Origin of the sequence: Diplocloster hominis, assembly GCF_032380655.1 — a bacterium.
Classification (GTDB): Bacteria; Bacillota; Clostridia; order Lachnospirales; family Lachnospiraceae; genus Diplocloster; species Diplocloster hominis.
Genome location: NZ_JAWDIY010000019.1, coordinates 1 through 57,671, shown reverse-complemented (window position 1 = coordinate 57,671; position 57,671 = coordinate 1). Strand labels below are relative to the sequence as shown.

Annotated in this window: 48 protein-coding genes and 3 tRNA genes (1 of these 51 running past the window's edge); 7 read left to right on the top strand and 44 right to left on the bottom strand. The window is 49.6% G+C overall.

All coding sequences use genetic code 11. From position 1 onward, the window contains the following. From ABC831_RS17105 to ABC831_RS17005, 21 genes are all read right to left on the bottom strand, one after another. Positions 1 to 134: the 5' end (the start) of a carboxypeptidase regulatory-like domain-containing protein gene (locus ABC831_RS17105; RefSeq protein WP_343249308.1), read on the bottom strand. It extends 7,036 nt beyond the left edge of the window; the window shows 134 of its 7,170 coding nt (coding positions 1-134); the start codon lies at positions 132 to 134; its stop codon lies beyond the left edge, outside the window. Between the two features lie 208 nt (positions 135 to 342). After that, complete coding sequence (locus ABC831_RS17100; RefSeq protein WP_343249307.1) at positions 343 to 1,386, bottom strand: aldose epimerase family protein; 1,044 nt, start codon at positions 1,384 to 1,386, stop codon at positions 343 to 345. 5 nt (positions 1,387 to 1,391) lie between these two features. After that, positions 1,392 to 3,506 (bottom strand): glycoside hydrolase family 36 protein, encoded by a 2,115-nt coding sequence (locus tag ABC831_RS17095; RefSeq protein ID WP_343249306.1) that lies wholly within the window; start codon positions 3,504 to 3,506, stop codon positions 1,392 to 1,394. A 606-nt stretch (positions 3,507 to 4,112) separates the two neighbouring features. Further along, positions 4,113 to 5,030, bottom strand: a complete 918-nt coding sequence (locus tag ABC831_RS17090) for a M14 family zinc carboxypeptidase (RefSeq protein WP_343249305.1) — start codon at positions 5,028 to 5,030, stop codon at positions 4,113 to 4,115. Positions 5,031 to 5,157: 127 nt separating this feature from the next. Then, a complete protein-coding gene (locus ABC831_RS17085) occupies positions 5,158 to 6,402 on the bottom strand; it encodes a glutamate-5-semialdehyde dehydrogenase (RefSeq protein ID WP_343249304.1) in 1,245 nt (414 codons plus the stop codon). Positions 6,403 to 6,463: 61 nt separating this feature from the next. Further along, a complete protein-coding gene (locus ABC831_RS17080; RefSeq protein ID WP_343249303.1) occupies positions 6,464 to 7,024 on the bottom strand; it encodes a 5-formyltetrahydrofolate cyclo-ligase in 561 nt (186 codons plus the stop codon). Further along, positions 7,002 to 7,223 carry a DUF896 domain-containing protein gene (locus tag ABC831_RS17075; RefSeq protein WP_343249302.1) on the bottom strand — a complete coding sequence of 74 codons (222 nt, stop codon included), beginning with the start codon at positions 7,221 to 7,223 and terminating at the stop codon, positions 7,002 to 7,004. The genes ABC831_RS17080 and ABC831_RS17075 overlap by 23 nt, the downstream gene beginning before the upstream one ends. Positions 7,224 to 7,234: 11 nt before the next feature. Beyond that, complete coding sequence (gene proB, locus ABC831_RS17070; RefSeq protein WP_343249301.1) at positions 7,235 to 8,095, bottom strand: glutamate 5-kinase; 861 nt, start codon at positions 8,093 to 8,095, stop codon at positions 7,235 to 7,237. 113 nt (positions 8,096 to 8,208) lie between these two features. Further along, the gene (locus ABC831_RS17065; protein WP_343249300.1) at positions 8,209 to 8,478 is read right to left on the bottom strand and encodes an acylphosphatase; all 270 of its coding nucleotides are present in this window, start codon (positions 8,476 to 8,478) and stop codon (positions 8,209 to 8,211) included. A gap of 34 nt (positions 8,479 to 8,512) precedes the next feature. Beyond that, on the bottom strand, positions 8,513 to 9,877 hold the full coding sequence (locus ABC831_RS17060; protein ID WP_343249299.1) for an MFS transporter: 1,365 nt from the start codon (positions 9,875 to 9,877) through the stop codon (positions 8,513 to 8,515). A gap of 300 nt (positions 9,878 to 10,177) precedes the next feature. Beyond that, positions 10,178 to 12,472, bottom strand: a complete 2,295-nt coding sequence (gene glgX, locus ABC831_RS17055; protein WP_343249298.1) for a glycogen debranching protein GlgX — start codon at positions 12,470 to 12,472, stop codon at positions 10,178 to 10,180. A 13-nt stretch (positions 12,473 to 12,485) separates the two neighbouring features. Continuing rightward, entirely contained in the window at positions 12,486 to 14,087 is a 1,602-nt protein-coding gene (locus ABC831_RS17050; protein WP_343249297.1) for an amidohydrolase, read from the bottom strand. Further along, complete coding sequence (locus ABC831_RS17045; protein WP_343249296.1) at positions 14,084 to 15,220, bottom strand: aromatic amino acid transport family protein; 1,137 nt, start codon at positions 15,218 to 15,220, stop codon at positions 14,084 to 14,086. Before ABC831_RS17045 ends, ABC831_RS17050 begins: the two co-directional genes overlap by 4 nt. A 36-nt stretch (positions 15,221 to 15,256) precedes the next feature. Beyond that, the gene (locus ABC831_RS17040; protein ID WP_343249295.1) at positions 15,257 to 15,784 is read right to left on the bottom strand and encodes a putative immunity protein; all 528 of its coding nucleotides are present in this window, start codon (positions 15,782 to 15,784) and stop codon (positions 15,257 to 15,259) included. 301 nt (positions 15,785 to 16,085) lie between these two features. Beyond that, positions 16,086 to 17,285 carry an MFS transporter gene (locus tag ABC831_RS17035; protein ID WP_343249294.1) on the bottom strand — a complete coding sequence of 400 codons (1,200 nt, stop codon included), beginning with the start codon at positions 17,283 to 17,285 and terminating at the stop codon, positions 16,086 to 16,088. A gap of 6 nt (positions 17,286 to 17,291) precedes the next feature. Beyond that, complete coding sequence (locus tag ABC831_RS17030; protein WP_343249293.1) at positions 17,292 to 18,470, bottom strand: M24 family metallopeptidase; 1,179 nt, start codon at positions 18,468 to 18,470, stop codon at positions 17,292 to 17,294. A 169-nt stretch (positions 18,471 to 18,639) separates the two neighbouring features. Next, the gene (locus tag ABC831_RS17025; RefSeq protein ID WP_343249292.1) at positions 18,640 to 19,701 is read right to left on the bottom strand and encodes an autoinducer 2 ABC transporter substrate-binding protein; all 1,062 of its coding nucleotides are present in this window, start codon (positions 19,699 to 19,701) and stop codon (positions 18,640 to 18,642) included. Between the two features lie 39 nt (positions 19,702 to 19,740). Continuing rightward, the gene (locus ABC831_RS17020; protein WP_343249291.1) at positions 19,741 to 20,727 is read right to left on the bottom strand and encodes an ABC transporter permease; all 987 of its coding nucleotides are present in this window, start codon (positions 20,725 to 20,727) and stop codon (positions 19,741 to 19,743) included. A gap of 13 nt (positions 20,728 to 20,740) precedes the next feature. Continuing rightward, positions 20,741 to 21,703 (bottom strand): ABC transporter permease, encoded by a 963-nt coding sequence (locus tag ABC831_RS17015; RefSeq protein WP_343249290.1) that lies wholly within the window; start codon positions 21,701 to 21,703, stop codon positions 20,741 to 20,743. Then, a complete protein-coding gene (locus ABC831_RS17010; RefSeq protein WP_343249289.1) occupies positions 21,700 to 23,199 on the bottom strand; it encodes a sugar ABC transporter ATP-binding protein in 1,500 nt (499 codons plus the stop codon). Before ABC831_RS17010 ends, ABC831_RS17015 begins: the two co-directional genes overlap by 4 nt. Before the next feature lie 317 nt (positions 23,200 to 23,516). Then, positions 23,517 to 24,509 carry a LacI family DNA-binding transcriptional regulator gene (locus ABC831_RS17005; protein ID WP_343249288.1) on the bottom strand — a complete coding sequence of 331 codons (993 nt, stop codon included), beginning with the start codon at positions 24,507 to 24,509 and terminating at the stop codon, positions 23,517 to 23,519. Between the two features lie 377 nt (positions 24,510 to 24,886). On the opposite strand from ABC831_RS17005, the gene ABC831_RS17000 reads away from it, so the two are divergent. Next, entirely contained in the window at positions 24,887 to 25,447 is a 561-nt protein-coding gene (locus ABC831_RS17000; protein ID WP_343249287.1) for a manganese efflux pump MntP, read from the top strand. Positions 25,448 to 25,697: 250 nt separating this feature from the next. Here ABC831_RS17000 and ABC831_RS16995 read toward each other — a convergent pair whose 3' ends face one another. The 9 genes from ABC831_RS16995 to ABC831_RS16955 all read right to left on the bottom strand — a co-directional run bounded on the left by ABC831_RS16995 (position 25,698) and on the right by ABC831_RS16955 (position 34,511). Next, entirely contained in the window at positions 25,698 to 26,867 is a 1,170-nt protein-coding gene (locus ABC831_RS16995; protein WP_343249286.1) for a M24 family metallopeptidase, read from the bottom strand. 72 nt (positions 26,868 to 26,939) lie between these two features. Continuing rightward, positions 26,940 to 27,890, bottom strand: coding sequence for an ABC transporter permease (locus ABC831_RS16990; protein ID WP_343249285.1), 951 nt, complete (start codon positions 27,888 to 27,890; stop codon positions 26,940 to 26,942). Further along, positions 27,891 to 28,850: an ABC transporter permease gene (locus tag ABC831_RS16985; RefSeq protein WP_343249284.1), complete on the bottom strand. Its 960-nt coding sequence runs from the start codon at positions 28,848 to 28,850 to the stop codon at positions 27,891 to 27,893. Between the two features lie 2 nt (positions 28,851 to 28,852). Continuing rightward, entirely contained in the window at positions 28,853 to 30,352 is a 1,500-nt protein-coding gene (locus ABC831_RS16980; RefSeq protein WP_343249283.1) for a sugar ABC transporter ATP-binding protein, read from the bottom strand. 30 nt (positions 30,353 to 30,382) lie between these two features. After that, positions 30,383 to 30,538 (bottom strand): hypothetical protein, encoded by a 156-nt coding sequence (locus ABC831_RS16975; protein WP_343249282.1) that lies wholly within the window; start codon positions 30,536 to 30,538, stop codon positions 30,383 to 30,385. After that, positions 30,538 to 31,560, bottom strand: coding sequence for a sugar ABC transporter substrate-binding protein (locus tag ABC831_RS16970; protein ID WP_343249281.1), 1,023 nt, complete (start codon positions 31,558 to 31,560; stop codon positions 30,538 to 30,540). The genes ABC831_RS16975 and ABC831_RS16970 overlap by 1 nt, the downstream gene beginning before the upstream one ends. A gap of 120 nt (positions 31,561 to 31,680) precedes the next feature. After that, on the bottom strand, positions 31,681 to 32,040 hold the full coding sequence (locus ABC831_RS16965; protein WP_343249280.1) for a sensory rhodopsin transducer: 360 nt from the start codon (positions 32,038 to 32,040) through the stop codon (positions 31,681 to 31,683). 162 nt (positions 32,041 to 32,202) lie between these two features. Then, on the bottom strand, positions 32,203 to 33,279 hold the full coding sequence (locus ABC831_RS16960) for a LacI family DNA-binding transcriptional regulator (protein ID WP_343249279.1): 1,077 nt from the start codon (positions 33,277 to 33,279) through the stop codon (positions 32,203 to 32,205). 158 nt (positions 33,280 to 33,437) lie between these two features. Beyond that, positions 33,438 to 34,511, bottom strand: coding sequence for a LacI family DNA-binding transcriptional regulator (locus ABC831_RS16955; protein WP_343249278.1), 1,074 nt, complete (start codon positions 34,509 to 34,511; stop codon positions 33,438 to 33,440). Positions 34,512 to 34,768: 257 nt separating this feature from the next. Here ABC831_RS16955 and ABC831_RS16950 point away from each other — a divergent pair, with 257 nt between their 5' ends. Together ABC831_RS16950 and ABC831_RS16945 are read left to right on the top strand one after the other, a co-directional pair. After that, entirely contained in the window at positions 34,769 to 35,917 is a 1,149-nt protein-coding gene (locus ABC831_RS16950) for an IS91 family transposase (protein WP_425524602.1), read from the top strand. A 52-nt stretch (positions 35,918 to 35,969) separates the two neighbouring features. Further along, positions 35,970 to 36,146 (top strand): hypothetical protein, encoded by a 177-nt coding sequence (locus ABC831_RS16945; protein WP_343249276.1) that lies wholly within the window; start codon positions 35,970 to 35,972, stop codon positions 36,144 to 36,146. A gap of 396 nt (positions 36,147 to 36,542) precedes the next feature. On the opposite strand, the gene ABC831_RS16940 is transcribed toward ABC831_RS16945, so the two are convergent. Then, positions 36,543 to 36,626, bottom strand: a tRNA-Leu gene (locus ABC831_RS16940). A 436-nt stretch (positions 36,627 to 37,062) separates the two neighbouring features. Here ABC831_RS16940 and ABC831_RS16935 point away from each other — a divergent pair. Next, positions 37,063 to 38,697 carry an ABC-F family ATP-binding cassette domain-containing protein gene (locus ABC831_RS16935; RefSeq protein WP_343249275.1) on the top strand — a complete coding sequence of 545 codons (1,635 nt, stop codon included), beginning with the start codon at positions 37,063 to 37,065 and terminating at the stop codon, positions 38,695 to 38,697. Positions 38,698 to 38,790: 93 nt separating this feature from the next. Here the strand turns inward: ABC831_RS16935 and ABC831_RS16930 are convergent, their stop codons facing one another. Both ABC831_RS16930 and ABC831_RS16925 read right to left on the bottom strand, forming a co-directional pair. Beyond that, positions 38,791 to 40,002 carry a CapA family protein gene (locus ABC831_RS16930; protein WP_343249274.1) on the bottom strand — a complete coding sequence of 404 codons (1,212 nt, stop codon included), beginning with the start codon at positions 40,000 to 40,002 and terminating at the stop codon, positions 38,791 to 38,793. Between the two features lie 77 nt (positions 40,003 to 40,079). Continuing rightward, a tRNA-Leu gene (locus ABC831_RS16925) sits at positions 40,080 to 40,163 on the bottom strand. Between the two features lie 431 nt (positions 40,164 to 40,594). Here ABC831_RS16925 and ABC831_RS16920 point away from each other — a divergent pair. Next, positions 40,595 to 40,678, top strand: a tRNA-Leu gene (locus ABC831_RS16920). A 96-nt stretch (positions 40,679 to 40,774) separates the two neighbouring features. Further along, positions 40,775 to 42,358, top strand: a complete 1,584-nt coding sequence (locus ABC831_RS16915; protein WP_343249273.1) for a putative polysaccharide biosynthesis protein — start codon at positions 40,775 to 40,777, stop codon at positions 42,356 to 42,358. A 24-nt stretch (positions 42,359 to 42,382) separates the two neighbouring features. On the opposite strand, the gene ABC831_RS16910 is transcribed toward ABC831_RS16915, so the two are convergent. The 3 genes from ABC831_RS16910 to ABC831_RS16900 form a co-directional block, all read right to left on the bottom strand. Then, positions 42,383 to 43,432: an SPL family radical SAM protein gene (locus tag ABC831_RS16910; RefSeq protein WP_425524600.1), complete on the bottom strand. Its 1,050-nt coding sequence runs from the start codon at positions 43,430 to 43,432 to the stop codon at positions 42,383 to 42,385. 121 nt (positions 43,433 to 43,553) lie between these two features. Then, positions 43,554 to 44,231: a fructose-6-phosphate aldolase gene (locus ABC831_RS16905; protein WP_343249272.1), complete on the bottom strand. Its 678-nt coding sequence runs from the start codon at positions 44,229 to 44,231 to the stop codon at positions 43,554 to 43,556. A 70-nt stretch (positions 44,232 to 44,301) separates the two neighbouring features. Further along, positions 44,302 to 45,051, bottom strand: coding sequence for a DeoR/GlpR family DNA-binding transcription regulator (locus ABC831_RS16900; RefSeq protein WP_343249271.1), 750 nt, complete (start codon positions 45,049 to 45,051; stop codon positions 44,302 to 44,304). Positions 45,052 to 45,327: 276 nt separating this feature from the next. Here ABC831_RS16900 and ABC831_RS16895 point away from each other — a divergent pair, with 276 nt between their 5' ends. Next, positions 45,328 to 46,845, top strand: coding sequence for a xylulokinase (locus ABC831_RS16895; protein ID WP_343249270.1), 1,518 nt, complete (start codon positions 45,328 to 45,330; stop codon positions 46,843 to 46,845). 165 nt (positions 46,846 to 47,010) lie between these two features. On the opposite strand, the gene gpmI is transcribed toward ABC831_RS16895, so the two are convergent. The 8 genes from gpmI to ABC831_RS16855 form a co-directional block, all read right to left on the bottom strand. Beyond that, complete coding sequence (gene gpmI, locus ABC831_RS16890; RefSeq protein WP_343249269.1) at positions 47,011 to 48,552, bottom strand: 2,3-bisphosphoglycerate-independent phosphoglycerate mutase; 1,542 nt, start codon at positions 48,550 to 48,552, stop codon at positions 47,011 to 47,013. A 158-nt stretch (positions 48,553 to 48,710) separates the two neighbouring features. Further along, entirely contained in the window at positions 48,711 to 49,118 is a 408-nt protein-coding gene (locus ABC831_RS16885) for a DUF4854 domain-containing protein (RefSeq protein ID WP_343249268.1), read from the bottom strand. Positions 49,119 to 49,392: 274 nt separating this feature from the next. Then, entirely contained in the window at positions 49,393 to 50,145 is a 753-nt protein-coding gene (tpiA, locus tag ABC831_RS16880; RefSeq protein ID WP_343249353.1) for a triose-phosphate isomerase, read from the bottom strand. Between the two features lie 18 nt (positions 50,146 to 50,163). Beyond that, positions 50,164 to 51,354: a phosphoglycerate kinase gene (locus ABC831_RS16875; RefSeq protein WP_343249267.1), complete on the bottom strand. Its 1,191-nt coding sequence runs from the start codon at positions 51,352 to 51,354 to the stop codon at positions 50,164 to 50,166. A gap of 131 nt (positions 51,355 to 51,485) precedes the next feature. Beyond that, positions 51,486 to 52,499, bottom strand: a complete 1,014-nt coding sequence (gene gap / locus ABC831_RS16870) for a type I glyceraldehyde-3-phosphate dehydrogenase (RefSeq protein ID WP_158346784.1) — start codon at positions 52,497 to 52,499, stop codon at positions 51,486 to 51,488. 225 nt (positions 52,500 to 52,724) lie between these two features. Continuing rightward, on the bottom strand, positions 52,725 to 53,864 hold the full coding sequence (locus ABC831_RS16865) for a toxic anion resistance protein (RefSeq protein ID WP_343249266.1): 1,140 nt from the start codon (positions 53,862 to 53,864) through the stop codon (positions 52,725 to 52,727). Positions 53,865 to 53,876: 12 nt separating this feature from the next. After that, positions 53,877 to 55,562, bottom strand: coding sequence for a vWA domain-containing protein (locus tag ABC831_RS16860; protein ID WP_343249265.1), 1,686 nt, complete (start codon positions 55,560 to 55,562; stop codon positions 53,877 to 53,879). A gap of 12 nt (positions 55,563 to 55,574) precedes the next feature. Further along, positions 55,575 to 56,309: a hypothetical protein gene (locus ABC831_RS16855; RefSeq protein WP_343249264.1), complete on the bottom strand. Its 735-nt coding sequence runs from the start codon at positions 56,307 to 56,309 to the stop codon at positions 55,575 to 55,577. Between the last annotated feature and the right edge of the window lie 1,362 nt (positions 56,310 to 57,671).

Here is a 57,671-nt window from a genome sequence, read left to right as displayed (position 1 = left end):
GCAACCTGCAAATTTGTTAACATCGTACTGCTTATCATGGCACAGGCTACTAATACAGTAAAGGTGCGTCTGAGCAAGCGTCGGCACATTTCTCTTCCATGTTTTCTAAGACCTTTGGAATCCGCATCCTTCATAAAAATCCTCCTTTCCCGCTATTTCATATCTGTTTTATTTGTATTTCAGAGTCATTTCATGAAATACTATGTCCATTATAGAAAAAACAGGAAAGGAATTGGAGTATTTTAGGTTTTGTTGTTATTTATTGTTATTTCTGAAAAAGGACCTGAAATTAAGGCAAATTTACTAAGAAACACATAACACAGGTAACTTGTATTTATACACTTATTCATGTATGTAAAATTTATAGAGAGTGGCCGTCTCATATATCTCACCCGCTTTTACGAAACTGGCAGGAAATACGGGCTTATTGGGCGTGTCCGGGAAGTACTGCGTCTCGAAGCAGACACCGGCCCATTTCTCATACCGGCAGCCGCCTTTCCCGATCTCCCCGTCCAGATAATTTCCCGTATATACCTGAACCCCCGGCAGGTCGGTAACCATTTCCATGGAAATACCGCTCTCCTGGCAGGCCAATAAGGCAAACGGCTTCCCGCTGCCCGGCTCATTCAGCACGAAATTCTGGTTATAGCCTCCTCCCCACCGCAATTCCTGCTCATCAGAGCAGATCTCCTGTCCGATTCGCTTAGGAATCCTGAAATCCATCGCCGTTCCCTCCACAGGGCAGATCTCACCGGTAGGGATACAGGCCTGATCCGCAGGTGTATAGGCATCCGCGTCGATCCACAGCAGATGATCTTCCACTGTCCCCGAGCCGTGCCCACCCAGGTTAAAATAACTGTGATTCGTCATATTGAATATGGTGTCCTGATCGGATACCGCATGATAAGAGATCTTTACTTCATTTTCTTCTGTCAGTGTATAAGTGACCTGAATATCAGCCCGGCCCGGGAAACCCTGGTCACCATCCGGACTGTGCAGCCTAAAAGAAACAGACGGCTCCGCTTCCGTTCCTCCTGCCGCCGCCTCCCACATCCGTTCAAAATACCGGTCAAACCCGCTGTGCAGGTTGTTACCGCCCTCATTTTGATCCAGATGGAATGTACGGCCGTTTTGGGTAAAGGAGGCATGGCTGATCCGGTTTGCATTTCTCCCGATCACCGCCCCCAGTCCGGGATCATTGTTCCGGTAACTGTTCAGGTCCTGATAGCCCAGCACTACATCCCGCATTTCTCCATTGCGGTCCGGCACCACCAGCCTGTACAGGACTGCGCCCAAATCACAGACCGTCAATTCCATTTTATTCTCATTCACCAAAGTGTACAAAGTCACCTGGGAGTCCGATAGATATGTTGCTGTAATCCCCATTTTCCTTATCCTTTTTTTATAAGGCAGACCGCTCCCGCCGTCCATTCCTCCATCTTTTTCACGATTACCTGTGTCTCCTCCACACGGAAAATATCTCTTCCATATCTGCCGGCTGCTTCAAATCCTTTTTCTATCGGAATACTGAACTCCTCATTCGTATCCTCAAAACCGTGGCAGATAATCAGTATTTCCCTGTCATTTGCTCTCACCACCGCCTGGGTCCCCTTTGGATGCCGGATATACGCGCTGCGTTTTCCGAAAATCCTGGAAACACCGTTTTTCAGGATATGTTCCAGTCCCTGATAGAATCTGATCCCGTCGGATATGGTCTGCCACTGATCCTCTGACAACTGTTCGACGTCTCCAGAGAGACAAAGCCTTCCTAAAAATCCCGCGGCCACGCCGTACTCCAGCCGCTCCTTTGTGTGATCTTTTCGAAGAACGGCCCAGATCTGATTCTGCCTGGGCAATACCAGGTTCTGCAGATTCGCGGCAATGTAAGGGATTTCCCTGGCTTCATGGGCGTCTGAGAAGGAGGTCATGGCCGTGACGGCCAGCATGGACGGCTCCGTCCGGTTTCCGCCGGATGCGCAGTTTTCGATGATGAGTTCCGGAATCTCCTTTTTCATGCGCAGAAAGAAATCACGCACCCCCTGCATCTGTCTGCGTAAGCCCTCTCCCAGGCTCTCGCCGCAGTCACAGCCCATGCCTATGTTCCCGTTATAGTCCACCTTCAGATAGCCGAAATCATATTCCTTCAGCAGACCGATGACGTGCGCATGCAGATAGTCTGTCACTTTTGGATTCGTAAAATCCCAGTAGGTCCGATAGGGACCGTTATGGATCACCACGCCGTTTCTCTTCAGATGCATGGAGTCGTACTCTTTTTCGTACACCCGGGAGCCCATGGTTGTCACTTCGAATTCCAGCCAGATTCCGGGAACAAATCCGTCCTCCCGAAGCTTCCGGTTCATCTCTTTCATATCGGGAAACCGTTTGGTGTCTACCAGCCACTCCCCATTGCCCAGCTGTTCCTGACTGTCTTTGCTCCAGCCTGCGTCTATGACCAGATACCGAATGCCTTTCCCCTTTATGGTTTGGGCAAACTGGAGTACTTTTTCCTGGGTGGGATTGCCCCAGGAGGCGCAGTACTCATTGAAAATCACCGGCAGTCCCTTCTCACCATAGGCGTCCGCGGCGATGTTCTCAAGCCTGGTCAGGCTCTGGCAGGCCTCATAGATATCTCCCTTCACAACTGCCACATATGCCCTGGGTGCGCAGAAATGTTCCCCGGGCCCCACGTTCTTCGACCAGGCGCCCTTTTCCTCATCTGCGATGCCGCCGCTGAAAGACAGCGTATCTCCATCCCTGGAAAGTTCCATCTGCCAGGAAGCGTTATATTCCAGAGCCGCGGCCCAGTATAACTGCTGTTCCCGGTCCTCCACCGCTGCCGTTGGAAAATAGGTCTGGGTGGTCCAGCTTCCGATCGAGCCGAACTTCTCACTTTTCGGGAACGGAGAGCACCAGGCTTTCTGAAGGCCCAGTTCTTCGATGTTCTGCGCCGTATGCATTCCCTCCAGTGCCCAGCCGCCGCGGAATCTGTGAAGAGCCAGTTTATCCGTCTGGTCTGAGTCCTTCTGACAAGGGCTTAAATTCTCCAAGCAAAAACTGCTGAGCATCTCAAGCACCATATTCCTGCCGCTCTCATTCACAAATTCCGTTTCACAGAAAATGGCCGTCTGACCATGCGTCCAGGTCAGCGTATGTATCACTTTATAACGCTCCGGCGAGGCCAGAACCGTAATGATCCTGGTCTGCGAGTCCTGCGTTTCTTCCCACTGTTTTTCAAACCGGAGCTGGTCGGTACTTTCTGAATATTTCATGGTGGAACCATTTCCCAGACTCCGCTTGTGATGTCCAAGATGCAGATGCACCAGCGACCCCGGCTTCCACTCTTTGTTATATTCGTTCGCCGCATCGGCCGCTGCCGGCTCAGAATCCCAGTTAACAGCCAGCCTGCCGGCCTCATCTGCCGGAAGCATAACAAAAGAAGTCCTTCCCTCGTCCGTTACCAGATAGGTAATCTGTGTTTTTCCTAACATGTACTTGTAAGTTTGCATAGCTAAACTCCTTCTATAAAAGTAAATACGAATTTTTTCCGTCCCAATTTTTACTCAAAATTTATCTGCCAATCAATCCTGGATTTTTTGTCACTTCAGGCCAAGTACAAAATCCGGTATTATGCATGTCTGCTAACCACCACCTTTCTCAATAACCAGCAGATTCTAACTGCCGCAAAACATAATTCTCGAGAATCCTTTTCCGACTTCAGGAAACTGTAGGATCTTCTCCAGAATCTCATTTATTTTTCATTCTGTCAATATACTAAGACCGAATTTATCTAAGACAATGGTTCTTAGAATTACTGTTCACAGCCGTTGAAAGGGGACTGGCACCTTTCGGCAGTAAAGTCAAACCTAACAGTAACTGCGTGGAGAAAGGGGCCTGTCCCCGGATGCCGGCCTATACAAGCAAAAAAGCGCCAGTTCCCCCGGATGCCGGCCTATACAAGCAAAAAAGCGCCAGTTCCCCCGGATGCCGAACTACTCCAGTCAACATCCGGGGACAGGCCCCTTTCTCCACGCAGTTACTGTTAGGTTTTACTTTACTGCCGAAAGATGCCAGTCCCCTCTCTAACGGCTGTGAATGGTAACATCTATTCCTTTTTAATATAACATCTTTCTTCTGGATTCTGATTTTTCAATCCGAAGAATTTCAAGCGGTATGGTATGTATTTCCTCCCATGCTTCCTCCTGATAGCGGATGTCCAGCGGGAAACCCGCTTCCTCCTCCACCGTCTCCACTGTAATCGCAGGCTTGCCGATATATTCGGAATAATAATGAACCGTGTTGCCGCCGCTATTATTGGTCAGCATCTCCTCTTCCTTCTTGCCCATAGAATATTTGGATATATTCGACAGCCGTTTCGCGATCCGGCGCTGCCGCTGGTTATACAGCCCTGACATCGCTCCCCGGTAATAGTAGATGATCTTCCCTCTGGAATGAAAATCCAGATAGCCTATTGACGGAGCCGTCTGAAATACAGTGACCAGCAACCGGCTTTCCGCCTCGCTGAGCGGCATCTCGTTGGGACGCTGCTGCACATAGGAACGGGATGGAAAGTTCCGGTTGATATCCACTCCCCGGGCATTATATTTCCAATCCTCATGAGGAATATTCATCATCTTTGCCGCCTGCCTGAGAATCGGATTGCGGATCTGATCAAATCCATGCAGCGCGATCTCATACCCATCCGGGTTCAGCAATGGAATGAAGCTGATTTCATAGCCATTCAGCAGATCAAATACATCATATTCACCGATTTTTATCCGTTTTTCGTATGCTTCGCAGTACTCTTCGATCATCTTAATCATTAAAACCGGGTTAATCGTCTCTCTGCCATGGACCCCGGCTGTGCAGATCAGCGTCTTCTCTCCGTTACCAAGCCGGATCATCGGAATTTTCCGTTCATCATGGCTATGTCCGATCACCTGGATCTGAATCAGAGACCGGTAGTCCCCGGCCAGATCATTCAGCCGTTCCATCATTTCTTCATAAGTATAAGTTTTATTCAACTGTACCAAATAAGAACCCTCCCGAACATATCGTTTGTTTTGTAAGGCTTGGCCTTCAAAACATTATATGTGGGAGGATTCCAACTTATGATTAAAAATTAACATATGTTAACAGTTAGGTTTGATAAAAAGGGGGTTATTCGCGGATCTGCCCGTCACCATAAATAATAAACTTCGTAGTGGTCAGCGCCTGTAAGCCCATCGGCCCTCTGGCGTGCAGCTTCTGGGTACTGATCCCGATCTCCGCTCCGTAACCGAACTCAAAGCCGTCGGTAAACCGGGTGGACGCGTTGACATAGACAGCCGCCGCGTCGATCTCATTTAAAAATTTCTGGGCATTGTGATAATCTTTGGTGATAATTGCCTCAGAATGCTTCGTATTATATTTATTGATGTGGGCAATCGCCTCATCGATTCCGGACACGGTCTTCACACTGATGATATAATCCAGATATTCTGTCCCGTAGTCCTCCTCGGTGGCACAGGCTAAGTCAGGCTCGGCCTGACGCGCCCGCTCATCCGCGCGTATTTCCACATTCTTCTCAGCCAGTTTCTTTTTTAATACGGGCATGAACTGATCCACCACAGCCTCATGTACCACCAGGGATTCGCACGCGTTGCAGACACCGATTCTCTGGGTTTTCGCATTGTTAACGATATTCACCGCCATCTCAAGATCCGCCGATTCGTCTACGTAGATATGGCAGTTTCCTGTTCCGGTCTGGATCACGGGTATCGTGCTCTGCTCCACCACAGTCCTGATCAGCCCCGCGCCTCCTCTGGGGATCAGCACATCCACATACTGATTCAATTTCATAAAGGCAGCGGCCGTCTCCCTGCTGGTATCCCCGATCAGCTGGATCGCATCCCCGGGAATCCCTCCGTCCTCCAATGCCTCCCGAATGCAGGCAACAATGGCCATATTGGAATGGATCGCGTCGCTTCCACCCCTTAAGATCACCACATTCCCTGTCTTAAAGCACAAACCGAACGCATCGGCGGTCACATTGGGCCTGGATTCGTAGATAATACCGATTACCCCCAGCGGAACCCGCTTCTGCCCGATCAGCAGCCCGTTGGGCCGCGGTTTCATGGAAATCACTTCTCCTATGGGGTCCTCCAGCTTCACCAGCTGCAAAAGCCCTTCCGCCATTCCCGCGATCCTGTCCTGCGTAAGCAAAAGCCGGTCTACCAGCCCGGCTTTCATACCAGCCGCTTTCGCATTTTCCACATCCAGTTCATTGGCCTCTAAAATCTTCTGCTGCTGCGCAGTCAATGCCGCCGCTACCTTCTCCAGTATCCGGTTCTTCTTATCGATCGACAGGATACGCAGAACAGGTTCCGCAGTTCTGGCCCTTTGTCCGATTTCCATTAATTTCATCTGGGCTCCTCCTTTTTCTGAGTAAATACATTTCCGTATTTCTGAGTAAATTCATATTTTTTTATTTTATCCGTATCGTCCTGGCTTCGGTAATCAGCCAGTCCGGCTTCCTGTCATAAGGACCCGCCGGCACCCGCGGCACAATCTGACTCTCAAAACTGACCGCAGCCTTCAAAAGTTTGGGATGTGACGCCAGATACCGGTCATAGAATCCCTTCCCATAACCGATCCGGCCGCCCTCCTGATCAAAAGCCACGCCCGGCATAATCATAAATACTCCTTCCTCCGGAGTAACCATCGTCCCTTCCACCGGCTCCAGGATTCCTCTAAAGCCCGGCCGCAGTTCCCGGAAATCCCGTATCTCATAAAATTCCATACGTCCATCCCCCAGAACCTTCGGCACTGCGGTGCACTTTCCCCTCTTCCACGCATCCTCGAACAGGGGCCGCATATCCACCTCTCTGCCGAAGTTCACGTACAGCAGCAGGCACCTTGCCTGCCCGTACGCCTGCAGTTCCGTCACCGATGCACAGATACGGTCGCTGAACCGGCGCCAGTCCTCTGCCGGCATCTGCTCTCTGCTCTTTAATATGGTTTGTCTAATGACCTTTTTTTCTGCCATACTTCTCACCCAGATCTGTGATAGAGCCGTCCTTTTCCTGGATCGAAATATTGTTCAGCTGCCCCCGCAGGTTCCCGCGGACCGCCTCCAGGTATTCCTGCCGAAGCGCCGCCTGCTCCTTTAATTCCTTTTGTGTAAGCCCTTCCGCCTTAGACTTCCGGTATAGCTCGTTGATTCTGCCTATCTTTGCCTCATCCATATTATAGTCACCTAGTAACCGGCCTCCACATAGTCCGCAAGAGAAAACTCCTCTTTTCTGTGGGCTACGAATAACGTGCCGAATTGTTTTCCTTCCATTATTCTATGTATCACATGGACATCCTTCCCGTTAGCGATCACCAGATCGGCCCCGGACTCCGTAGCGATCCTGGCCGCTGTCAGTTTGGTGGCCATACCGCCGGTCCCTACATTCGTACCGGTAGACGCCTTCCCCATCTGCATCAGCCGCTCATCCATATGCTCCACCATATCGATAAACGTAGCCTTGCTGGTCTTATGGGGATCGTCGGTAAAAAGCCCGTCGATATCAGACAGCAGGATCAGCAGGTCCGCCTCCACCAAAGCCGCCACGATCGCGGACAGCGTGTCATTATCTCCAAAACGCATCTCATAAGTGGAAACCGTGTCATTTTCATTGACAATCGGTATCACTCCCATATTCAGCAATTCCTGGAACGTATTATGGGCATTCACCCGGGTGGCTTCCTCCAGCATCGTATTCTTTGTCATCAGGATCTGGGCGGCGATCTGGTTATACTCACCGAACAGCTTCTGATAAGTCATCATCAGCCGGCATTGGCCGATCGCCGCGCAGGCCTGCTTCTGTGCGATCCGGTCCGGCCGCTCCTTTAAGCCCGCCGCTTTCTTCCCCACCGCGATCGCTCCGGAGGAGACCAGTATGATATCCTTTCCCTGATTGCGAAGATCCACCAGCTCCCGGATCAGTTTTTCCAGTTTGATCAGATTCAGATTACCGGTCGTGGGGTGCGTTAAGGAAGAAGTCCCTATTTTGATTACGATTCTCTGTCTGTCTTTTAATTGTTCTCTGTAGTTCACCGCTCTATCCCTCATATCTTTTTTGTCACTGCTGACTTTTTTGTATTTTCCATCATAACCTTAAATGCGAGATCCTGCAAGCCCTGAGAAGATTTTTTTACAGTTGCTTAACTCCTCCCCAGTCTGCATCAGCCTTTTCTATAAAACCCGCTCTCCGACACCACCGGCATGTCCTCCTGCCAGATTCGCTCCGGCTGAATCCAGGTGGTACCACGGCTGACCGCCAGCAGGAATTTTTCGACATCTTCCGGTTCTCCCTGGATTTCCAGTTCCACCATGCCGTTGTCCAAATTTTGAACATAACCGCTCAGGTGGAAGGCGGCGGCGTTTCGCTGGGCGAAGAATCGGAAGCCGACTCCCTGTACTCTGCCCATGACATATAGGTGCTTTCGTATCATAAGGAATGCTCCTCCTTTTTACTTCAGGTATACTTCAGGACTCTTCCGGCTGCCGGTCCAGCTCCAGGTAATCCCGGTCTTTCAGGGCCGCCATATTGATACAGAATCCTGTGAGTCCTGTGAGCAGGAAGATCAGAGCGATTCCGGAACCTTTTCCGCTGCCTACCAAAAGACTTATTCGTGATTGGATAGGGGATGAATAAGCCATCCATGGCTCGAATACGTAGTCCGCCAGGATTCCACCCAGCAGATAACCCGCCGGTATAGTGAAAAACTGGAATGTCGCCTGTGCGGAAAATATACGTCCCTGCATCTTAACCGGTATCTGTTCCCGCATTACGCTGGACATGCCGGCGTTTAATAAGGGAAGCGGAAAATTTCCTAAAAAGGCCGCCAGCGACCACATGGTTTGATTTCTGCCGACCGCCCACAGCACGTCACACGCCAGGAAGGAGAGCCCGCAGGACCAGAAGATCGTTTTTCTCCGGCTGCCCGGCAGCTTCGCAAAGGTGGCCAGAAGGCCGCCGCACAGCGTTCCAAATCCCAGACAGGCCGATACAGCCCCCAGAATCTTGGTGTTGTTCGCCGTTCTGGATAGGATTAAGGCCGGCATCAGCGCATTTCCTCCCATGGAGGCTAACAGATTGACCAGGGCGAAGAACAGAATCATTTTCCAGATTCCGCGGCGTTTTTTAAGATAGCGGATGCCCTCCATACTTTCCTTCCAGAATCCTTCTTTCTTGGCTTTTTTTGTAGTTGGAGCCTTCGGTATCTCTGTTGGGGCAGCTGGTATCTCTGTTGGGATCTCAGGTATGGGGATCAGGAAGGCCAGTGTGAGAAATGCCACAGCAAATGAGATCAGATCTACCGCCAGAACCGCCCGCAGCCCGCCGAATGCCATCACGGCCGTCGCCAGAGCCGGCTGCAGGATTGTGACGCACGAAGCGGACAGCGCCTGCATTCCGCTCACATTGGAATAGTATTTTTTCGGTGTCAGCAGGGTCACCGCTACCATGGAGGCCGGCTGCTGAAACGCATTCATACATCCGATCAGCAGATTGATCAGATACAGGTGCCACAGCTGTAAGCTGCTTGTACACAGCAGCAGAAGAATCGTGCCGCTTCCTGCGGCCGCTATGGTGTCACAGACCAGCATGATGTTTTTCTTCTTCCATCTGTCCGCCAGCGTTCCCGCGGCGAAGCTGATCATCACGTAGGGCAGGTAGGAAAAGAACGCCATAGACGCCGTGCTCATGGCGGTTCCTTTCTGCTGGTAAGCCCATAGTACCAGCGCATAGCTGGTCATAGCACTACCAAGCTCCGAGATACCCTGACTGATCCATAGCAGGATAAAGTGGGTTAATCCTGTTTGATGTTTATTAAATTTTTGTCCTTTCATGGCTATTGCTCCTTAATTTTTTAACAGCTGTTTCATTAAGAATGCAAAGCCTGCCCGGACACTACCTATATCGCTCCATGCAATACTGCCCGGTTAAGCCCTGCATGGAGCTTTTACAATTACCTGTTTCATCTTATATTCTCTCCCTCCTGCTTATTCTTTCCTTACATGCTTCTATTATAACAATTAGTAAGTCCATCCAATTGTACTATAATTCATTCATTTTGATATATATTATTGCCAAACTCATAAGCTTCCTGCAAATGATGTGTTTGATCGATCCGTTTATTCTTCTGCCGTTCAGAAGCCTTCCAGCAGCAGGATACTTCTGGGTTCAATCCTAACGGACTGCCTTTCCACAACCGGCCTTAACGAAGGTTCTTCCATAAAGTCCTGCCCCGGCCCCTTGGATGTATCCGCTATCACCCGATAGGAAAGGCCCTCCGGCAGCTGCGGAAGTATCACTTCATGCGCTTCCCAGTGCATATTCATTCCCAGATACAGGATATCATCCTTCGTGTCCTGCTCATCCCTGCCGGCGAACAGGACACCGAGCACCCGCTCATCTTCGGAATGGTCCAGATCCCAGGGCGAGGTCCCGTGAAAACTGGTCGGCGGGAAACCGCAGGCAGCCGCCCTGCTCTGATCTCGGAGGATCGGGTGCGCCTTGCGCAAAGCGATCATGTTCGTGAAATACCGGTAGATATCCGCGTGTTTCTCAAGATCTGTCCAGTCAAGCCAGGATATCTCATTGTCCTGGCAGTAGGCGTTATTATTGCCCCGCTGGCTGTTGCCAAATTCATCCCCGGAGAGAAGCATCGGCGTTCCCATGCTGCACAGCAAAACCGTGGCTGCGTTTTTGATCAGCTTCCTTCGAAGCGCCAGCACGGCGCTGTCATCGGTATCTCCCTCTGTCCCGCAGTTCCAGCTGTTGCCGTTGTTATCCCCGTCCGTATTGTCCCAGCCATTGGCCTCGTTGTGCTTTTGATTATAGGAATACAGGTCTGCCAGGGTAAATCCATCGTGGCAGGTCAGGAAGTTCACAGAAGCGTCATCTCCTCTGTAGGCCGGATCATACAGATCCGGGGAACCGATGATCCGCTGGGCCACCGCGTCCCGAAGTCCCGGGTCGCCCTTCAGAAACCGCCGCAGGTCGTCCCTGTATTTTCCGTTCCATTCCGACCAGCGGCCCCAGGATGGGAAACTGCCCACCTGATATAGTCCGCCCGCGTCCCACGCTTCCGCGATCAGCTTGACGCTCCCCAGGATCGGATCATAGGCCAGCCGCTCCAGTAGCGGCGGTTTGCTCATGGGGGAACCGTCCTCATTTCTGCCCAGGATAGAGGCCAGGTCGAACCGGAAGCCGTCGATCCGGTAAGCCGTCACCCAGTAGCGCAGGCATTGGATGATCAGGTCGTTCACGATCGGGTTATTGCAGTTTAAGGTATTGCCGCAGCCGCTGAAATTATAATAATATCCTTCGGGGGTCAGAAGATAATAGATATTGTTATCCAGTCCCTTAAACGAGATATAGGGGCCGTTTTCATTGCCTTCCGCCGTGTGATTGAACACCACGTCCAGGATCACTTCGATTCCATTCTCGTGCAGCTCCCGGATCAGGGTCTTAAGCTCATCGTCCACACCGTTATAGGTCGCCGCACAGGCATAGCTGGAGTTGGGGGCAAAATAGCATACGGTGTTATATCCCCAGTAATCCAGCAGCCGTTCTCCATTTACCATACGGTCGTCCCGGCATTCATCAAACTCAAAGATCGGCATCAGCTCCACCGCGTTGATCCCCAGCTCTTTGAAATATCCGATCTTCTCCCGGATACCTTCAAATGTACCGGGATTTTTTACCGCTGCCGACGGATGCTTCGTAAAACCGCGGACATGGAGCTCATAGATGATCAAGTCTTTAAAATCCAGGTGGGGCTGGTCATTTTCCCCCCAGTCAAAAGAATTGTGGACGATTTTCCCGCGGAATGCCTTCCGCCTATCGTAAGGCTCCCACTTTCCCCAGATATGCTGGCCGGCCACCAGTCTGGCGTAAGGGTCTAAAATCAGCTTGGTTTTGTCGAACAGCAGCCCCTTTTCCGGCTGATACGGTCCGTCCAGACGATAGGCGTATTCCGTCTGGTCCGGGTCGATGCCGTAGACGATCATGGAATAGACATTCCCGATCCGAAAACATTCCGGATACGGGATTACCGCATAGGGCTCCTCTTCCTCCGGATGAAACAGAACAAGCTCACAATAGACCGCTCCTCTGGAATGAATCGTAAAACAGACACCTCCCAGGGTGACGGTCGCCCCGTTCGTCAGATACATGCCCGGCCGTACCCGGTATCCGTTCACCAGGACAGCTGACGTATCCTCCGTTCCCTCATTCTGGTTTATATTCGTTAACTCCTCCGCGCATTCCATACGATTCCCTGCCTTTCTGTTGAGTTCTCCTGTCTTACTGTTGGGTTTTCCTGCCTTTCTGTTGGGTTTTCCTGCCTTTCTACTTGTCAGATTATCCTGATTATTTCTGGATTTTGCTGTCCTCCCTGTTCGTTCGATCTCTCCCGTTCGTCTGACCTCCCCGTCCATCCATAAGGAGAAGTCAGATCTTATGTCCCGGTCCGGCCATCATAGCCAGGAACTCCGCAACTGATCCCTTTTTTCTTCTGCATGCTTTCCCGTCCAGGTAAAGCTGCCGGATCTGCACATTTCCTATTGTATGACGGTTAAGCTCCAGAAGATTCTGGTCTGAGACCAGAAAATTAGCCCTTTTCCCAACCTCCAGCGTCCCCAGGTCCCTCTCTTCCCCCAGCATGACCGCAGGATTCTTCGTATAAGTGCACAGCGCCTGATACATGGTTAAGGATTCCTCCGGCAGATAAAAATCGATCATTCCAAGCATCTGATCAAACGGATTAATCTCCTGCACCGGAGAATCACTGGAACCGCATACGCATACCCCGTGCTCCGCAAGCGTGCGAAGCGGTACCTGCTGCTGTATCAGTGCCTCCGGCAGGTATTGTTCATAACTCTTCAGATAGTGCCGGTCTATCCAGGAAAATCCGGGCTGTACGGTCACTGCCAGATTTTTGCTGCTGCAGATTCTACGCACAGCTTCCGGTGTGGGAAATTCAAAATGATCCACACGGTGCATCCGCTGCGGCTGAAAACCGGCATATCCATCCAACACCCGGTCGATGGCCGCCTCCCCGATCGCGTGGCTGCTGACCTGGTATCCGGCCTCATCGGCTTTTCGCAGCATTTCGCTGACCTGCTCCTGTGTGTAATAACACTCTCCCTGCGCTCCCGTATCCCGGTATGGAGAATAGAACGCTGCGCTGTGGGAACCCACGGACCCGTCCATTTCCCATACGCCGCAGCCGCCGATCCGGGGTGTTCTCTGGTACCTGCGGTACTGCTGCGCCTGGTCAAGATCGGTAAACTGGGGATACAGCCTCACGCCAATCTCCATATGGGAGGCGATCTTCGCCAGCATCCTGGTCAGCTTATCCTCCGGCACATCCCCGCTGCCATCCAGCGCACATACGGTACCGATTCCGTACTGGATACAGAGGTTTGTAAAGTTCGCCACCCCCCTGGCCAATACCTTCGGCGTCACCGCTTTACCGATCGTCTCCATCACTTTTCCCTGGATAAATTCATGATCCTTTCCGGCAAGGGTCCCGTCATGTCCTTCCTGATATATCCCCAGCTCTTTCATGAGAGCGGTGGACATACTGCTGCTGTGGCCGTCGATATTATAGATTACGATCTTCCTGCCGTCCGTCCACTGATCTAACTCCTGCCGGTTTGGCATCCTTCCCTCCCGTATCCCGGAGACAATATATTGATTCGCCACAAGGATCTCTTTGTTCCGGTGGGCTTTGCACACTTCCTCTATCTTTTGGCGTACGCCGTCCAGCGTATCCGGCACGACTCTGCCGTCCCGGATCTCACAGATCACACAGCTGTTCGCCTGAAGTACCATCGTATACAGCAGATGCAGATGACTGTCTATCAGCGCCGGGAACACGTGTCTATCCTCCAGGGAGCACTCATGAAAATATCCTCCCGGGCGGGTGTCTCCCAGATAGCTGATCCTGCCGTCTGTCACTCCCATATAGCGGTAGCATTCTGTCTCCGAATCCATCGTGTGAAAATAGCCGTCTTTAAACAGGCAATGCTGCATCATAATCGTATTCATACACTCACCACATTTCCGACCGCCATGAGAATATAGGCGATCATAATCAAAATCTGCATCCCGGTCGTGCCGAACCGTCCCAGCAAGGACTCCCCTTCTTCCCGGGAAGCCTTCCGGTATGCCGGGACCACCAGGATCGCCACCAGAATGGCGATCAGGCCGCCGGCCAGCCGCATGAATTCCATAAAACCGGCGATGGGCAGAAAGGTTAACAGTAATGACGGAACTGTCGCCACTACCCAGCAGGCTTTCCGTCCCCACTTCATCTGTTCCTGCACGATATCTCCAAGAGCCAGGGAAATCGACCAGTAGGTGGTCAGCATGGCCAGAACCATGAATACCGATCCAACCACCTGGGCCCAGGCACCGATGCCCTTACTCCAGCCGATCATGGCCATCTCCGTCACTTCCCCTGAAGAAATCAGGGAACACAGGGTAATTACGATGATCAGCACCAGATTATTCATCAGGCCCAGAAATACGGCTTTTCTGATTTTCTTTGTATCTCTGTTCAGCCCGGTCACCGCCTGTGGTATGGAAAAGAAGGCGGAAAAGGCAAACATGGCCATCCCGAAATATGCCATTCCCTGATTCCAGGAACCAGGTGCCATCGGCAAACCACGCTGCGGCTGCAGAAGGGAAGCGGCAGCCAGGATGCCGATCATCACGAAGATCGCCACCACCGCGGCCTTCTCACTGACTCCTACCGCCTTTAATCCGAATAACACCACCACAGCCGCCACCGCGTAGAAGCACAGGCGGGCTGCCAGCATCGGAATTCCTAACGCCGCATTGATAATTTCTGCGGCTCCGGATATGTAGACGGCCAGATTTGTGAACAGTACCAGGGCCATAATCACAAAAAAAGCTATGGTCAGCACTTTCTGGAACCGTCCCTGAAACAGATATCGGGAGAATACCTGGATGAGCTGGGGATTATCCCCGCTTTTAACCGCCATCTCTGCGATCATCATATGCAGGATATAGCTGGCCGCAAATGCTGCGGCCAATATCAGAAGGCTTATGGGGATTCCGTTTTTTTCTGCCAGGTAGGGCATAGCCATGACACCGCCGCCGATTCCGTATCCGGTGATGATACAAGCGCTTTCCCAGGTAGTAAGCTGTTTTTTCATTTTTACCTCCATGTGTGCGTTTTCCCGCACATGCAGTCAACAATACCAGTTGATTTTTGCCGGGTTTTCTTCCTTTTCTACTGCTACTGCCTGCAGGGCTGCCAGCATTTTAGCGCATTCCCCGGACGCGATTTTTTCGTAGACCTCCGGTTTTTCTGCCAGCCCGGCCCTGTCATAGGCAATCGCGGCAGATCCGTAAAACGCAAGTCCCAGTGAATGGGTCGGGGTGTAGATGGCGGCCGCTGCCTGTCCCACGGCTCTGGCCGCCGCCTGGGCCGCGGGGTTATCCTTAGCTTCTTTAGCGGCATTATTTACCTCTGCCACTGCTTTTTTCAGGTCCGGAAGTTTTATCGTGCCATTCTGGTAATCCCGGAACGCCTCCAGCGCTTTCTCGGGACGGCGGTCTTTTGGATAGGCTTTTTGATAGACCGCCGCTATATGTTCCGTCACATAGTCAACGCACCAGTTGGCGATGGTGGTCTTGCTCTGCGTCTCGATCAGACGCATAAGAGCTATAATATAAGGGGAATCTGCACTTCCCAGCATTTTTCTTAATTTTGCCATATCTGTCTCCTTTCCTCTTGCCGGCTGCATGTTTCATTACTTTTGGTTTCCGCTCCTTATGCATGCGGAATATTTCACAGAGTCTTTTCTATTATAACGGTTCTCACCCGGACAGTAAAGCCAATTATGTGAGAGGGGACTGGCACGTTCCGTCAGAAAAGTTGGCCGGCCAGGTAAATCAGGGCGGAAGGGGCCTGTCCCCGGATGTCGGCCCTGCGCGAGTCAACTTCCGGGGACAGGCCCCTTCCGCCCTGATTTACCTGCAAGCTTATTGTTCTGACGGAACGTGCCAGTCCCCTCTCTATTTTTCTGACGGAACGTGCCAGTCCCCTCTCTTCCGGCCGGCGCTCTTTCCGTTCAGATGGATATATAGCCGGAGGATGGCGGCGATCGCCAGGCCGGCCATTCCGGCCATCATCAGATAGGAAGCGCGCACGCCGAACATGTTAAGCGCCCAGCCCATTAGTACCGGAAATAATGCGCCGCCGGCTCCGCAGGCTGAGGCCATAAGACCGGTAACCGCTCCCGTTCTCTCAGGGTATTCCTCTGCAGCGATGCCCATAAGGGCCGGCCATACAGGTCCATAGAATAGCCCCATCAGGAAAAACATGACCGTAACCACATGCAGGTCCGATACAAAATATAACCCGCCCAGCAGAAGCATCGATCCGGTATAACAGATCAACAGCAGCCTGCGTTTCAGCCGGTACAGGATTCCGGAAACGATTCTGGAAAGAATCATCGCAGACCAGAATGCCGCGATCACACCGGATGCTTTTCCGGTAATCTGCAAATCCAGCTCCAAAAAAGTATCAGCAAAATATCCGGTGCCATTTTCGATTCCCACATAGATGACCATCGCGAAGATCAGGCAGCCCATTACCAGATCAGGCCGGAACCGGTGCCCTTCCTTTCCGGAGGGTGTCCCGGCACTTAGCTGCAGAGGCCGCACCTGCGTACATAGCATCGGTACCAGCATACAGGCATACAGTCCCGCCGCCATCCAAAACGTCAGCCTCCAGTCCATTCCGAATCTGCGGATTCCATAATCCACAAGCAGCGGTCCGGCTACCGCGCCCAGGCTGAAACAGCTCTGGGTGAGGCTGATATATCCGCCCGCCTTCTTTGCAAATTGGTCTGTCAGAACTGCCGTCGCGGTGCTCTCACAGACACTGTAACCGGACCCGAGTACGAAAATCCCGGCAAGCACCAGGCCATATCCCGGAGCCGCGACAATCAGCAGACACCCTGCCAGAAATACCAGCATGGCACCCAGTATGACATATTTCTTCCCCCACCGGTCTGACCGCTTTCCAAAAATCAGCGGCATAAGCATAATCGCCCCATACTGCGCGCCGATCATGAGGCCCATAGAGGCCGATGAAATCTGGAATTCTTTTGCCATCTGAAGGACAGACAGCTGAAATCCGCCTGTCTCCAGCCCCAGACCAAACAATAAAATACAAACTACCGGAAATAACAATTTTTCTTTCTTTTTCATCTTATCCTATAGAATCTCTATCACTTCCCTGCGGTAATCAGAGAAGGATTCGGTACCGTCCTCAGTGACCAGGAATCCATCCTCGATCCGCATGCCGATTTGTCTTTCGTCATCTCCCAGATACACACAGGTGCAAAAGGTCATCCCCTCTTCCAGCAGATAATCCGAATTGGATTCAATCCATGGATATTCTCCTTCCATCAGTCCGGTTCCATGGCAGGGACCATACAGGATATGTCCGTCATACCCCAGCTCCTTTAACGTCTGATAGTGGGCTTTGCTTACCGCCCCCGCGTTCACGCCGGCCCTGGCGGTCTCAAGGATCGCGCGCTGGGCGGCTAATCCCGCTTCGATCAGGCCTCTTTGTACTTCATTTGCCCTGCCGATCACCACCGGTCTTCCCATAGTGGAGGCGTAACCCTCATAACGGGTACCGATCTGTATATGAACCAGATCGCCCGGTTCTATCACCTTATTCCGGCACCTGCTGATCGCCTGGTTGGAGCCTTTGCCGGTCAGTATCCAGAAAGGATAGGCCTCGCCTTCCCCGCCTTCCTGGTAGATCACGGACATGGCGATCCCCTTCACCTGATTCTCCGTCATTCCCGCATGGATCTGTTCCACTACCTTTTTCATGGCCAGCTGGGTTATCCGGTAGGCTTCCCTCATACAGGCGATTTCCGCCGGTGACTTGTGCGCCCGGATCTTCGAAACCATCAGGTCGGCTTTCACAAGCTCTGGATTTCCCACCTCCGGCAGAGCCTGCGTCAAGGCCTGGTAGATCACCTGGGTAATGAGACAGGAACCTGCAATTCCCATTTTATGTATCGGCCTGGGACCGGCCGCTTCCCGGATCACCGATGGGAAATCGTCCAGTCTGGCTCCTGGGTATTCCGGCTCGGAGGACTCCCGGAAACACAGAAGTTTTCGTATCTTCGGTATCCTGGAGACATCGCCGGCGAACGTGCCGCTCTCCGGTCCAATTATCAGCAGAGGTTCCCCCTCCGCCGCTATCAGAACACCTGCCGATTCAAACGACGGCCAGTAATCGGAATAGTACCTCACATACTGTGGTTCCGCTTCATTGCCATAAGCCAGAAGCAAATCCAATCCTTCCTGCTTCATCATTTCCTGCGTTTTCCGGATTCTTTCCTTAAATTCCTGGTCTTCTATTCTGATTCTCATAGTTCAGCTCCTTATCTTTTTATTTTAAGTTGTCTGTCTTTTTTTGTCCATTTTAATTTATTTTTTGTATCCAAATTTATCTTTTTGTATCCTTATGTTCAGCAAGGCCGCCGTACCTGGAGAGGACGGCGGCCTTCGCAAACGCTTCGCGGGAACACACTGCCGCGGGTTAGAAATCAAATTCATCCACATTTTCCGTCGTGATGTCCAGTAACTCCGTCATAATAATCTGGTCGTCTTTTACCTCTACCACTCCGACCTCCGGCACATCCTGTCCATCCTCGATCTTTCCGCCGTCCAGCAGTGTCTTCGCCGTGTATACTGCCAGATATCCCAGCTTACCGGGATGCCAGATATTGGCCTCCTGCATGGAGCCGTCCTCCAGATACGATTTTGCCGCAGATGCTTCCACCACGCCGGTTACGATAACATCGCCGTTCTTTCCTGCTTCTCCCACTGCCTGTGCGGCTGCCGGAGGCGCGGGAGTAGTTACTCCAAGCACTCCCTTTAATTCCGGATACGCGGTCATCAGGTTCTGGGTAATCGAGTAAGCCTTGGACTGGTCATCATCACAGGGTTCATAGGCTACCCGGTTCATATCGGGATATTTGGCTTCCTGATACTCTGTGGCATACTTCGCCCATGCGGAACAGTTCTGCGCGGTCAATACGCTGGTGATGATCGCATAATCCCCTTTACCGCCCATATAGTGGGCGAACCGTTCCATCAGATGTTCTCCCAGCACCTGCTCCGAACAGCAGTTGACATAGACTTCCCGCAGCTCGGTGTTATTGACATCCGAATCCCAGGTAACCACCAGAATACCTGCTTCCTTCGCCTGTTCCAGCACCGGTTCGATGGCACTGGCATCCAGCGGTGAGATCGCGATACAGTCAACGCCCTTGGTGATCATATCCTGAACAATATTCGCCTGGCTGGCCGCATCGCCGGTCGTCGGCCCGGTATAGATCACCTCACATCCCAGATCCTCCGCCGCTTTCTGTCCCCAGGTCCCGGACGTCTCAAAGTAGGGTATCCCCACCTGCTGGGGAATCAGCGCGATGGTATATCCGTCGGAATCTTTCGCAGCCCCGGAGTCATTCCCCTGATTTTCACTCACCTGTGCATCCGTACCTGAAGCTGCCTCACCGGATGAATCCCCTTTTCCGCATCCGCTTAACAGTCCCGCGCACATCCCCATAACCAGTAACAATGCAATCCCTTTTCTCATAGTAAATACCTCCTTCATGATTTATATGTAGTTTGTTTCTTATTCACCTACCGCTTTTTTCCCGGCCATCTTCTTCAGACGCAGCTTACTGTTCTCCGTGATCTTGTTGAATACCACTACCAGGACCAGGATGCTTCCGGTGGCCAGCTGCTGCCAGAAGGAAGAGATCCCCGCCAGATTCATGATGTTACTGATCATAGCGAAGATCAGCACACCCACCACGGTGCCTCCAACCCCGCCGATTCCTCCGTCTATACTGGTTCCACCCAGTACCACCGCGGAGATACAGGGCATCAGGAAAGAAAATCCCATATCCGCCCTGGCCGTAGCCACCCTGGATACCTGGATATTGCCTGCAATACAGCACAGAACCGAACAGGTGATATAGGCCAGGAACAGCACTTTTACCGTGCGGATTCCGGAATAGGCACTGGCTTTGATATTATTTCCGATCGCAAACAAATGTTTGCCGAATACTTTTTTCTTCAATATAACCGCCAGCACAACGGTCAGCAGGATCAGGATAACCGCCTGTAACGGCAGGCCCGCCAGTTTATCCTGTCCCAGGAAATAAAACTCTCGCGGTATATTGGAAATGGAATTCCCCTTGCTCAGCACCAGCGCGGCCCCATAAAAGAACATCTGGGTTCCCAATGTGGCGATCATGGGCGGTATCCCGATCAACGCCACCAGGGACGCGTTCAGACAACCGCAGGCCACGGCAGCCGCCAGGCTGATCAGTAATGCCAGAGGAATCGGCATACCCGAGGTCAGGCACAGGCCGGATACCACCGCGCACAGACCCATGGTGGTGCCGGACGCCAGATCATTGCCGCCGGTGATGATCACGATGGTCAGTCCCAGCGCCATGATTCCCATTTCCGACATCTGCTGGAAGATCGACAGGATATTTTTCATGGTCAGGAAATTTTCATTGACCACGGTACCGATGATGACAATCCCCAGAAACGCCGCCATCAGCACGATCCCGTTCAGCGAAAGCCTGATTTTTTTCATCTTTTCCATTTAAACTTCCTCCCTAATCTATCTCTATCATCTGCTTCCTGGAATCCGCTTTTTTCTTACGCAGCACGTCGATGGTTACTGTCACGATAATGATCAGGCCGTACACCAGCTTTTGCCAGTAAGTGGGTACATGGGCGACTACCAGGCCATTTTCTATCACGCCCATCATCAGCACTCCGATCACTGTCCCGCCGATGGTCCCATAACCACCCAGGATGTTGGTTCCCCCGATGACAGCGGCCGCTATGACATTCATCTCCCATCCATTGGACCCGGAGGGCTGGCAGTTGCCCAGGATGCTGTCCAGCACCAGACCCGCCACTCCGCACAGGACACCTGTGTATGTATAGGTCAGGAATACCGTTTTCTTTAGATTCACACCCGCATACCTGGCTGCTTCCCGGTTACCGCCCATGGCATAGATCGAACGGCCGAAATACGTATGTTTGAGTATGTAACCGGAGATCAGGAAGATCAGCAGCGCGTATACGACCGGCAGCGGAATTCCGAACACCGTACTGGAAAATCCGGTAAACCACTTGGGAAGGTTCATTAACCATCTGCCATTGGTGAATACAAGGATAATCCCCCGGTAGATACTGTTGGTACCAAGTGTGATAATGATCGGGTGGATGTCGAATTTGGAAATCAGCACCCCATTGACTGCTCCGGTAATCAGACCGATCAGCAGTGCCGCAAGAACGATGGTTCCCGGATTTCCAAACGGTGTCTCTGCCAGCAGCGCAAGCCATGTGGCGGAGAACATCATCTGGCTGGCCACGGAGACGTCGATGCCGGCCGTGATCAGCACGAAGGTCATTCCGGCCGCCATAATTCCCATGGCCGTGTTGCTGACCAGCACGTTTTTGATATTGGTATAGGAGAAAAATGTAGGCGAATAGATCGTAAGTCCTATGCACAGGGCCACCAGGATCAGGAATACGCTGGTCTCCCTTCTCTCCAACAGCTTTTTCATGCTTTCACCTCCCCCAGAATCGCCTTTTCCATCATCAGGTTCTGGTCCCCGTCTCTGGTGGAATCCTCATGAACGATTCTTCCGTGCCTCATGACGATCACCCGGTCGCTGAGCGCGAATACTTCCTGCCATTCGGAGGACACCATGATAATGGCCATGCCCTGTTTTGCCAGACTTTTTAATAGTCTGTGAATCTCTGTCTTAGAGGCGATATCCACGCCGTGAGTCGGTTCATCGATAATCAGGATGTCGGGCTTTGTCACAAGCCATTTGGCTACCGCGATCTTCTGCTGGTTCCCGCCGCTGAAGTTCTTCGCCATCTTATAGATCTGGCCGGGTTTGATGTTCAGAGTATTGACATATTCCCTGGATACACCCGCCCGCTTCCGGCCGCTTAAGAATCTGGACTTTCCCAGCATCTGGTTTAATATTGACAGGGTGATATTGTCCTCCATTGACATATTCAAAATAAGCCCCTCGTGATGCCGGTCCTCCGGGATAAACGCGATCTTGTGCTTCATGGCCTGAGGAACATTTTTCAGCTCCGCCTTTTGTCCGTGTATCAGGATCTCCCCCTGATCCGGCGGGTTCAGGCCAAACAGTGCTTTGACCGTCTCGCTTCTGCCGGCGCCCACAAGGCCGGTAAAGGCCAGAATTTCACCTTTATGCAAGGTAAACGAGATATCTTTAAAATTTCCCTCTTTGGAAATATTCCGAACCTCCAGGATTTTCTCCGCCGCATAGGATTCCTGATTCAAGGCCTCATAGGTTACAGATCTGCCCACCATCATCTGCACCAGCGTACTCTCGTCCAGTTCTTCTATGTCTTTGCAGCCCACATATTTCCCGTCCTTTAATACCGTCACCCGGTCGGATACTTCGAACACCTCATCCAGCTTATGGCTGATAAAAAGAATCGCAATGTTTTCTTTTTTCAGCTTGCGTATGATCTCATAGAGCATCCGCACTTCGCTGAAGGATAGGGCCGCGGTCGGTTCATCCATAATCAGCAGGCGGGAACTTAAGGAAATCGCCCTTGCGATCGCCACCAGCTGCTGCTTCGCCACACTTAAGTTCCCCAGCAGTTCATGAATGTCCATCTGCACTTCCAACCGCTTTAACGCCTCGGCAGCGATCCGGTCACACTCCTTCCAGTCCACCTTGCCATTCCTGGACCGCCCCAGATAAATATTCTCCGCCACGGTCAGGTTCGGAAACAGGCTCAAATCCTGGTGGATCGCATTAATTCCATGTTTGATGCTGGCATGGACATTGGGAAACTGTACTTCTTCCCCATCCATAAGGATTCTGGCCCCCGGGTCCGGCTGCTGCACTCCGGATATGATCTTAATCAATGTGGATTTACCGGCTCCGTTCTCCCCCATCAGCGCATGTACTTCTCCTTCCCGGATATCCAGCCGGACTTTGTCCAGGGCTTTCACACCCGGAAACGTCATACTTATGTCCGACATTTCTAAAAAGACATGCTCACTCATTCTTTTGCCTCCCTTGATTGTTAATCACTAAATTTGATGTTGTAATTTACTCGAGTACCTTTACTTGCATTTTAGGTTACTCGAGTATATATGTCAACTCCTTTTTTGCATTTTGTATACTATATCTAAATTTTCGACTCGTTTTATGTGCAATTTTTACAAACAAAAAAAGAGCTTCGTTACGAAACTCTCCGTCTGCATCATGTCTGAAAAGGGGACATGTCCATTTCGGTTTGGGACATGTCCATTCCAGTTTGGGACATGTCCATTCCGATTGGACATGTCCCAAATCGAAATGGACATGTCCCCTTTTGATATTAATTCATGGTGTCCTCATCAAACAGATCTTCGATTTCATCCGTTTGCAGGAAAACATCCTGTGGCTTTTCGCCATTCAAATACCGGAGCAGCATATAGAACGCTTCCTTTCCGATCTTCTTCTCCGGCTGGATCGCCTTGATAAAATCCCCCTCCATCACCTCGGAGCCGTCGAAATCCTCAAATCCGGCGATCGGCACCGGCGGCCCGTTCCTCTCTTTCAGTGCGCGCAATACCCCGTAAATACAAAAATTGGTTCCAAGTATAATGGAATCAAACTGTATATCCGGGTCTCTCAGTATCCGGCACATTATTTCATAAGACTGCATTTTGTCATAAATATCATAATACACCAGCCGGTCATCCAGTTCGCAGCCGGCTTCTCTTAGAACCTCCCGGTATCCCTTCATCCGGCAGTGAATCGTATAATCAGACTCTGCCGTGTTTAACAGCAAAGGTCTGCTGCAGCCCCGGCGCATCACCTGGCTCATAAGCTGTCTGGCAGCGGTCTCGTTATCGAACAGAGCCGCCGGATATTTCCCGCTTTCGATCGTCCGGTCAAAACAGACAATCTTATAAGAATATTCATTCTGAAGCGAACCCTCGAAGGAAACCGGGGAAATCAGAATTCCGTCCACCATCCGGCTGGTCAGCATCTTCAGCACATGATTCTCTTTATCCAGCTTCTCTTCCGTCGTGCAGATGATCAGGCTGTAATCCTCCTTATTCGCCAGCTTCTCCACCTTTTGTATAATATGGGTATAGAACGGGTTGCTCAGATGAGGGACCACGATGGCCAATGTCCTGGTAGAGCCGGTTTTTAATGATCTGGCGATGTTATTGGACACATATCCCATCTCCTTCGCCTTCATCCGCACCATCTCAATGGTCTCCGGCTTATAGGATCTGTGTTCCAGTTTATTATTCAATATATCCGATACCGTACACCTTGAAAGATTCAAGGCGTTCGCAATGTCCTTCATTGATACCATAAGGATACCTCCTTGTATCTTTAGGTTACTCGAGTAATTACTATTATACCTAAGTTTTCTTTGTTGTCAACCTTTTTTCGGAAGTGGTGTTTTGGGAAAGCGGCTTTTCTTGTGCGGTGCATCGCTTGTAGCGATATGACGAAGAGAAATGCCACATTTTAGCATTTTATGGATTGACTTGTCGGTGTCCTGTGTTATAATGGACAGAAATAAGGGAGTAGTCAGCGTTTGAACGTGATAAAGTCAACATACTGGAAGAGGATTCCTGGCTTTGTATGAAATGACGAGACTTATCTGTACACAACAGGTGGGTCTTTTTTTATGGGAAATTCTAGTGAGCCTCCTGTCGTGTCTATAACAGAACAGGAGGATTTTTTATGGGAACTTGGGAACTTTTTATCTTGGCGGTTGGTTTATCTATGGACGCGTTTGCAGTCTCTGTCTGTAAGGGGCTTTCGGTCCGGAAAGTCCATGTGAAACACGCACTTCTGGTGGGCTTGTACTTTGGAGGCTTTCAGGCGCTGATGCCCCTGATCGGTTATCTGCTGGGACGGCAGTTTCAGACGCTTATCACAAATGTGGATCATTGGATCGCCTTTGTCCTGCTATCTGTGATCGGTATTAATATGATCCGGGAATCCAGATCATGTCCGGAACAGCTGAACGATTCTTTTGGCCTGAAGGTGATGCTGATTCTTGCTCTCGCTACCAGTATCGATGCGTTGGCTGTGGGTGTCACTTTTGCATTTCTGAAAGTGGAGATTCTGCCTGCGATTTCTTTCATCGGTGTGGTTACTTTCGTCTTTTCAGTCTGCGGATTGCTTATTGGCAATTTGTTCGGGGCCAAATTGAAATCAAGAGCCGAGATCTTTGGAGGGATCGTCCTGATTCTGATCGGCCTTAAGATTTTGCTGGAACATCTTGGTGTGATTGGGTGATCAATACACACTTTTTATGTTTTAAATCATCCGGATTTTATGATTCAAGTAATATTGTGTTACTGTTTATACATAATTGGATTTTATTTATAACACGCCGGCTGCATTTTTATGATGCAGCCGGCTTATGTTTATTATATTTATTACATTTATTATGTTTATGAGATTTATTGGATAAATGCTGTTAACGTTCAGATCGGTTGCAAACAGTTCCTTGGAAACTGATTACCCATTCCTCTTTATGGTCTGTCTACAGATCTTTGGAAAAATAGTCATCCATTTTCTTAGAGAACGGCACACAGCCAATTTCCGTAATAATATAGCCGGTCTCGATTCTGGCTCCGTTCAGCTGCGGATGGCCGAAAAAGCTCACATCTACCATCACCGCCATACCCGGTTTCAGGATGTCCTCGCTGTTGGGACCAAAAAACGGGGCTTCCGCCTCCATCAGACCAATGGTATGGGCGAACGGGCACACCAGATATTTCATAATACCTTTCTCTTCGTAATAGGCGCGGCCTTTTTCGTCGATCTCCTTACCTGAAACACCCGGTCGCAGCATGGATTTGGTCAGCTGAAGGACATCTCTTAACCACATCATACCGTCCCTTTGAATTTGAGTGTACTCCCCGGATACCGGAAGTGTATCACCAAAAGTTGCCGTATATCCCTTATATCTGGGCGCGATTCCGAACAGTACCATCTCGCCGGCCACCAGCTGTTTATCCGAGGAAGTAGGTACGACCGCATTTGAGCGTTCTCCGCTTCCCACCATGGTACCGTAGGCGAAACTGTTGGCCCCTGCGTCCCGGCAGACTGCTTCCCCGGCCGCGGCGATCTGATACTCGTATACTCCGGGCGCGATCTTTGCCCGCATGGCGTCATAGGCCACATCTGACATATGGGCCGCCTGCTGCATACAATCGAGCTCCCAGGCTGATTTGACGATTCTCAGCGCTTCATACTCTTTGGTGAAATCCACGATCTCTATTCCGGCGAATCCCTTCACCAGCTGATCATATACCTGATACGGAAGTGCTTCCGTTCCCACCAGGCCCAGCTTTTTGATCACCGTGCCGGAAGCGCTTAGTTCCTCGTTCAGCTGTTTAAAATCAATGATGGTCGCATTGGGATATTCCTCCTCAGGAACCATGAATACCGGGAAACAGTAAGTGTTTTTGATCGCGCTGGACATAAGGGCGAACGGCTGGCTCTCCGGGCCGCCCAAGAGGATCGGAGCCCCATTTACCGGTACTAATACCGCCCCTTTTTCAAACTGGGGGCACCAGCCGGTCAGATACCAGCCGTTGGCGATATTCAGCTCATCAAAATAGACGAATGCCGCATCCAGTCCGTTCTCTTTTAGAATCTCTTTCACCTTTGCAATTCTGCTTTCTGTTTCTGCTGCGTTAAAATACATACTTTTTCCTCCTACTCTTTTTTTGATTATTGTTATTTGAAAGGCCGTATGGGAACCGGCCTGTCACTTCCCTCAATCCTTCTTATTAAGGCTCATGTAGACATCGATGGCCACGATGATAATAACGACCAGCCCCCGGATCAGCTGCTGATAATAGGCACCGATTCCCAGAAGGGTCAGCGCGTTAAACAGGACGCTGATCACCAGCAGCCCGATCAAAGACCGCACCGCGCTGCCGCTGCCTCCTGACAGTGAAGTCCCGCCCACCACGACTGCTGAGATGGCAGACATGGATGTATTCAGCCCTAACAGGGCGGCGCTTCCAGATGCCATCCGGCAGGAAATCATCACTCCCGCTATCCCCGCAGCGATGCCCAGGATCACAAAGATGAGCAATTTGCTCTTTTGCGCGTTAATACCGGCCAGCTCCGCGATCTTCCGGTTTCCGCCCACCGCATAGATTTCCCGGCCGGATTTGGTGAATTTTAAAAAACATTCCGTGATTACCACAAAGATCAAAAATGTCAGCACCAGATTAGGGATACCAAGAAAGCTCCCATTCCCCCATTGGTAGATCGCCTGGTTGGCATTGCTGACCGGCTGGCCGTCCGTATAGAACAGGGCGATACCCCGGACATAGGTCATACTTCCAAGCGTGGCTACGAAGGCGGGGATATCCAGTTTGGCTACCAGAAAACCGTTCACGAATCCCACGGCCGCACCGATGAGAACGGTCACCAGTATGGCCGGAAAGATGCCCATGGTGTCCAGATTCTTCAGGAAAAATACGGAACACAGCGCATAGGTGGCACCAGCGCTTAAATCAAATTCTCCGCATATAATCGCGATGGTCATTGCCATCGTGATCGTGCCGTAGGTAGACATTTCAATAAAAATATTCGTCAGGTTGGACAGTGTCAAAAAGTTACGGTTTACGATGGTCATAAACAGCATCATCAAAAGAAGCAGTATGACTACCATGTTTTTGGTAAAAAAACCTCTGATTTCTTTCGTTCTGGTCATCTAATTCACCCCGCTATTCTTCAGCTTGTTGCCGGAAACATCCAGAACAACCGCAATAATGATGATGAAGCCGCGGATGATCATCTGGGGATAGGTGGTAACATTCATGACGTTTAACGCATTTCCAAGAACTCCGATAATCACGACACCCAGCACCGTCTTGAATATGCCGCCTTTCCCGCCGGTCAGTGACGTTCCTCCCACCACCACCGCCGCGATCGCATCCAGCTCATATCCCTTTCCCGATGTGGGGGATGCCGCATTCACCCGAGAGCTTAAGATCACGGAGGCCGTACTGGCCATCACCCCGGCGATCACGAACAGCATCGTGGTATAGAATTTGATATTGACCCCCGACATCTTAGCCGCCTTCGTGTTCGCACCCATAAAATATACGGTACGGCCAAACGGCGTGTATCTCATGACCAGGAACAGGACAACCGCAAAAAAGAGGAAGAAGAAAATCGGCAGATATCCTTTTCCCAGTAGGCTGTGTACCCCGCCGCCGGTGCCGGACATGTATTTTCCGCCGGAATAGATCAGTGCAACCGCGGCCACCGCCGTCTGCATGCCAAAGGTGATGATAAAGCTGTCGCAGGTACGTCCATTGATCACCGCGATGATCAGACCGTTCACCAGTCCCACAAGACCGCCGGCCAGAATCGCCAGAATCATACCGGTCCAATCCATGGAATAGTTGTTCACAAAGCTCATGACGATAACCCCGGCCAGTGACACCGTAGATCCGATGGACAGGTCGATATGCCCTGCCAGAATGACCACCGTGACCCCGATCGCCATAATCCCGATGACTGCGGATTGTCTAAGGATATTTGTCATATTGTCCACGGTCATGAATTCTTTGGAAAGCAGGGATACGATCACTATAATGAGAATCAGGACGAACAACAGCCCATAGTCACAAAGTAATGACAGCCATTTATTTTTATTTTTGTTCATTGTCATTCCTCCTCCGTATCCACTGCAAGCCGCATTACATTTTCCGCCGAGATCATGTCCTTCTCAAGTTCCCCTTTTTTATGACCGTTGTGCATAACGATGATCCGGTCCGACATTCCAATGATTTCGTTCATCTCCGACGATATCATCAGGATCGCCTTCCCCTGCTCGGCCAGCCTGTTGATCAGCTGGTAGATCTCAAATTTTGCCCCAACATCGATCCCTCTGGTCGGTTCGTCCAGGATCAGAATATCCACATCGGAAAACAGCCATTTGGCGATCACAACCTTCTGCTGATTTCCTCCTGAGAGAAACATGGTCTTCTGGTTCATACCCGGAGTCTTGATATTCAGTTCCTCTATGTATTCCCGGGCCGCTGCCTCTTCCTTCCGGGCGTTCAGCCAGATTCCTTTCCAGGCGATCTTCTGCAGGTTGGTGATCACGATATTTTGTTTCACGGAAAAATCCAGAGCCAGGCCGGTTTCCTTGCGCTCCTCCGTCACCATCCCGATCGAGTTATGCTTTGCCTGTCTCGTATTGGAGACTCTGGCTTTTTTGCCGAAGATCCGAAGTTCCCCGGCTTCCATCTTCTCCGCGCCGATTATGGTTTCACACAGCTCGGTGCGTCCGGCGCCCACTAAGCCAGCCAGCCCCAGGACCTCTCCTCTTCGCAGTTCCAGATCCACATGGTAAATTTTATTTTTCCTGCATATATCCGTGGCTGAAAATATAACCTCCCCAGGCTTCGATGTCCTGTGCGGGAACTCCATGGTCACACTGCGTCCTACCATCTGTTCGATCATGAGATCTTCCGTGTAATCTTTCACCCGGCGGGTATCGATCGTCCTGCCGTCCCGGATCACCGTGGCCTCATCGCAGATCTCAAAGATTTCGTCCAGTTTATGGGATATATAGATGATCGTGATGCCCTGTTTCCGCAGCTGATGGATGATGGTAAATAATTTCTCCACTTCATTTTCTGACAGGGATGAGGTTGGCTCATCCATCACGATTATTTTCGCATTTCCTGAGACCGCCCTGGCAATCTCGATCATCTGTTTCTCGGCCACCGTAAGCTCCAGGACCCGGCGCTTCGGATCCAGGGTAAAATTGATCTTTTCCAGTGCCTCTTTTACGTTTTGGGTCATGGTATGCCAGTCGATCATATTCAGCTTATTCTTTAAAAGCGCTCCCAGATAGAAGTTCTCCACCACGGAAAGTGTGGGGACCAGATTAATCTCCTGAAATACAAAACTGATTCCCAGGCTTTTGGCTGTATTAATATTGCCGATCTTTACCTCCTGCCCTTCTATCCGAATGCTCCCTGAATCCGCCTGATATACACCATTTAGGACTTTCATGAGCGTTGATTTCCCCGCGCCGTTTTCACCGATAATCGCGTGGACCTCTCCTTTTTTCACTTTCAGAGTCACGTTGTCCAACGCTTTGACACCTGGGAAATTCTTTACTATATCTATCATTTCCAGTGCATAGCTCTCCATAGTTACCTCCAGTGCCGCATTTACTGCTGCTCAATTCAGGTATGGTATCACCATTCCCTCCAGTGCCGCATTCTCTGCGCTTAAGTGATACGGAAAATAGTTCTGTGAAGCTTTTTTCCGTATGATCGGGGCAGTGGTGCCGGCCGTTGGACCGGCACCGCTGCCTGCCTGTCTGTTACACCACATTACCAACCGTTGAATTCATTTACATTGTCCGGTGTAATCAGCCGGCAGTCGATCTTGGTCCATTCCGGGACTTCCTCGCCCATAATCACCTTATGCATCACTTCGATACCTGTTCTTCCCTCCACCGAAGGATCCTGAGAACTGGCCCCCAACAGTACGCCCGATTCGATCTGATCCAGCACGAACTGCAGCTGCCCGTTGCAGACACATTTAATCTTGTCGCTCAAGCCGGCATCGGAAAGAGCCGCCGCGATTCCCTGATACATACCGTCGTCCTCACTGTATACCAGATCAATCTCTTCCCCAAAAGTGGTGATATAGTCTTCCATAATCTTCATCGCTTTGGCCGTATCCCACTCTGCGGACTGCTTCGCAAGAACCTTGATCTTGTCATTCTGTGCAATTTTGTCTTCAAATCCTTTCAGGTAACCGATTTGGGCCTCCGTGCCCATGACACCCTCGACGACCACCACGTTACCCCCATCTTTCAGATAATCCAATGCCAGATCGCCGCTGATCCCTCCCGCCATCTCATAATCCAGGCCCACATAGGCGGGAACCTTATCCTGGACGGAAGCGTCTACCTTCGAATTCAGAACCACATAGGGTACGCCGCACTCTGCCAGATAATTAACTACCGGAATAGTAGATGCCGCATCCGCAGGCCAGTAGATAATGCCATCCACCCCCTGGGTTACCGCGTTTTTAATCTGGTCCAGCTGTTTCTGGGAATCTCCCTCTCCGTCTACCATCTGGAGGTTGATGTTATTTTCTTTCGCGTACTCCTCCATTGCCGTATTCATGGGCGCCGCATAAGGCACCGTCATAAATGCGGTTGCGAAAAAGATATTCAGCTGTTCTGCATCTTTTTGTGTATCCTGCGCCTGTGTATTTCCTGTGTCCGTCTTCTGGGCATCTGCCCCGCCGCCTGTCTGTCCTGCCTCGTCTCCTCCGGAACATCCTGTCAGACACAGGGATACCGTCAACATTAAACTCAACACCAAACCTAACAACTTTTTCATACTTAATCCTTCCTTTCTTCTCTTAAAATTTACCATCGCTCTTTCTGATTAACTTGGGAAACAATACTTCCGCAAACGTTATCAGATAACGTTTGCAGTTATGGTAAATAAAAATTCAGTTCAAACACTGAAGCCCGTTACCGGATAATATGCCATGTCCTTACGCCTGTCAAGCCGCCCGTATACAGCCACCACCGGAACATTACTGTTTAAGATGACCGCGAATTGACCTTTCGGAATCAAATATTGCTCCTCACCAATAGGATAATCCATGCGGAAACAGTGTACCCTTCTGGATTTCACCTTGATTTTGATCCCTTCTTTCGGGTCCTGGTCCTCAAACAAAAGATCCAGGGTTATCTCGGCATCCTTCTCTGCGTTATTTACAATCATCAGCGCCTCGTGCCCCAATGGCTCAACCTCTCCCTGGGGCGGGAGATCTCCGTCTGCAAACACCCAGGTTTTCTTTCCCAATTCCATTTCTTTTCCTCCTTTTTGGCTGTTTTCTATATTTACAGATCCATTTATCCGAACTTTATCTGTGTCTGTGTACTTTTCACCTCTTTTCCATACGTTATAAATAAAGTTCAGCTGACAACGTTTGCAATACAGACGAAAAAAATATAGTTCCAATAAATGATTTTAAATTACATCCCATACGCTCTGCCCGATTTCCAAATAGGGTTCCAGCAGAAATCTCTCATTTTCCCTCTCACAAGTCTGCCCTGCTTCCATGTGAGCCAACCGTTCCAGCAAAAGTTCCCCGGTTCTCGTACCAATCATAGCCTCCGGCTGCCTTATAGTAGTGATACTCGGATGAACCAAACCCGCTTTGTCATGAACGTCAAAACCGACCAGGGACAGATCCTCCGGAATCCTCAGCCCATACTGCCTGATCGCCTTAATCGCGCCGAACGTCATCATTTCAGACATAATATATACACTGGTAAAGGAAGTCTGAAAGCGGTTGTCCAGAAGCTCCCGCATACAAAGATACCCTTCGTTTTCTTTATAATTCCCATACCGGATCAGATTATCATCCACGGGAATCCCGTGACTCATCAGCGCCCGCTTATACCCCGCAACCCGTTCATATCCTGTCGTCTCCTGGATGGACCCGACGATTGCCGCTATTCTGTGGTGCCCGTGGCGGATCAGATACTCCACCGCTACCTCACTGGCCTTGGCGTTGTCAATGGTAACCGATTCAATCGGCACCTTTAGTTTCGGGATATTATCGATGAATACTACCGGGATTTTGCTGTTCAGATACTGCAGCACTTTCCGTCCATTCAGATCCACAGTAGCCAGAACAAGGGCATCGATCCGTTTCTGGTAGAGCAGTTCCAGGTACTTTTGCTCATTCTTCCTGCTTTCATTCGTATCTGCCACAATAATGGAATATCCATGGGGAGACACCACCTGGTCAATTCCCTTGATAATCGTCCCAAAAAGTGTCTCACAGATATCCGGAACCACCACACCTATTGTTCTGGTCGATTGCTTTTTGAGAGACCGCGCCACTTCATTCGGCACGTAGTTATATTCCTCCAGTGCTTTTAATACCCTCTCCCTCGTCTCTTCCTTCACGTATTCTTTATTATTCACGGCTCTGGAAACAGTGGATACAGATACATTTAACTTTTGGGCAATTTCTTTTAATGTACTTGATCTTGTCATATGTTTACCTTTATGAATCGCTTCTATAAAATTCTGCAATCGTTTGCAATTATCCTAACACCCTCTCACGTATTTGTCAATAACCATACTGATATTTTGGCCTTTTCCACAAATATTGCACAAAAATTCTGTACATAATTCTTATTAATAAATTTGTTTTACTAGTATATCCTCCTTTAAAAGTACGAACGGGTATTCTACAAGATACATCTGACACTCTGCCCGATCTCCAGGTCAGGCTCCAGCAGAACTTTGTTATCCGCTTCCGATTTGCCCATATCCTTTTGCTCTTTCCCCAGCCTTGCCAGCAGAAGTTCTCCCACCTTTGTTCCGATCAACACCTCCGGCTCACGGACCGTCGTAATGCTAGGATAGACAAGCCCCGCTTTGTCATGGACGTCGAATCCCACAATGGAAATATCTTCTGGGATGCGAAGCCCATATTGGCGGATCGCTTTCATCGCACCGAAGGTCATCATTTCCGAAGTCACGTAGACCGCTGAAAATGCGCACCGCCCCCGGTTATTCAGGAATTCCTGCATACACCGGAATCCGTCATCCTCTTTGTACATCCCGTAACGGATCAACTGCTCATCCACCTCGATCCCATGTTCCTTTAATGTGTCCCGATATCCGCTGATCCGCTCATACCCGGTCGTCTCATCGACAGATCCGCCAATCACAGCTATTTTCCGATGTCCATTTCCGATCAGATATTCCACCGCCATTTTACTGGCTTTGGCATTATCTATCGTCACCGATTCCACCGGTGCATCAAGGGCCGGTATATTATCGATAAATATGACCGGAATTCCACTTTTTATATACTCCGAAGCTTTCGTACCCTTCAGATCCACCGTCGCAAGCACCAGAGCATCTACCCTCTTCTGGTAGAGCAGATTCAGATACTTTTCCTCATTTTTCTTATTTTCATTGGTATCGGATACGATAATCGAATATCCCTGAGGAGATACCACCTGATCGATTCCTTTGATAATCATGCCAAACAGTGTCTCGCAGATATCCGGGACCACGATTCCGATGGTTTTGGTCGATTTCATTTTCAGAGACCGCGCCACCTCATTCGGTACATAGTTGTATTCCTCAAGTGCTCTTAGTACACGTTCCCTCGTCTCTTCTTTGACATATTCTTTCTGATTCACAGCCCTGGAAACCGTGGAAACAGAAACATTCAGTTTTTCGGCTATTTCTTTCAATGTACTAGATTTCATCTGGCTAACCCCCTTGATATATACTTTAATATAATTCACGGGAAATTTCCATAATTATCCATCTATAATGTTTCAGAATAAAAAAGAGTCTCACTTGCGATACTCTCCGCCTGCAGCGGGCCGCGTAAGCGGCAATTTTCTCTCGGCCGCTGTGCGAGCCCCGGGGAGCGTTTATAATTTCTGAGGAATATTTTCTTATAAAATAAAAAAGTGTCTTCGACACTTCAACCCCCTAGCCCCCATTCATGGGGGAATTAGGGGTTTCTTTTTGTGTCGGTTTCCTGCATAATAGTCTTATGAGTATATTACAAGATATTTTTAAAGACCATTATGAAGAAATGATTTATACTTTGCATCCACGTGATTCTGTCATTGAAAACGTGGATAAAATGATCAACTGCGGCGACCCGTCTTTTGGCGGTGCCATGTATGGCTGTCCTCACTGTGGTAACCTTAAGTTTGTCCCTTTCCGCTGTCACAGCCGGTTCTGCCCCACCTGCGGCAATAAATATGCTATGGAACGCACTACTTCTATGTCCTTTAAGCTCGTCAATGTTACTCACAGACATTGTGTTTTTACCATTGATGAAAACCTCCGCGCTTTTTTTCTAAATGACCGGGTCTTACTCAACTGCCTCTTTCACTCTGTTAACAGCGTCGTTTCGCTCATGTTTTTTAAGCAGAATAAATCCATGAACTTTACTCCCGGTTTTATCATGGTCCTCCACACATTCGGACGGGACCTAAAATGGAACCCTCATATCCACTGTCTCATTTCAGAAGGCGGCTTCAGTGACAATGGCTTTTGGCGCAGCATGGATCACTTCAACTACACTTTTCTACGCAATGCTTTCCGTACCGCACTCCTTAATGAAATGGAATCCCTTATCAGTCCCTCTTTCAATAAGATTAAATCTCAGTGCTACCGCGAGCATAAGGATGGGTTCTACGTCTACGCCAAGCCTAACCGATGCGACCCTAATGCTGCCATTAAATATATTGGACGTTATCTTGGCCGTCCTGTCATTGCCACCTCTAGGATTGATAAATATGATGGTGACTTTGTTACTTTCCACTATAACCGCCATGAAGATGACATGTATGTGGAGGAAACCATCCCTGCTTTGGAATTCATAGATCGGCTTATCCAGCATATCCAGGAAAAGCATTACAAATTGATCCGCTATGGTGGTATCTATGCACGGCACCGGGAGGTTGACAAAAAACTGCACCGTGTGATCTCCCGCGAAAAACACCATATTTACAGGAGCTTTAACCAATGGCGCAATGCAATTCTTTCTTCTTTCGGTTATGACCCTTTAAAATGTGATTGCGGTACTACCATGCTCTTTTTGGAGCTCTACTTTAACCATAAACGAGTTTCTCTGGACGAAATGTACGAGAAAGTGATGTCCCGCTCTCGTGGAAAAAGATCCTCTGCATAACTTTTCATATCCACCTGCCTGTGCTATACTCCTTTTCAAGGAGGGCGGTTACATGAAACTAAAAACAGAGAAACTACGTAAAAAATACATGGATAATCCACCAGAAGGAATGACATCCGAGGACATTCGCCGTATGAGCGAAGATGCGCTTCTCGATATGGATTATTTTTTGAATGAAGATGACTTGTTAGATGACGAGGCTGGTGTGGAAGGTTTTTATATCTTCTAAACCGTGTCGTCTTATTGTCATTCCCAAACAAGAGTTTATCTAACATATGTTCGGTAAACTCTTGTTCTTTTTTATGCGACTCTGAAATCGCAGTTTCCTATAAAGTCAAAAAGAGTTTCGTTTGCGAAACTCTCCGCCTACGGCGGGCCGCGTAAGCGGCCTCTTCCTTTCCGCCATAGTGCGCTCCCCGCGGAGCGTTTTTTATTTCATAGGAGCACTTTCCTATAAAATGAAAAAGAGTTTCGCTTGCGAAACTCTCCGCCTACGGCGGGCCGCGTAAGCGGCCTCTTCCTTTCCGCCGTAGTGCGATCCCCGCGGAGCGTTTTTTATTTCATAGGAGCACTTTCCTATGAAATAAAAAAAAAGCGCTGCTAATACACAGCGCCTGACTAATCATGCGGGAAAAGGGACTTGAACCCTCACGTACATTCGTACACATGAACCTGAATCATGCCCGTCTGCCAATTCCGGCATTCCCGCAACTCACGAATCATATTCTATCGTGAATTCCCCAAAATGTCAATGCCCGATTTCAAATTTTTTTAACCATTTTTAACGCCGTTATAATTTCACGGCCAAATGGGAGGGGACTGGCACCTTTCGGCAGTAGGGCTGTGCTTTCCGGCAGCTGCGTGGAGAAAGGGGCCTGTCCCCGGATTTTGACTGAAATAGTCCTGCTTATGGAGCAGCCTCCGCTATTTCCTTTGAATACGCCGGCATCCTGGGACAGGCCCCTTTCTCTGCGCAGCTGCCGGAAAGTACAGCCCTACTGCCGAAAGGTGCCAGTCCCCTCCCATTTGGCCGTGAAATTATAACAAAAGGCTTGCAAATTCATAGGATTCCTGTAAAATAGAAATGAATTTAACCATAATCAAAGAAAGAAAAAGTATTTCAGAAAGAAAAATGAGGTTTTCAAATGATCAGTACAAGTAATGTCACGCTTCGGATCGGCAAAAAAGCCTTGTTCGAAGATGTCAACATCAAATTCACGGAGGGTAACTGTTATGGACTGATCGGTGCCAACGGAGCCGGTAAGTCCACCTTCCTCAAAATTCTGTCCGGCCAGCTGGAGCCGACCAAGGGTGATGTCATCATCACTCCCGGAGAACGTCTCTCCTTTTTACAGCAGGATCATTTCAAATACGATGAATATTCGGTATTGGATACCGTCATCATGGGAAATGCCCGTCTGTACGAGATTATGAAAGAAAAGGATGCCATCTACGCCAAGGAAGATTTTACGGAAGAAGACGGCCTGAAAGCCAGCGAGCTGGAAGGTGAGTTTGCCACCATGAACGGCTGGGAAGCAGAATCCGACGCCGCCACCTTGTTAAATGGCCTGGGCATCGAGACAGATCTTCATTATGCCATTATGAAAGATTTAAACGGAAGCCAGAAGGTAAAAGTATTGTTAGCCCAGGCACTGTTCGGCAATCCCGATATTCTGCTCCTGGATGAGCCTACGAACCATTTGGATCTGGATGCCATCTCCTGGCTGGAGGAATTCCTGATTAATTTCGAGAATACCGTCATCGTAGTTTCCCATGACCGTTATTTCCTGAATAAGGTCTGTACGCACATCGCGGATATCGATTACGCCAAGATCCAGCTCTATGCCGGCAATTATGACTTCTGGTATGAATCCAGCCAATTGCTGATCCGCCAGATGAAGGAAGCTAACCGGAAGAAGGAAGAAAAGATCAAGGAGCTTCAGGAATTCATCTCCCGTTTCTCCGCCAATGCTTCCAAATCTAAGCAGGCCACGTCCAGAAAGCGCGCGCTGGAAAAAATACAGCTGGATGACATCAAACCTTCCAGCCGGAAATATCCCTACATCGATTTCCGCCCGAACCGTGATATCGGCAATGAGGTGCTGACGGTGGAGAATCTGAGCAAGACCATTGACGGCGTCAAGGTTCTGGATAATCTCTCCTTTATCGTGGGCCATGAGGATAAAATCGCGTTTGTGGGCGGTGATGAGCTGGCGAAAACTACGCTGTTCAAGATTCTGGCCGGAGAGCTGGAGCCCGACGAGGGTACTTATAAATGGGGCGTTACCACCTCCCAGGCCTATTTCCCCAAGGACAATACCAAAGAGTTTGACTGTGAGGACATAATCGTGGACTGGCTGACCCAGTACAGTGAGATCAAAGACGCCACATATGTCCGCGGTTTCCTGGGCCGGATGCTCTTTGCCGGCGAAGACGGCGTCAAAAAAGTGAAGGTACTCTCCGGTGGGGAGAAGGTCCGCTGTCTGCTCTCCAAGATGATGATCTCCGGCTCCAACGTTCTGATCCTGGATGAGCCTACCAATCATCTGGACATGGAATCCATAACCGCGCTGAACAACGGGCTGATCAAGTTCCCGGGTGTCGTGCTGTTCGCCTCCCATGACCATCAGTTCGTGCAGACTACAGCTAACCGGATTATGGAAATCGTAAACGGCCATCTGATCGACAAGATCACCACTTATGATGAATATCTGGAAAGCGATGAAATGGCCCGTAAACGGACTATCTATACAATGGAAGATCAGCCTGAGGACAACTGACCAAAAGACACAGGATACATTCTTTACCGATGGTATATGGTAAATTTCTGTATCCTGTGTCTTTTTTTGTCTCTGCCTGTCCAATCTCACTGGTTATTCCGCATTGGATGACACGATCCCATCCTCACTGATAGATACGCCGAATGAAATTCTCTGCAGCTCTTCAAACAGCCGTTTCGGCTCTTCTATCAGAAAGGTCTGATTATTCTTCATCGTCAAAGGAACCAATTTTAATCCGGTTTCGCCATCCGCACTGATGGTTATCTCGGCCATCACCGTTTCCCCCGCCCACTGGCCAAAGAGGAAATTACCCAGACTGTACAGAATCGGCTTTCCCTTATAAAACTCAATGCCCTGAAGGACATGGGGATGGCTTCCCACCACCAGATCCGCCCCTGCGTCGATATATTTTTGCGCCATCTGCCTTTGATACTCTTCCGGGGTATCTGCGTACTCCACCCCCCAGTGGACATATGCCACTACATAATCGCAGGTTTCCTTCGCTCGTGTTATCTGTTCCAGCATCTGTGCCGGATCATAGGTCGCGAACAGGCCCGGACGGTCTTTTCCCGCGTACCACCCGGTCACCGGAATCACGCGGCTGGCGCCCAGGAAACCGATCTTCCTGCCGCCTTTCCCGATACTGATCATCCGGGAAGCCCTCTCCAGATTCTCTCCGGCGCCCACATAAGGCAGGCCGGCATCTTCCAGGGTACTCAACGTGTCCAGAAGTGCATCCGAACCAAAATCCAGGGTATGATTATTCGCTAATGTAACGATATCCACACCCATATCTTTCAATATCTGTACATATCTGGGATCTGCCCGGAAAGTGTACTGTTTATCCTCCATGGCCGTGCCCCTGGTACTGAACGGGAACTCCTGATTGACCATCAGGATGTCTGCCGCCTGCATCTTCTCCAGTACCCGGGAGTCATATACCGATGCGATCCCGCCTTTGTCATACACGGCGTTCAGTCCGTCGCTTAACAGCACATCCCCGCCAAAGGCCAGCAATAGCTCTTTCGGGTTATTTTCGCTGTCCTGCGTATTTTGATCCGTCTGCTCCTTCGGATCTTTTACCTGCCCATGATCGGTGTCGTTATAGGCTGCGTGATCTCTGTCCGACTGTTCTCCATCCGACGGCTCTCCATCCGTCGTCTTGTTCTGCTGCGTATGGTCCTGCTCTTCCTGCATTCCAACCAGGGAATCCGGCTGTCCGGCCTCTGCCTTCAGGACAGTCACAACGGCCAGTAGCAAGCATAATCCAATCAATATATTGCCAATACTTTTCACTATCTTCATTGCGAATTCCTCTTATTGTCTAAAAATATATAAACAAAAAAACCTGTAAATCCATATCAGATCTACAGGCTACTCAGTGCGGGAAAAGGGACTTGAACCCTCACGTACATTCGTACACATGAACCTGAATCATGCCCGTCTGCCAATTCCGGCATTCCCGCAACTCACGAAACATATTCTATCGTTTCTTGCGCAAAATGTCAATGCTTTTTTATAAATTTCTCCAAATTTCCCCAAATTTTGTTACCATTCACCGCGGATGGGAGGGGACTGGCACCTTTCGGCAGTAGAACCGAGCCTTCCAGCAACTGCGTGGAGAAAGGGGCCTGTCCCAGGATGCCGGTCTATAGAAGGAAAAAGGTCTGTTTCTCCGTATATAGGAGTCTGCTCCAGTCAACAACTGGGACAGGCCCCTTTCTCCACGCAGTTGCTGGAAGGCTCGGCTCTACTGCCGAAAGGTGCCAGTCCCCTCCCATCCGGCCGTGAATGATAATTTTTATGACAAACTTTCTCAATTTTCTTCTTGACTAATGCAGGTCCATTTGTTAAAATATCACTTGTGGCAATCACATAACTGCTTTGTCACAGAACTGCGGGAATGCCGGAATTGGCAGACGGGCCAGACTAAGGATCTGGTGATCGCAAGGTCGTGAGGGTTCAAGTCCCTTTTCCCGCATGAATAGAAAGCCGATTCTGTATAATCGGCTTTTTTCTTTGTGATACTACATATGAAAAATCAATCTTGATCGGTTGAATGTCAGGAATGAAAACGATGAAAAGTACGGATAACAGATTTATTAAACAGGCCGGAATTCTTGCCGTGGCCGGAATCCTCTGCCGGATTATCGGGATTCTTTACCGCAGTCCGCTGACGAATATTATCGGGGATGAGGGAAACGGTTACTACAGTTCCGCTTATAACATCTATACGATCATATTACTGGTTTCTTCTTATAGTATACCTTCTGCGATTTCGAAAATCATATCCCAGCGCCTGGCTCTGAAGGAATATCGAAACGCTCACAGGATTTTTCGCTGTTCCATTCTTTATGTAGTGGTCGCTGGAATCATCGGCAGTCTGTTTGCCTTTTTCTGCGCGGATTTTCTGGTTGGAAGCAATGCAGTTCCCGTATTGCGCATTTTTGCGCCCACAATCTTCCTGTCGGGACTGTTAGGCGTTCTGCGTGGGTATTTCCAGGCACACGGGTCCATGGTCCAGACTTCCGTGTCCCAGATACTGGAACAGATCCTGAATGCAGTGATCAGTATCCTGGCCGCCTATCTGCTGATTCAAAGCTTTACCGGCGGGGATATGACACAGAAAGCGATCCGGGGTGCCTCTGGAAGCGCGCTGGGTACCGGCGCCGGTGTGTTAACCGCTCTGATTTTCGTCTTTGCCGTGTACTTATTCAACCGCCGTACGATTGTCCGCAGAGTCGAACGTGATACCAGCCATAAGACCGAATCCTACCGGGAAATCAGCAAAATCATCCTGTTCATGGTAACCCCGGTTATCCTAAGTACTTTTATCTATAATTTCAGCACCTCTTTAAATCAAACGATCTACAGCAAAATCCTGGAGAGCACAAAAACTCTTACAGGTGCGCAGATCGCCACCTCCTATGGGATCTTTTCCGGAAAAGCCATTGTAATCACCAACATTCCCATCGCCATCGCCACCGCCATGTCCTCTGCCATGATCCCCTCCATTTCCGGGACCTATGCCCTGGGGGATTCGGACCAGACCAATGCGAAAATCAGCAACGCGATCCGCATCACCATGCTGATCGCTATTCCTGCCGCTGTGGGGATGACTGTGCTGGCACGCCCGATCGTGCAGCTTTTGTTTCCCCAGAAAGCCTCGCTGGATCTGGCGGCCAGCCTTCTGCGCTGTCTTGGAGTAACGGTGATTCTTTATTCTCTGTCTACGCTTACCAATGCGGTACTGCAGGCTGTGGGAAAAGTAAATCTGCCCGTGCGCAATGCCAGTATCTCTCTTGTAATCCAGACGATCGCTCTTATCCTGCTGCTTTATTTCACTGACGCCGGTCTGTATGCGCTGGCGGCGGCCACGATTATTTATTCCCTGTTCATGTGTATATTGAATGGAATCTCCGTGCGCAATTTTCTGGACTATCGCCAGGAAATCGGCGATACCTTTTTAAAACCCGTCCTGATTTCCATCGTAATGGGTGGAATCGCCTACGCGGTTTATGCCGGAAGCGCCCGGCTGATACACAGCAACACCATCTGTCTGTTCCTGTCTATCGCTGTGGCCGCCCTGTTCTATTTCCTGATGATTATAAAGCTGCACCTGTTAAATACCGAGGACCTCGGTGGTAACCGGATCTCATAGCCGCATTCCGCCTTTCTTTTCTCTTCAGACAATATATAGAATATGCATCCCCTTCAAATACCGCCCGATCAGGCTGCGCAGGTATATTTCTCCTTCCTCCCGCAGTTCTTTCCGATAGCAGTATTTTCCTCTGCCCCGTCCGGTCATCTGTTCCTTCTCATAGAGATTTACCGCATTGGGAAAAGCCTCCGTGTTAATCGCGTTCTGTACAAAGCTGTAGGTCATAAAAATAATCTCGATCACTGCTTCTTTTTTTACCCGGTCCGTCATTTGCTCCGCCATCTGCCGGATCAGCTGTTCATACAGCGTCTTCCATCCCTCCACCATGATCACCGGGGCAATCAGAATCCCTACCCGGTATCCGGCGTCACATACCGCATTTAACGCACGGATACGGGCATTTAACGGTGAGGTCCCGAATTCCACCGTCCGGATGATTTCCTGCGGATTCAGACTCATGCGGACAATCACACGGCGCTTATGGTCCAGTGCCAGGAGCGGTTCTACCATATCAAATTTCGTGGGAAAGGTCAGAATACCGCTGGGATTCCGAACGAATTCCCGGATCGTCCACTCCAGATTTCCCGTTATCGTATTTTCCAATATCAGATCACTGTTGCTGCCGATCTCATAGACCATCTCCTGATCCGCCCGCTGTGCGTGCCGGATCAGCCTCTCCAGCATCTGCTCCCTGTTTACAAATAATCTCAGATATGAGCACTTGTTATAATTGCAGACCAGATAACAGTACAGGCACATAGCTGTACATCCGGAGGAAGTATAGGGCACCAGATAATCAGAAACCTTGTGATTCTCCACATACCGATGCGTCTTTCTGATACCAACGATCAGATACTGCTTCATTTTTCCAAAATCTTTATTGGGCCGTTTCCGCATTTCTTCTATATTATTGTGGTTCTCAATGGGTATCCACTCCTTATCGGAATATTTCCTGCGCAGTTCCTCTCCCAGTTTATATTCAAGTGCCGCCTTTTCGTAGTAAATGGCCTCTGGAAACAATCGATCGCCTTCTTTCTTCTTTTGTTTAGTATGTGAGTCTGCATCTATTCTCATACGCGGCAGCCCGATTCCATTGAAAATGAGTTGGAGCGTCTTTTATTTCATAGGGGCACTTTCCTATAAAATGAAATAAGCGCAAACGGCCGGACCGCTTGCGCTCTTTCATCAAATCTCCTTATAAATCCATAATCAGCTGATCACCAAATACTGATTTCCAATCCTCCGTGAAATCATCCACCGCCTGCTGGATCGACGGCATGCTGAAAGCTCCCTCGATAATATCTATCCCCATAGTGGCTGTCTGGGCGCCTGCCATAAATGCTTCGTTTACCTGTCCCATATTCTTAAAGCTGGCGGCCAGAATCTTAGTGGAATATCCATAGTCCCGGATCATTTTAGCGAAAGAACCTACCACATCCCTGGCATCAATCCCCATATTTTCCATACGGTTATAATAGGGCGCGATATAGTCAGCGCCGGCCTCCATAGCCAGGAAACCCTGCATCTTTGTATAAATAGCGGTCGCCGTAGTATTTACGCCTCTGCCGTGCAGTGCCCGGATTACCTTCAGCCCTTCCAGTGTTACCGGCACCTTGATATAAACCTGATCATCCACATTCTTCAGAATCGCCTCAGCGTCCTTCATCATCCCTTCATAGTCCTGGGCAGTTACCTGGATATGTAATGTTTTATCCAAACCGATGATAGAACGTATCTCACGCATATGGGAAAAGAAATCTATTTTCCCCTCTTTTTTAACAATACTGGGATTAGAGGTAACTCCTGTTATCGGGATAAATTCCCCATATTTTCTGATCGCCCCGATGTTCGCTGTGTCAAATAAGTATTCCATGCTGTTCCATCCTTTCCTTTTCGCATTTCTATATTAATATTTTCTATTACTGCCGTTTCCTGTAAACTCTTCACTCCACCGCCAGCACTTGTACACCGGCACCGGCCAGGTAATCTCTGATCTCTCCGGGTATACCGGAATCCGTAATAACCACTGAGACCTCCGACGGCTTTAAAAAAGATACGGTCCCCGCCCGGGTAAATTTCTCCGCGTCTGCCAGCACTATCGTCCTTTGCGCCGACTCAGCCATCGCGCGTACCGTGTCCGCCCGCACCAGATTATCACCGGTAAAACCGTTCGTCTGCGAAAACCCATCGGTTCCCACGAAAATCTTATCGACGCAGAACTGCTGTGCGCACATCTTCGTCAGCGGACCGACCATCGCCTGGGCCCTGGGCTGATAATCTCCTCCCAGAAGTGTGACCTTAACTCCTGGCGCGTCTTTTACATAAGAAGCCAGATAGGCCGAATTCGTAATGATCGTAACCCCTCTTTTTTCGTAAGCCAGTAATTCCGCCAGCAGCATACAGGCCGATCCGGATTCGATCATTACCGTCTCCCCGTCCTGTACAAGCTTCGCTGCGCTTAAAGCGATCTTCCGCTTAATCTCATAATGAAAGGCCATCCGATAGTTGATATCGTCCTCATCATTGAGCATCGCATATCCACGCTCCCGCTTCAGTATCCCTTTATCCGAAAGGATATCCAGATCCTTGCGCACGGTAACCTGGGACGTGTGTAAAAGCTCCGCCAGCCTGGAAACCTCTATTTTCTTATGGATACTGACCAGTTCAATGATTCTGATATGGCGTTCTTCCATTTGGCATTACTCCTTCTTATTTTCTTATATTATATTATTTTATTACATATATGTCAATATCAACTTTCGTACGTAAGCTATTGTTTTACATACTTTACATTCCCTTACTTTATTGATACAATAAATCTATGAAACTGCTATATTTATTTCAGCAATTATCGCATACCGTTCAAGCTTATTCTATCCAGGATATCAGCCCGGGAATTCATACATAAGGCGTATATAACACTGTAATAATAGCAGCAAAAAATCACAGAAAGATAAGGAGGAATACTCTTGAAACAATATCTGATCGCCCATGATCTGGGAACATCAGGGAATAAAGCTTCCCTGTTCTCAGCAGACGGAGAATTGATCCGCAGTTACACCCATCCTTACAACGTCCATTTCTTCCAATCCAACTACGCAGAGCAGAATCCGGAAGATTGGTGGGAGGCCGTCTGTGTGTCCACCAGGGAAATCCTGCGGGATACAGATCCGGGACAAGTTCTGGCTATTTCCTTTTCTGCGCAGATGCAGTGCTGTCTGATTGTAGATCAAAACGGAGTACCCTTAAGACCAGCGATCATCTGGGCTGACCAAAGAGCGGGGATAGAAGCGGATCTCTTAAGCCGGCAGGTCGGTGCCGACCGGATGTATCAGCTGACCGGCCACCGGGTCAGCGCCTCTTACAGCATAGAAAAACTTATGTGGATAAAAACCCATGAACCGGAGCTCTATAAAAAAACCTACAAAATGCTCCAGGCAAAGGATTATATCATCTACCGGCTCACCGGCCGGTTCGTCACCGATTATTCCGACGCCTCCGGAACCAACGCGCTGGATCTAAAAGCTCTGGACTGGTCTGATGAGATACTGAACGCTGCCGGAATCTCCAGGAACAAACTGCCGGAGTTAAAGCAATCCATTGATATCGCCGGTCCCCTTACCCCGGATGCCGCCCGCGCCCTTGATCTGACCTCAGATACGCTGGTCGTATGCGGCGGTGGAGACGGGCCTTGTTCCGCATTGGGCGCCGGATGTATCCAGCCGAACCAGATGTTCCTGACCTTCGGCACATCCGCCTGGATCGGCGGAACCACCCCTGAGATGTTCGTAGACCCGGATCAGACCCTCTTCTGTTTCGCCCACGTCATTCCCGGGCAGTACATGCCCTGCGGAACCACCCAGTCGGCCGGAAGTGTCTATTCCTACATCCGCAGGTCCCTGTGCGCCGTTGAAACCCAGGCGGCCGAGGAAGCAGGACAGAATCCATATGACTATCTGAATGACCTCATGGCCTCCTCGCCTGCAGGCGCAAAAAAGCTCCTCTTTCTGCCCTACCTGTTAGGTGAGCGGAGTCCCCGCTGGAACCCCAATACCGCCGGCAGCTACATCGGTATCAAAATGCACCACACAAAAGCAGACTACGTCCGGGCCGCAGCAGAAGGTATCGCCATGAACCTGGAGTTAATCCTGGCCGCCTACCGGCGCTCCATGCCGGTAGATCACCTGATTCTCACAGGCGGAGGCGCCAAAGGAGACATCATCGCCCGCATCCTCTCCGATGTGCTGGACGTCTCCCTCACCCGCCCGGACCATGTAGAAGAAGCCACCTCGATCTCAGCCGCTATGATCGCAGGCGTGGGCATCGGCCTCTATCCGGACTTCTCAGAGGTATCCCGGTTTCTGCACACCAAAGACACCTTCCATCCCATCCCGGAACATGTGAAGGTTTACAACCAGCTGAAGCCTCTATTTAATAAAGGATATTTTGCGCTTGAGGGACTATTTAACGAGCTTGAAGAGATATAAGTTAAATTAAGAGCGGGTATTAGCTGTGGGCCGACGTAAGCCCACAGCCAATACCCGCTCCCGGCAGCTCCCCCGCGGTACCGGGGCGAACCACAAAAAAAGGCCGGAGCCGGAAGTTGGACATCACAGAGACATCCACATTCCTCAGGCTCGGCCCAAAACACACTACTTCTTCATCAGCAACGATTTCCCCGTCATTTCGACAGGCTGTTCCATCCCCATCATTTCGATCAGGGTAGGCGCTATATCCGCCAGACATCCGCCTTCCCTAAGCGTGTAGTCCTTCTCGTAGTTCACCAGGATAAAGGGAACCGGATTGATCGTATGGGCGGTGAAAGGATCACCGGTATTGTAATCCACTAGTTGTTCCGCGTTTCCGTGATCGGCGCAGATGAACATCTGTCCGTTTACTTCCATTAAAGCGTCATAGGCTTTTCCCACACATTCGTCTACTGCTTCCACCGCTTTGATGGCAGCTGCTTCCACGCCGGTATGGCCTACCATGTCGGGGTTGGCAAAGTTTATAATGATGACATCATATTTGTCTGATTTGATCGCCTCTACCAGCTTATCGGCTACTTTATAAGCGCTCATTTCGGGCTGGAGATCGTAGGTGGCAACCTTGGGGGATTTTACCAGAATTCTGTCTTCTCCCTTATTGGGCTCCTCTACTCCGCCGTTGAAAAAGAAAGTTACATGCGCGTATTTTTCTGTCTCCGCGATTCTGGCCTGTGTCATACCGTGAGCGGCCAGGAATTCGCCGAAAGTGTTGGTAATCTCTACTTTATGGAAAGCGACGGTCTTGTTCGGGATCGTAACATCGTATTCGGTAAAGCAAATGTAGGTGAGATCCAGTCTCTTCTCCCGCTCAAATCCGCTGAAATCATTATCACAGAAAGCTCTTGTTATTTCTCTCGCTCTGTCCGGGCGGAAATTGAAAAAGATAACAGAATCTTTCTCCTGTATCGTGGCTACCGGTTGTCCATTTTTCACTACTACGGCCGGAAGGACAAATTCATCATTCTTGCCTTCATCATAGGAATTCTGCACTGCTTCAGGCGCGCTGCCTGCCGGTACTCCTTCGCCCTTTGCGAGCGCTTTGTAGGCCAGTTCCACACGGTCCCAACGGTTATCACGGTCCATCGCGTAGTAGCGTCCCATGACCGTAGCGATCTCACCGACACCGATTTCTTCCATCTTCGCTTCTAACTGTTCCACATAGCCCTTTCCGGATGCCGGAGGAGTATCTCTTCCATCCAGGAAACAGTGGACATACACCTTATTGAGGCCATGCTGTTTTGCCAGCTCCAAAAGGCCGTACAGATGGGTGTTATGGCTGTGTACACCACCGTCTGACAGGAGTCCGAACATGTGAAGGGCGGAATCATTCGCCTTACAGTTTTCTACAGCTTTTAACAATGCCTCATTTTTAAAGAAGTCTCCGTCCTGGATTTCTTTCGTAATCCTGGTCAGCTCCTGATAGACAATCCGGCCTGCTCCCATATTCAGGTGACCCACTTCGGAGTTACCCATCTGGCCGTCCGGAAGACCCACTGCCATACCACTGGCATTTCCTTGTACAAACGGATATTCTGACATTAACTTGTCCATAACCGGGGTGTTAGCCTCAGCAACCGCATTTCCATCTTTACGGTCATTTAATCCGTAACCATCTAAGATCATTAATACAGTTGGTTTTTTACTCATTTTGATTGCTCCTTTTCTATAATCACATCGTTATCAATATAACACATATCCTATGCCAATTACAAGGAAATACGAAAAATATCCTGTCAATCAGGCTTTATAGCATATCTTGGCCTCATCGACAGGATATTTTATTTTCTTAGTCTATAATCTGCTGATTATTCCGGTGCGTATTCTTTAGAGAAAATCTCCGTTCCATCGTTATTCAGATACTTCACTACAACAGCCGGATTATCGACTTTTACTTCTTTTTTCAGTTCTTCAGCCACCTGGACAAAAGCATCTTTCTGCTGGTCCATTGCGGCTTCAAGGGATTCTGCCATGCCTGTCGCATCCACCTGCTGATCCAAAGTATATTCATAAATCAGCTTATCGCCATCGGCTTTTATATCGATGCTCATCCCGGAGCCTGTCAGAGATTCTCTGACGGTCTCAAGTTCTGTCTGCATTTCATCGGAAGCGATAAAATCATCCAGATTATCGAACTTCTTTCCACATCCTACAACGGTTAATGTCATAGCAAGGATCATAGCCATGACGATGATACGTGACACTTTCTGTTTCATTTTCTTTACCTCTCTTTTTTAGTTTATGTAATTTTTGCATCTCCTGACAGGTTACGAGCCGTTTTATCCTACAATGTCAGAATGAAATTAGGAGCGCTTTTCTTTGAAATATACAAAATCTCCTGCCAATGAGTCCTCCGCATATCGCTCGTCCTCACTGACAGGATATTCTTTTCTCTTTCGTATAATTATTTATCAGAACGCTTGCTCTATCATCAGCTCTTCACGATGTCGAAAGGGATGCAAAGGATTACCAGTTGAAAATGAAAGATTATTATTTATTATAATTCACAATCTTTCCAAAATCAGGCTTTAAGGAAGCTCCGCCTACCAGGCCGCCGTCGATATCGCTCTGGGCAAACAGTTCGGGAGCGCTGGAAGCGGATACGCTGCCGCCGTACTGGATACGGATGGCCGCTGCGGTAGCTTCGTCATAGATCTCGCCGATGCATACGCGGATCGCCGCGCATACTTCCTGAGCCTGCTCTGTGGTAGCGACTTTGCCGGTTCCGATCGCCCAGATAGGTTCGTAAGCGATCACTGCGGTCTTCGCCTGATCTGCAGTTACATTCAGGAAAGCGATCTTGATCTGCTGACGGATCCAGTCTATGGTGATACCCTGCTCTCTCTGGGTTAAGGATTCCCCGCAGCAGATGATCGGGGTCAGGCCGTGCTCGAATGCTTTCAGGACTTTTTTGTTGACAGTTTCATCGGTCTCCGCGAAGTATTCTCTTCTCTCGGAATGTCCGATAATCACATATTTTACTCCTACATCGGTCAGCATGTTGGGAGCGATCTCGCCTGTGTAAGCGCCGCTCTCTTCATAATACATGTTCTCTGCCCCGATCTGGATGTTGCTTCCCTTGGCTGCCTCCAGGCAGGGAATGATATCGATAGCAGGTACGCAGAATACTACGTCTACCTCTTCGTTTGCCACCAGGGGTTTTAACTCATTTACTAATGCAACGGCCTCACTGGGGGTTTTGTTCATTTTCCAGTTGCCTGCGATAATCTTTTTACGCATGATATAATTCTCCTTTTCACTTTATTTGTCGTTGGCTGCCACTACTCCGGGAAGTTCCTTGCCTTCCAGGAATTCTAAGGAAGCGCCGCCGCCTGTGGAAATATGGGTCATCTTATCCCCGAAGCCCAGCTGGTTCACTGCCGCTGCGGAATCCCCGCCGCCGATGATGGTGGTCGCATCCAGATCAGCCAGAGCTTTCGCTACCGCAATGGTTCCGGCCGCGAAGTTGGACATCTCGAATACACCCATGGGGCCATTCCATACGACAGTCTTAGCATCTTTTAAAGCATCCGCGTACAGAGCCTGGGTCTTCGGTCCGATATCCAGACCCATCTCGTCAGCAGCCAGGCTGCCTTCCACTACACGGAAGGCAGCATCGTTGGAGAACTCTTTCGCTGCCACGGTATCTACAGGCAGTAATAACTTCACGCCTTTTTCTTTTGCTTTATCGATCATCTCTTTTGCGTAATCCAGGTAATCATCCTCAACCAGGGATTTCCCGATCTCTTCGCCCTGTGCCTTCGCAAAAGTATAGCACATGCCGCCGCCGATGATCAGGGTATCAACTTTGTCCAGCAGGTTGTTGATGACGGAGATCTTGCTGGAAACTTTGGAGCCGCCCAGGATAGCCACGAAAGGTCTTTTCGGATTATCTACCGCATTGCCCAGGAAGTCGATCTCTTTTTGCATCAGGTAGCCCACAACCGCGGTGTCCACGTACTGGGTAACCCCTACATTGGAGCAATGCGCACGGTGAGCGGTACCGAACGCGTCGTTTACAAACACGTCACACAGGGAAGCCAAGTCTTTGCTGAAGGCCTCGCCGTTCTTGGTCTCTTCCGCTCTGTAACGGGTATTTTCCAATAATACAACGTCGCCGTCTTTCATAGCTTCCACAGCAGCTTTCGCATTGGGGCCTACCACTTCGGGATCAGCGGCAAATTTTACTTCCTGTCCCAGCAGCTCGGTCAGTCTTTTGGCCACAGGCGCCAGGGATAATTCCGGCTTCGGCTCACCCTTCGGTTTTCCAAGGTGGGAGCAAAGGATCACTCTTCCGCCGTCGGCAATTAATTTCTTAATCGTGGGCAGAGCAGCTACCAGACGGTTCTCATCAGTGATTTTTCCTTCCTGTAACGGTACGTTAAAATCGCAGCGGCAGAGAACTCTTTTGCCTTTTACGTTGATGTCATCTACAGATTTTTTGTTTAACATAGTATATTCCTCCTCGAATCGCAAATTTTACGTTTTTGTAGGTAATAAAACCGAAAAACGGGTCCGGCCCTTCGTTAGACCGGACCCATAATCGGATCTTACATATTGATATTCGTTTCTCCGACGGATAATTAAGCTAATTCAGAGAAGTATTTGATGGTTCTGACCATCTGGCTGGTGTAGGAGTTCTCATTGTCATACCAGGATACACATTTCACTAATGTGTTGCCGTCTCCCATATCCATAACCGTGGTCTGAGTAGCATCGAACAGAGAACCATAGGTAATTCCGATGATATCGGAGGATACCAGCTCGTCCTCGGTATATCCGAAGGAATCAGAAGCTGCTGCCTTCATAGCTGCGTTGATGTCATCTTTGGATACAACACCTTCACAAACAGCTACTAACTGGGTCAGGGAACCTGTGGGAACAGGAACACGCTGTGCACAGCCGTCTAATACGCCGTTTAATTCAGGAATAACAAGGCCGATCGCTTTTGCAGCGCCGGTGGAGTTGGGAACGATGTTCACAGCTGCGGCACGGGCTCTTCTCAAATCGCCTTTTCTCTGAGGTCCGTCCAGAGTCATCTGATCTCCGGTGTAAGCGTGGATCGTGGTCATATAACCTTTTTTGATCTTCGCTAATTTGTTCAGAGTGTCTGCCATGGGAGCCAGGCAGTTGGTGGTACAGGAAGCAGCGGAGATAACGGTATCTTCTGCTTTCAGTGTGTCTTCGTTTACGCTGTATACGATGGTAGGAAGGTCGTTTCCTGCAGGAGCAGAGATAACAACTTTTCTGGCACCAGCTTTAATATGAGCTTCGGATTTTGCTTTGGAAGTAAAGAAACCGGTACATTCCAGAACAACGTCTACACTCAGCTCGCCCCAAGGCAATTCTTCGGGATTGGCTTTTGCGTAGATTTTGATCTCATGGCCGTCTACAACGATAGAATCTTCTTTTGCTTCAACCTTGTCAGCTAACGCATATCTTCCCTGTGCGGAATCATATTTTAATAAGTGTGCCAGCATTTTGGGGCTGGTTAAATCATTGATTGCAACAACTTCATAACCTTCTGCGCCGAACATCTGTCTGAAAGCAAGACGACCGATACGTCCAAATCCGTTAATAGCTACTTTTACTGCCATAGTTTTAATTCCTCCTAAAGTTTATTAATTACCCTCACTGTATGAAACAGCAGTGAATTCTTGAGTTTCCAACGATCAAAGGCGATTGTTAAAGAAATCTCAACCTATTTGATATTCTACATAATTTGTCCAGAAAATTCAAGTGCTATTTAAAAATAATTGAATCCTCACCGAAGATTGGCTAATCCGCAGAATCCATGGGCCTTTTTGTCCCTTTCTCCGGTATTATTGCATAAGTGCATTTCCCTCTTCCATCTGCCGGATCTTCTTTTCCCCGGAGTCGGTCAGGGTTTTCAGCCCGTCGATCACGCTCTTCATCTGCGGCAGCGCCTGCTGCTTATAGGCGTTGATCGCGTCAAAGGCATCAAAGGTGTCCGCGAACGCGGATCTTAAGTCATCCACAGAGAGGCTGGCCTCCATGGAACGCTGCTGGATCTGGGCCCCCTGTTCTTTTAACATCCGGGCCGTGCCGGCGATCATGCTGCTGGTGGTTTTATTTAACGCTTCCACCTTCTCCATCACGATCTTCTGATTATACAGGGCGGAAGCTACCGTCACCGCCACCCGTAGAGCCGATACCGTCACATTCTGCGCCCGTTCCACCGCGCGGATCAGTTCCTTGTTATTCCTGCGCAGAATCTCCATCGCTACGATTCCCTGCTGGTTCACCGCCAGCAGCTGTTGGAAATCCATGATCTTCTGCCTGAGCGGGAACTGGATCTCCTCCTCGGCAAATTTAATCTTCTCCGCCTCCATATTGGCCGCCTTCGCGTTGTCGATCTCTTCTGTCAGCGCGTCATCCATCCGGATACCCAGCTCGATATTCTGATTCAGCTTGATCGTCAGATCCCGCATGGCCACCTGTTCGATCTCCAGCGTGGTATTGTCCCTCTTCAGGATATTCTTTCCTTTTTCCAGGGATTCCAGGATATCGTGGATCATATCATCCGCTTTCTGGAATCTGGCGAAATAATTCCGGATCGGGTTGAAAATCTTACCCAGCACCCCTTCCCTGGTAAAGTCCAGAGCGGACGGGTCCAGCTCTTTCATCTTCTGCTGCAGTTCCACCAGGCCGGTTACCACCTCACCGTTCTGAGAACCCATCTTGCTGAGTTCCCCGATCCGTACCTGAAGCAGTTCATTCTTCTTTCGGGACTGGGTAACCACATCCACGCCAAAGGATTCGATGGAATCCACATATTTTCTTCTGTCCGCCAAAGATCCCAGGTCTACCGCCAGCGCTTCCCGCGCATTCTGCTTTGCCGCATCCAGGATCAGTTCTTTTTTCTCCTGGGTGGGCGCGATCTCCTGCACCACCTCTTTCTCGATCACCTTTGTATCCGGTATTTCCATTGAAAATGCCATCCGTTCACCCTCCTACATCTGTGCGTTAAACAAGTTTTTCAGCTTATAGATTACATCATCTGTCTCCGCGTTGATACTGGCGGCCTCATTAATGGAGGATATCTTCTCCAGCGCCGCGATATCCGCATTGTAGCCGATCGTATATACAGGAATCGAATAAGTCTCCAGAATATCCCTGACATCATTCAGACTGTAACCCGTGTTGGAATCCCCATCACTTAACACAAACAGCATAGGCTTCGCATCCGGGTGTTCCGCCAGCGCCTTCTCCAGCATATCGACACCGACAGCGATCCCGTCAAAGGTAGCGGTACCGCCTGTAGCGATCAGGTCGGATATAGCCCCTTTAAAATAGGCCTGCTGGTTCAGGTCGAACTGCCCTACCGGCAGATTCACATACACATCATTATTATAGGAAACCATACCCACATAGTGGTCCGACTTTATATACTGCATGCTGTTGATCATGGATTCCTTCAGCATATTAAGCGGCGCTCCGTCCATACTGCCCGAGATATCGATGACGAACACGGCCACAATCGGCGTTCCCACGTCCTTATTTTCCTTCCAGAGCTTCTGGGCCTTAATCAACGTATCCCCGTCGAATTCCGGTGTCTCACTGACATACTCATCCATATAATTAAATCCGTACTCCGATGCCAGCTTCTGATTTTCATCATTCAGGCAGAAATCCTTAAACATATTCAGCAGCTGCTTCTTATCCTCCGATAAGGTTCCCACTGCGTACAGCGGCTCGTCATGGCGTACTCCAAACGGCGTGAAGATATATTCCCTCTTCAGATCCGGGAGGTTCGCATAGCTTTGGTATTCCAGAATAAATCCGTCCAGCGCCCCCGACTCCGCAGCGTCCCGCATCTGCATCGTCGTGTAGGAGACAAACGGGATATTCGTCTGGAAGCTGTTAAAGCCCTCCACCGCCGTATCGCTTAAAATATTATTATTATCGTATGTATAAAGGGTATTTACCAGGAAATTCAGCCCCGCGGAACTGGCAAAGGGATTCGTATATCCCATGATAATCTCCGCGTCAATAGTCGCCTGGGTAATCGTCTTCATATTAATCGCGCCATACTTATCCATCAGCGCATTGTATTTTTCTTCTTTCAGGAGCACTCCGGCCACATTTCCTGCCAGCCGGTCCGTCAGCATTTCCACCGGCACTCCCTCAGCCTTAATCATCTCCCCCCAGAACGTGTTCGACGGGGAAATCGCATCCGGTACATATTTTCCGGAAGAAATATATTCCACCGCCGTTCCGGAAGAAACATTCCGTACCGCCACAGAAACCGGCTGTCCGTTCACCTCATACCCCTGCTGGTTAAACTTCTGCGCCACCTCGTTAAACCATCCGTCCGTTCCGTCCCCGGCCTTCTCCGGCGAAGACAGAATCTCCACATACAGCTCCGTAGCCGGCTGTACAGTCAGCGGATAAGTATCAATATCCGGCAGTTCATCCTGCAAAGAAGTCGTACTAAGCTCCACCGCCTCTTTCCTGGCCGGCACCTCCTTCGGCTCGATCCTCTTCACCATCTTCTCAAGCTTCTTGTCCGCGGACTCCTGGGAAATGGCGGACGATGATTTCCCAATATTCCTGGTCAAAAACAGACCGCCCAGCACCGCCGCAAACACCAGAATACCGACCGCGGCAATGATCACAATACCCTTATTCTTCTTCATGCCCATTCTCCTCTACTTGTAATATTTTGTATGCTCAATCAGGCTGTTAATCTCCTGAATCGCCGGCAGCTCCTCCAGCGTGCCGCCTTCCATATCATCCAGCTTCGAGATCTCCAGTATCAGCCCATCCAGCTTCAGCAGAATATCTTCATTCCTATCAATCGCAGTGTGCACATAATCGATATGTTCCTTACAGATCTTAAGCATCTTCTCCGTACTCTCCGCCGCCTTTCCCGACGTCCCTCTTAACGCATTCCGGTACTCCTCCTCATCAAACAGATTGATCCGGTTAATCATCTTCTTCACATTATCATAAAAAATCTCCGACGCGCCCCGCATCGCATTCTGAAACTGCTGATAAGCCATCTCCCCCTCTGTAAAATACTGAAGCAAAATAACATTCAGCACTTCCGTCTTTTTCATCATCTTCTCAATGCATCTCACCATATGGTCCGTCTCATCCTCAAAAGTCCTCTTTGCAGAGTCCTTAAGCACATCCAGATAATCCTCCGGCTTCGCGAACTCATCCTTCCGGTAGATCTGTGTCTTATTCCCCTTAAAAATAATCCTGTAATTCCCATAACAAAAAACGAGCAGGCTCACCACAACTATCGTAATACACAAGGCCCGCACGATCAGACTCTGGCTCCCCCACAGGTTCAGCATCCCCTCCGAAAAAACCACAATATTAAAAAGCACTATCCCCAAATTCAAACACACCAATTTCACTATCTGTTTCTGCGACAACACAAGACCTCCCTGAAGCTTTTCTCCCTGATCCTAGCACTTGAACTGCTATGCCTTCAATTATAAAGCACCCCTAAAAACATTACAAGCTTATTTTCCGGAATTGGGTCAGGGATGAAAGGGGCTGGGGAATTCGGTCCGGGAAGATCGGGGAGCGGCCAAGGGCTGGCGGGGCGGGGGACAATCTCGTGGGGCAAAATCGCTTCGGACGGACCTAAGAATGGGTAACTCCGATGGAGGGAGAACCTCTTATTGGCAGGGCCCGGAACAAACTCGCCAAAGGACGGCTCGGACAGTGTTCCAGGCCCTGCGAGGTTCTCCCACCATCTGCGTAACCCATTCTAAGGCCCGCCCTCAAGCGATTTTGCCCCACGAGATTGTCCCCCGCCCCGCCAGCCCTTGGCCGCTCCCCGATCTTCCCTGCATTGGTACAGGCTGATATTCATGTTCTGACAATGGTTATATTGATTTTGGTTATTCTACTTTGGTTATTTTAACTTTGGTAAAGCAGGTTCTATATGCGGGTATGGGTTTGAAGAATTTCAGTTGCATATCTGTCTTTATGAAAACTATGAATGGTCTGATATTCATTTTGGGATCAATCGGGGAGACTGTCCGAAAACTCAGGCAACAAAAAAATTGCACAAATATTTCAGAAAAACGTAATATATGAAGCCTGAAAGTCTGATATGAGTACTTAAAACAATAAATCAGGGTTTATATACGCAGGAAATCAAAATATGAATGATACAATTTGTCAGATGTACTTTAGTTTTCGGACAGTCTGAGAGGAGGGAGTGTGGATGGAGACAGGGATAGATATAAACATCGGTATCGGTATAGTTTTAGATTTAGCTTTAGCTTTAGCTTTTGTGTTATATAAAAGTTAATAGATTTACTGGCATCGAACTATGTAGTCTGGTGGATTATAATCTGTCGATTTTCTTTTGGGTACAGTTCGTACGATTCCGCACTTGAATCTCAGGCCTCACCAAAGCAGGAGCGGCTGGCGTAAGTACGGATGCTGGGCGGGGGGCTGACGTTGGCGGGCGTATTGTTTTGGATGGGCCTTTGACGGGTGTCCCGTTGGGGGCGGTATCCTGCTGGACTGGGGGGCTTCCGCCGGTTTGGGTGAGCCTTCCGCTTCTGGCTGGGGCGGGCGGCGGAGTCTGGGGATGCTCCCGGCGGCCGGGTCCTTTTGTGTCTCCTTGGGAGTGCATAGGGCGGCTGTGTATCAGCTTAGTGAAATCGAAAAGCCGGGTTCAGGATGCACGGCGGACTTCACGTCCGACGGGCAAGAGCCTCTGAACCGGGAACACTTCATGTGTTCCTGGTGAATAGGCTCGATTCCTGAACCCGGCT

Coding starts and splice junctions, on each gene's coding strand:
- ABC831_RS16965 (WP_343249280.1), bottom strand. CDS start 32,040: ATGGAATTGGGAAAGAAAACCTGGGTGTTTGCAGACGGAGATCTCCCG.
- ABC831_RS16875 (WP_343249267.1), bottom strand. CDS start 51,354: ATGTTAAACAAAAAATCTGTAGATGACATCAACGTAAAAGGCAAAAGA.
- ABC831_RS17085 (WP_343249304.1), bottom strand. CDS start 6,402: ATGAAATTAATGGAAATCGGACAAAGGGCCAGAACTGCGGAACCTGTT.
- ABC831_RS17030 (WP_343249293.1), bottom strand. CDS start 18,470: ATGAGAATCAGAATAGAAGACCAGGAATTTAAGGAAAGAATCCGGAAA.
- gap (WP_158346784.1), bottom strand. CDS start 52,499: ATGGCAGTAAAAGTAGCTATTAACGGATTTGGACGTATCGGTCGTCTT.
- ABC831_RS16885 (WP_343249268.1), bottom strand. CDS start 49,118: ATGAAACAGAAAGTGTCACGTATCATCGTCATGGCTATGATCCTTGCT.
- ABC831_RS17015 (WP_343249290.1), bottom strand. CDS start 21,703: ATGAAAAAGCTGTTGGAGAGAAGGGAGACCAGCGTATTCCTGATCCTG.
- ABC831_RS16865 (WP_343249266.1), bottom strand. CDS start 53,864: ATGGCATTTTCAATGGAAATACCGGATACAAAGGTGATCGAGAAAGAG.
- ABC831_RS16995 (WP_343249286.1), bottom strand. CDS start 26,867: ATGTATTTTAACGCAGCAGAAACAGAAAGCAGAATTGCAAAGGTGAAA.
- ABC831_RS16860 (WP_343249265.1), bottom strand. CDS start 55,562: ATGAAGAAGAATAAGGGTATTGTGATCATTGCCGCGGTCGGTATTCTG.
- ABC831_RS17080 (WP_343249303.1), bottom strand. CDS start 7,024: ATGGCAGAAAAAAAGGTCATTAGACAAACCATATTAAAGAGCAGAGAG.
- ABC831_RS16980 (WP_343249283.1), bottom strand. CDS start 30,352: ATGGAGAGCTATGCACTGGAAATGATAGATATAGTAAAGAATTTCCCA.
- ABC831_RS17020 (WP_343249291.1), bottom strand. CDS start 20,727: ATGGAAAAGATGAAAAAAATCAGGCTTTCGCTGAACGGGATCGTGCTG.
- ABC831_RS17050 (WP_343249297.1), bottom strand. CDS start 14,087: ATGAATACGATTATGATGCAGCATTGCCTGTTTAAAGACGGCTATTTT.
- proB (WP_343249301.1), bottom strand. CDS start 8,095: ATGAGGGATAGAGCGGTGAACTACAGAGAACAATTAAAAGACAGACAG.
- ABC831_RS17035 (WP_343249294.1), bottom strand. CDS start 17,285: ATGAAAAAGAAAGAAAAATTGTTATTTCCGGTAGTTTGTATTTTATTG.
- ABC831_RS17100 (WP_343249307.1), bottom strand. CDS start 1,386: ATGGGGATTACAGCAACATATCTATCGGACTCCCAGGTGACTTTGTAC.
- ABC831_RS16915 (WP_343249273.1), top strand. CDS start 40,775: ATGAAAAGTACGGATAACAGATTTATTAAACAGGCCGGAATTCTTGCC.
- ABC831_RS17075 (WP_343249302.1), bottom strand. CDS start 7,223: ATGGATGAGGCAAAGATAGGCAGAATCAACGAGCTATACCGGAAGTCT.
- ABC831_RS17095 (WP_343249306.1), bottom strand. CDS start 3,506: ATGCAAACTTACAAGTACATGTTAGGAAAAACACAGATTACCTATCTG.
- ABC831_RS16945 (WP_343249276.1), top strand. CDS start 35,970: ATGAAACTAAAAACAGAGAAACTACGTAAAAAATACATGGATAATCCA.
- ABC831_RS16985 (WP_343249284.1), bottom strand. CDS start 28,850: ATGAACAAAAATAAAAATAAATGGCTGTCATTACTTTGTGACTATGGG.
- ABC831_RS17000 (WP_343249287.1), top strand. CDS start 24,887: ATGGGAACTTGGGAACTTTTTATCTTGGCGGTTGGTTTATCTATGGAC.
- ABC831_RS16975 (WP_343249282.1), bottom strand. CDS start 30,538: ATGTGGTGTAACAGACAGGCAGGCAGCGGTGCCGGTCCAACGGCCGGC.
- ABC831_RS16935 (WP_343249275.1), top strand. CDS start 37,063: ATGATCAGTACAAGTAATGTCACGCTTCGGATCGGCAAAAAAGCCTTG.
- ABC831_RS17065 (WP_343249300.1), bottom strand. CDS start 8,478: ATGATACGAAAGCACCTATATGTCATGGGCAGAGTACAGGGAGTCGGC.
- ABC831_RS17025 (WP_343249292.1), bottom strand. CDS start 19,701: ATGAGAAAAGGGATTGCATTGTTACTGGTTATGGGGATGTGCGCGGGA.
- glgX (WP_343249298.1), bottom strand. CDS start 12,472: ATGGACGGGGAGGTCAGACGAACGGGAGAGATCGAACGAACAGGGAGG.
- ABC831_RS16930 (WP_343249274.1), bottom strand. CDS start 40,002: ATGAAGATAGTGAAAAGTATTGGCAATATATTGATTGGATTATGCTTG.
- ABC831_RS16970 (WP_343249281.1), bottom strand. CDS start 31,560: ATGAAAAAGTTGTTAGGTTTGGTGTTGAGTTTAATGTTGACGGTATCC.
- ABC831_RS17005 (WP_343249288.1), bottom strand. CDS start 24,509: ATGGTATCAATGAAGGACATTGCGAACGCCTTGAATCTTTCAAGGTGT.
- ABC831_RS17040 (WP_343249295.1), bottom strand. CDS start 15,784: ATGGCAAAATTAAGAAAAATGCTGGGAAGTGCAGATTCCCCTTATATT.
- ABC831_RS16905 (WP_343249272.1), bottom strand. CDS start 44,231: ATGGAATACTTATTTGACACAGCGAACATCGGGGCGATCAGAAAATAT.
- ABC831_RS17045 (WP_343249296.1), bottom strand. CDS start 15,220: ATGAAAAAACAGCTTACTACCTGGGAAAGCGCTTGTATCATCACCGGA.
- ABC831_RS16910 (WP_425524600.1), bottom strand. CDS start 43,432: ATGAGAATAGATGCAGACTCACATACTAAACAAAAGAAGAAAGAAGGC.
- ABC831_RS17060 (WP_343249299.1), bottom strand. CDS start 9,877: ATGAAAGGACAAAAATTTAATAAACATCAAACAGGATTAACCCACTTT.
- gpmI (WP_343249269.1), bottom strand. CDS start 48,552: ATGAGTAAAAAACCAACTGTATTAATGATCTTAGATGGTTACGGATTA.
- ABC831_RS16990 (WP_343249285.1), bottom strand. CDS start 27,890: ATGACCAGAACGAAAGAAATCAGAGGTTTTTTTACCAAAAACATGGTA.
- ABC831_RS16900 (WP_343249271.1), bottom strand. CDS start 45,051: ATGGAAGAACGCCATATCAGAATCATTGAACTGGTCAGTATCCATAAG.
- ABC831_RS16950 (WP_425524602.1), top strand. CDS start 34,769: ATGAGTATATTACAAGATATTTTTAAAGACCATTATGAAGAAATGATT.
- ABC831_RS17010 (WP_343249289.1), bottom strand. CDS start 23,199: ATGAGTGAGCATGTCTTTTTAGAAATGTCGGACATAAGTATGACGTTT.